Consider the following 55595-nt stretch of genomic DNA (forward strand, 5'->3'; position numbering starts at 1 on the left):
CCGGGCTATAATGGCGGCACGGACTGGGGCGGCCTCGCCATCGATCCGGTACGCGGCGTGATCCTCGCCAACTACAATAATATGCCCAACTATAATCGCCTGGTGCCGCGCGCCGAGGCGGATCGTCGCGGCTTCCCGGCGCCGCGTGGCGACGAGAAGGCGCGGGGCGGCAGCATGAGCGAGGGGGGCGGGCATGGCTCGCAAGACCCGCAGGCCGGCTCGCCTTATGCCATTTCGGTAAACGCAGGGTGGCGGCTTTCGCTGACTGGCCTGCTGTGCAAGCGCCCGCCTTATGGCGGTATCCGTGCGATCGACATGCGGACGGGCCAGACCATCTGGGATCGCCCCTTCGGCACCGCGCGGCGCAATGGCCCCTGGGGAATTCCGTCAATGCTTCCCATCAACATCGGCACGCCGAACAATGGTGGCGCGGTGGTCACGGCTGGCGGTGTCGCCTTCATCGCCGCAGCGACGGACAATCTGATCCGCGCCATCGACATCGAGACGGGCAAGACGCTCTGGCAGGATAGGCTGCCGGCGGGCGGTCAGGCGACGCCGAGCGTGTATGAGGTGAACGGCAAGCAGTATCTCGTCATCATGGCGGGCGGGCACCATTTCATGGAGACGCCGATTGGCGATGAAGTGATCGCCTACGCCCTGCCGGGATGAGAATGGGAGGAAACATGGCTTTGGCAGGTCGGGCGTGGCAAGCTCGCTCGATCTGCCGAGCGCTTGCCTGAGGCGAAGGGGTGAAGCGCGTGCTTTCACTGGAGGCGGAAAGGCATTAGGCGGGTAGGGCAACGTCGCCTTCCCAAACTCCGGTTCAAGATCCGTCCAATGATGCTCGTGCATGTCCCGCCTGCGATCGCCAACCAGTCCTGGCGTGCCATCGGCATCGTGACGGCGCTGGCGGTGGTCGGCGCGCTCGCACTCTATTCCATGGCTGGTGGTTCGATGGTGCCGTGGGCCGGTGCGCATCTGCTGCGCTTTGCGCTGTTTCTGATCCTGGCGCTGGTGATCTCTTACATCCCCTCCGAGCAGTTCAAGCCGCTGCTCTTCCCGGCCTATCTGGCGAGTCTCGCGCTGCTCATCATTGTGCTGATGATGGGCATCGTGGGGGGCGGGGCGCGGAGCTGGCTCAATCTCGGCTTCATGCAGTTGCAACCCTCCGAGTTCGTGCGGCTGGCCGTGATCGGCATGGTCGCGCGATTCTACGAGATGTTGCCACCCGCCGCGACGCGCTCCTTCACGGCGCTCTGGCCGCCGGTCGCGCTCACGGTGGTGCCCTTCGCGCTGATCCTGCTCCAGCCGGATCTCGGCACCGGCATGATGCTGGTGCTGTCCGTGGCGGTTGTGACCTTTCTCGCGGGATTACCGCTGCGGCTGTATGCGGCGGCGGGGGCGGCCGCGATCGTGCTGATCCCGGTGATCTACAGCTTCCTGCTGCCGCACCAGCAGAGGCGCGTGACGATCTTCATGAACCCGGAGGCCGATCCGTTGGGCGCGGGCTATCATATCACCCAGTCGGTCATCGCCATTGGCTCGGGCGGCTTCTTCGGCAAGGGCTACCTGCAAGGCAGTCAGAGCCATCTCCATTATCTCCCTGAGTCGCATACGGATTTCATCTTTCCGGCCATCACCGAGGAGTGGGGGCTGCTCGGCGCGACGGTCATCATCGCCTTGTTCTGGCTGCTGCTGCGCTGGGGCATGAATGTCGCGCGGGATGCGGCCAGCCGCTTCGACCAGCTGCTGGCGGCGGGGCTGACCTGCAGTCTGTTCCTCTACATCTCCATCAACATGATGATGGTCGTCGGCTTTGCGCCAGTCGTCGGCCTGCCTTTGCCGCTCGTCTCCTATGGCGGCTCCGCGATGCTCTCGATCATGATCTCACTGGGGCTGTTGATGGGCATCGACCGCAAGACCCGCAAGCGCGCCAACCCCTATCTGCGCTGAGCGCGGCCGGGGTCACATTCGGCGTCACATTCTCTGGCCAAAGCCACTGGCGCGCCTGCCCCGCTGCCTCTAAAGGGGCGGGATGCACGTCCTTGCGAACCCGCGACGTTTCCTGGCGATTGCCGTGCCTGCGACGCCCTGGTGCTTCTGGGGCGGCATCCTCCTGATTCTCGCCGGGTGCTGGGCCGGGCTGTTCGTGGCGCCCGCGGATTATCTGCAGGGGCACAGCTTCCGCATCCTCTACATTCATGTGCCGGCGGCATGGCTGGGCATGGGCGGCTGGAGTGGCCTCACCATCGCGGCGATCATGCAGCTCGTCTGGCGTCACCCGCTGGCGAGCGTAGCAGGTCGGGCCATCGCGGTGCCGGGCGCGGTCTTCACCGCCCTGTGCCTCGCCACCGGCTCGATCTGGGGGCGGCCCACCTGGGGGACGTGGTGGGAGTGGGACGGGCGCCTGACCTCCATGCTGCTGCTGCTGTTCCTCTACATCGGCTATATCGCGCTGGCGCGCGCCAGCGTGGAGCGGGGCGATGCTGGCGGTGTCAGCCGCGTGACGGCGATCTATGCGCTCATCGGCGCGCTCAATCTGCCGATCATCCATTATTCGGTGGTGTGGTGGAACAGTCTCCACCAGGCCAAGAGCATCAGCGTCGTCGGCATGAGCAGTAGCATCGCGCCGTCCATGCTCTGGCCGCTTGGCTTGACCGTGCTCGGCTTTACTCTTTGGTTCACGGCGATCGTGCTGCTGCGGATGCGGGCGATGCTGGCGGAAAATCGGATCGAGGCGCGGTTGCGCCGGATGTCGCGGGGCTGAGGATAACCGATGAATCCCTGGCCTTTCGTGATTGCCGCTTATGGCCTCACCTTCGTTGCGACGGTTGCGACCAGCCTGTGGGCTTGGGCGCGCGCGCGGCAGGCGGAGCGGCGGGCGCGGGATTTGCTGGAGCGGGATTGAAATGGTTGCGGTGACGTCGAACAGAGCTGGCCCCAAGCGTAAGCATCAGCGCCTCATCCTCGTGGTGCTGGCGCTGGCGGCCATGATCGGCGGCGTGCTGCTGGCCATGTCCGCGCTGCGCTCGCAGGCCGCCTATTTCTACACGCCCGCCGAAGCGCTGGCCGCCAAGGTCGAGCCGGGCCGCGCGATTCGTCTGGGCGGCATGGTCCAAGCAGGAAGCATCAAGCGCCACGCCAACGGCACGACGGTCGATTTCCGCCTGACTGACGGCAAGGCCACCGTGCCGGCTTCCTTCACTGGCATCACGCCCGACCTCTTTGCCGAGAACAGCGGCGCGGTGGCGGAAGGCGCCTTTGGGGAAGACGGCGTGTTCCGCGCGACCAACATCCTCGCCAAGCATGACGAGCGCTACATGCCGCGCGAGATGGAGGGCATCAAATATGATCCGCAGACCCATCAGGTGGATGCACGCGGCCAATGATCGCTGAAGCCGGCCTTGCCGCCCTGTGGCTCGCGGCCACGCTCGCCGGCCTGCAATTGCTGCTCGCCTGGTTGGCCGTTGCACGCGGCAATGCCGATACGGCGCGATTCATCCGGCCGCTGGCGGTCGCGCAGGGCGTGCTGGCGGGTCTAGCCATGGCGCTGCTCATCGCCCTGTTCCTGATCTCCGACATGTCCGTCTATCTGGTCGCGGCGAACAGCCATTCGCTCAAGCCGTTCATCTACAAATTCGCCGGAGCCTGGGGCAATCACGAGGGCTCGATGCTGCTCTGGGTGGCGGTGATGAGCCTTGCCGGCGGCGCGGTGGCGCTGTTCGAGCGCAGTCTCGACCGCGCGACCCATTTCGCGACGCTCGGCGCGCAGGCGGCGATCAGCCTTGGTTTCTATGCCTTCCTGCTGTTTGCTTCCAATCCCTTCCAGCGCCTCAATCCCCCGGCGGTCGAGGGGCAGGGGCTCAATCCACTGCTGCAGGACCCCGGTCTCGCCTTCCATCCGCCGACGCTTTATTTTGGCTATGTCGGCCTGTCCGTAGCCTTCTCCTTCGCGGTGGGCGCGCTGCTCACCCGGCAGGTGGATGCCCGCTTCGCCCGTGCGATCCGGCCGTGGGTGCTGGGTGCCTGGGTCCTGCTGACCATCGGCATCGCTGCCGGCTCATACTGGGCTTATTATGAGCTGGGCTGGGGTGGCTGGTGGTTCTGGGATCCGGTCGAGAATGCCTCGCTCATGCCGTGGCTGGCGGCGACGGCGCTGCTCCATAGCGCTTCGGTCCTGGCTGCCCGCGATGCGTTGCGCGCGTGGACGGTGATGCTGGCAGTGGTCGCTTTCGCAATGTCGATGATCGGCACCTTCCTCGTGCGCTCGGGTATCCTCACCAGCGTCCACGCCTTCGCGGTCGATCCCACGCGCGGCAGCTTCATCCTCATTCTGCTCGGTCTCTATATCGGCGGCGCGCTCGCGCTGTTCGCTATGCGGGTCCACACGGTGAACGAGGGCGCGCGGTTTGATCCGCTCAGCCGCGAGGCGCTGCTCGTCGTCAACAATCTGCTGCTGTGCGTGATCCTGGGGCTGGTGCTCATTGGCACGCTCTATCCGCTGCTGACGGAAATGCTGGGCCAGAGCGTCTCTGTCGGTCCGCCCTATTTCAACGCGGTGATCGGGCCGATCACGCTGGTGCTGATGGCCGCGCTGGTGGTCGGGCCGCTCCTGCGCTGGCGGCGGGACGAGTCGGGCGCGGCGCTGCGGCGGTCGGCTCCCGCCATTGGCGCTGCGCTGATTACGCTGATCGCGGTGCTGCTGTTTGCGGACCGCCCGATCGGCTGGTTGCCGCTGCTGGGCCTCGTCATGGCCGCCGCCGTTGCTGTGGCGAGCGTCGCGCCGCTCTGGAAGCGCAATTTGCGGCGTACGCCGATGTTCACTTATGGCATGGTGATCGCGCATCTGGGCTGCGCAGTCAGCCTGGCCGGCATGGCGAGCGAATCAGCCTTCTCATCCGAGCGGCTGGCGGCGGCGGCACCGGGGGACTCTTTCGAGATCGCCGGCTACACCGTGACCATGGATGGCGTGCGGCCTTATGCCGGGCCGAACTGGACTGCCATGGAAGCGCAGCTCGTCGTGCGGCGCGGCGACAAGGTGATCGGCACCGCGCGGCCTCAGGCCCGCTATTTCACCGATCCGCCGACGCCAACCAACGAGTCCATCCAGCTTACCCGCTGGAACGGCCAGCTCTATCTGGTGCTCGGTGAAGCGCTCGAAAATGGCCGCTGGCAGTTGCGCATCTGGTGGAAGCCGTTCGTCACGCTGATCTGGGGCGGCGCGGGCCTGATCGCGCTGGGTGGCGCGCTGGCGCTGGTCGGCCGCGTCCGTCGCGAGCGCAAGCAGGCGCGGATCGCGCGCGCATCTGGCGCGGCTGCGGAGTATCCGCAGGAGGCGCTGGCATGAAGTTCGGCAAGCGCTCGCTCATCCTGTGGATTCCGCTGATTGCCTATGTGATCTTCCTCGGCGTGGCCTCGCTGGGCCTCAATCGTGAGCAGCAGACGGTGGTGCAATCGCGGATGATCGGCAAGCCGGTCCCGCCGATGGACCTGCCCGCGGGCGCCTCCAGCCGCCCGACGCTCTCGACCAAGGCGATGGCGGACGGGCAGCCGCGGCTGCTCAACATCTTCGCCAGCTGGTGCGTGCCCTGCATCGCCGAGGCGCCGGTGCTCCTGCAACTCGCCCAGCGAGGCGTCCCCATCGATGGGGTCGCGATCCGCGATGCCCGCGCCGATGTGGACGACTTCCTCACGCGCCACGGCAACCCTTATCAGCGCATCGGGCTGGATGAACGCAGTGCCCTGCAATTCTATATGGGCTCCTCCGGGGTGCCGGAGACGTTCGTGGTCGATGGCAAGGGCATCATTCGCTACCAGCATATCGGCGTGATCGGCCCGCAGGATGTGGACATGATCCTCGAAAAGCTGCGCGAGGCGCAATCATGAGGGTCGCGCTGATCCTGCCGGCGTTGCTCGCCATCCTGCCAGCACCTGTGTTCGCGCAGACGGCACTGCCGCCCGCACCCTATGCCAATCGCCAGCTCGACGATCCGGCGCTGGAGGCGAAGGCAACCGAGCTGATGCACACGATTCGCTGTCTGACCTGCCAGAGCCAGTCCATTGCGGACAGCGACGCGAGTATGGCGGCGGACCTGCGCTCGATCATTCGCGAGCGCATCGCGGCGGGCGAAGACCCTGAGGCCATTCGCGCCTGGCTCATCGAGCGCTATGGGGATTGGATCAGCTACAAGCCGACCGCGGACCCCATTCTCTGGCCGCTCTGGGCGGCACCGCTGATGCTGCTGGGCGCGGGCGGGGCGCTGGCATATGGGCGGATGCGCCGCCGCAAGGGAGCGAAGGCATGACCGGCCTGTTGATCGCAGCGGGCATCGCGCTCATGGTCGGCATCGGCATCATGCTGGGTGCGCGCCTGCCGCTCCGCCATGCCGCGCCGGTTGCCACTGCGCTGCTGCTCGGCCTCGCCGGCTATGCCTGGCAGGGCAGTCCGGGTCTGGCCGACAAGCCGGTCGCGGCGAACGACTCGCGCGTGAAGTTCGATGAGGCGTTGGCCAAGAAGCGCTCGGAAATCGGCGAGCGGCTGACTGGTGCGACGAAATGGCTTGTCGTGTCCGACGCGCTCGCCCGCAAGGGCAACACGGCCGGCGCCGCCAATGTGCTGCTCTCGGGCCTGAAAGAATATCCCGATGACGCGAACATCTGGGTGGGGCTGGGCAATGCGCTGGTCGCGCATGGCAATGGCACGCTGACCCCGGCGGCGGATTATGCCTTCGCGCAGGCCCTGCATTTCCAGCCGGACGGCGTTTCTCCCAATTATTTCTATGGGCTTGCCCTAGCGGAATCGGGTCAGTTCGACCGCGCGCGTGATGTCTGGCTGAAGCTGGCAGCGCGCCTGCCGGAGGATTTCGAGCTGCGTGAAGAGCTGATCCGCAACGTGGCGTTGCTCAATGCGCTCATCGAGCGGCGCGATGCCATGGCGCAGGGTGGCCCATCTCAGGGCGATGCCCCGCAGGCTGGGGCGCCCAAAAGCGGAAATGCCGGCCCCTGATGGTGCGTTGCGTGCCTCTCGACGAAGTGCTAGGGCGCCGCGCGTTCAGGGCAGGGCCTGGGCAAGGGAAGCGCGATTGATGATTGCGAGTCAGGCGGGCAAGTGAGCCCTACCGATCAGCCACGAGACTTTGCGGCGGGGAATCCTGCGGCCGCTGGTCATGGGCATGGCCCGGATAGCCTGCGCAAGATGGCGCTGGCGGCGATGGGTATTGTCTTCGGCGACATCGGCACCAGCCCGATCTACGCCTTCCGCGAGACGTTCGCGGGGCACCACCCGCTCGCGCCCGATGCGCTGCACATCTACGGCGTGCTCAGCCTGATCTTCTGGTCGATGATGATCGTCGTGACGATCAAATATGTCTCGATCATCATGCGGGCCGACAACAAGGGGCAGGGCGGCAGCCTGGCGCTGCTCGCGCTGGTGAACCGCCGCAGCGGGCGCAAGCGCTGGACCGGGCCGATCGTCATCCTCGGGGTCTTCGCCACCGCGCTCTTCTACGGCGATTCGATGATCACCCCGGCCATGTCCGTGCTGTCCGCGTCGGAAGGTCTCATCACCGTCAACGCGCATTTCGCGCCACTGGTTTTGCCGATCTCCGTGGCGATCCTTATCGGCCTGTTCGCTATCCAGTCGCGCGGAACGGCGCGGGTCGGCCAGCTTTTCGGGCCGATCATGCTGGTCTATTTTGCGACGCTTGCGGGCCTCGGCATCATGCATATCGCGACCGATCCGGCGATCCTGCTGGCGCTCAATCCCTGGTATGCCTTCCAGTTCTTCCTGACCGACAAGTTGCTGGCCTTCCTTGCGCTCGGCTCCGTCGTGCTCGCCGTCACCGGCGCGGAAGCGCTGTACGCGGATATGGGGCATTTCGGGCGCAACCCGATCCGGGTTTCCTGGCTGTTCTTCGTGTTGCCCGGCCTCATGCTCAATTATCTGGGGCAGGGGGCGTTCATCCTCTCTCTGCCGGCGGATCAGGTGGATCACGCGATCCGCAATCCCTTCTTCCTGCTCGCGCCGGAAAACTTCCGCCTGCCGCTCGTCATCCTCGCTATTGTCGCGACGATCATTGCCAGCCAGGCCGTCATTACCGGCGCCTTTTCGCTCACCCAGCAGGCGATCCAGCTCGGCTTCATTCCGCGCCTCAAGATCAAGCACACCAGCGCCAGCGCGCAGGGGCAGATCTACATCCCGGTCATCAACTGGGGCCTGATGGTGATGGTGATCCTGCTCGTGCTGTCGTTCCGCTCCTCCAGCAATCTCGCCGCGGCCTATGGTATCGCGGTGACGGGCGCGATGTTCATCGACACCTGCCTGCTCGCGGTGCTGCTGCTCTCGCTGTGGAAGTGGAACCGTCTGCTGGCCTATGGCGCGCTGGCGATCTTCTTCATCGTCGACATCGCCTATTTCGGGGCCAACCTGACCAAGGTGCCGGACGGCGGCTGGTTCCCGCTGCTGGTCGGTCTGGTGATCTTCACCATGCTCACCACCTGGGCCAAGGGACGCGGGTTGATGGTCGATCGCTTGAGCGAAGCGGCCATGCCGATCCCGGTCTTCGTCGCCTCAGCCGCCAACAGCGCCGTGCGGGTGCAGGGCACGGCGGTGTTCATGACCTCCACCTCGGACGGCGTGCCGCATGCGCTGCTGCATAATCTCAAGCATAACAAGGTGCTGCACGAGCGGGTGGTGCTGCTGACGGTCAAGGTGCTCGATGTGCCGACCGTCGATGCCTCCTATCGCTATCAGGTCGAGGATCTCGGGCGCGGCTTCTATCGGGTGCTGATTCATTATGGTTTCATGGAAGAGGCCGACGTGCCCGCTGCACTGGCGATGGTGGAAGGCTGCGGCCAGCCTTTCCGCATGATCGAGACGAGCTTCTTCCTCACGCGCCAGACCCTGCTGCCGGCCGCCCGGCCCGGCATGCCGATCTGGCGCGAAAAGCTCTTCGCCTGGATGCTGCGCAACGCGGAAAGCCCGATGGAGTTTTTCCGCCTGCCGACCAACCGTGTGATCGAACTGGGTAGCCAGCTGGAGATTTAGGGGGGGCATCGCTCCGCAACTCGAGATTTCTCTCGTGCTCCTGCGAAGGCAGGAGCCCAGGGCGCTAAAGCGCTTCAATCAATCAGCCGACTTGAACCCGATACGCTCGGCATGTGCGCGAACTCTTTCTGTACGTCGCCGTTGCGCTCGAACGCCCTGGGCTCCTGCCTTCGCAGGAGCACGGGAAGGGTGATGCTGCCGGGATTTTGAGAGTACGCTCAGTCCGGAGCTTTGCTCTCCGTGTTCGCAACCATCGCCCGCGCCTGCGCGAGATCGTCCGGCGTGTCGATATCCAGCAGCAGCCGTGCGTCGGCGTTCACCAGCGCAGCCCCTGTGGCGAGGCCCCGCGCACCCCGATCTCCTTTGAGGGCTTGGAGATCACCGAAAGCGCGCGCCGGAAAAAGCGCCGGCGGTTGTGCAACCCCGTCGGGCGAACAGGAGAAGACGGCGGACGCTCCATCCGTCGCAAACTGCCCAAGCACCGCATCCAGATGCTCGGCCGTGACAAACGGCATATCCGCGAGCAGCACCATCAACGCCGAGGCTCCGGCTTCCTGCGCCGCCGTCGCCGCCAGACCCAAAGAGTGCGCCATCCCCGCTTCTGGCCGGGAATTGAAGATCAGCCGATATCCCGGTGCGTGGCTTCCCCAGTCCACGCCCGCCGGCGCCACCAGCAGATGATGGGTCGCCTCTACCGTCAGCCCGGTCTCAGCCGCCCAGCCGATCAATGCGCGTCCGCCGAGGTCCGCCACCAGCTTGTCCGCCGTGCCGAAGCGGATCGAGCGCCCCGCCGCCAGCAGCGCCACGGCGAGGCCGGGCAGCGCCATCAGCGGGCCCCGCGAAAGGCCGCGACCATGCCGGCGGCGATGGAGAGGGCAATCTCCTGCGGACCAAGGCCGCCAATCGGCAGGCCGGCCGGCCCGTCCACCCGGCGCAGGTCATCCGCGCTCACCCCAGCCGCCGCCAGCCGCTCCAGCCGCCGCCCATGATTGGCACGCGATCCGAGCGCGCCGATATAGCCCGTCGACTGCACCAGCGCCGCGATCAGCGCAGGGTCATCGATCTTGATGTCGTGGCTCAGCGTCACCACCGCGCAGGCGGCATTCGGCGCGAAGCTGGCGACGGCCTCGTCCGGCCAGGCGTCGGTCAGCGTCACGCCGGGGAAGCGCTCGGCGCTCAGGAAGCGCTCGCGCGGGTCGTTGACCGTCACCGCCATGCCGAGCGTCTGCGCGATGGCCGCCAGCGCCTGGCCGATCTGCACCGCGCCGACGATCAGCAGCTTGCGCGCCGGCTCATAGAGATTGACGAACTGCCCCGCCTGCGTCCCCAGCCGGGCCTTGCCAGTCGCAAGGTCAGTGGAGATCGCAACCGCCTTGCCCGCCGCGCGCGCCTGCGCGATCGCCTCGAACAGCGCCGGCGCAAAGCCCGCCTCGCTCACCGGCTGGACCAGCACGCCGATCTGCCCGCCGCAGGGCAGGCCGGGCTCCCACACGCTGGGGTCGGTGCTGCCGAAATAGCGCAGGCCGGTCTCGCCCTTCGTAAGCGCGCGCTCGGCCATGGCGAACACGTCATATTCCACGCAGCCGCCCGAGATCGATCCGGCAAAGCGTCCATCTGCCGCAATGAGCATATGCCCGCCGCGCGGCCTTGGCGCGGAGCCGGAGGCTTCCACGACGGTGGCGAGCGCCATGGGCTGGCCGGCCCAGTCGCGCGCGGCGGCGATGATGGCATCGATATCGTTCAAGCGCTCGTCCTGTATCGGGGTGGGGGCAGGGGAGCCGCTGCCATCTCTCGCCTGCCTCATTATTGCAAGCCTACGGACATTGACAACCGGGCGAGAGCAACGGCAATGTCGCTGTTCATCGAGACATTGCGGAGGGAGAAGCGGCATGGCCACCGAACTGATGGTCAACGGGCAAAAAAGGCAGGTCGAATCCGACCCCAAGAAGCCGCTGCTCTGGGTGCTTCGTGAAGATCTGGATATGGTCGGCACCAAGTTCGGCTGCGGCATGGCGCTGTGCGGCGCTTGCACGGTGATGATCGACGGGCAGGCCGTGCGCTCCTGCACCACGCCGGTCGGCACGGCGGCGGGCAAGCAGATCACCACTATCGAGCATGTCGCGACGACGCCGGTCGGCAAGGCGGTGAGCGAGGCCTGGATGCAGCTGGACGTGCCGCAATGCGGCTATTGCCAGGCCGGGCAGATCGTCTCCGCGACGGCCTTGCTCGCCAAGACGCCCAAGCCCACCGATCAGCAGATCGATGCGGCGATGAGCGGCAATATCTGCCGTTGCGCGACCTATTTGCGCATTCGCAAGGCCATCAAGCAGGCCGCCGGCATCGAAGAGGGAGCCGCTGCATGAACGCGCCCCTCAACATGAACCGCCGCGGGCTGCTCAAGGCGACGCTGGTCGGCGGCGCGGTGCTGGCCTTCGATGCGCGCTTCGCCTTCGCGCAGGCGCCGGGCGAGAAGGCGGTTATCATCAACGCCTATATCCGCGTACTGCCGGACAACCGCTTCGTCATCGGCTCCAAGAACCCGGAGATCGGCCAGGGCGTCAAGACGATGCTGCCGATGCTCATCGCCGAGGAACTGGATGTCGACTGGACGCAGGTTACGGCCGAGACGACCATCGCCGACGAGAAGACCTACGGTATGCAGGTCGCTGGCGGCAGCTTCACCACGCCGATGAACTACATGCCCATGCGCCAGATCGGCGCGGCGGCGCGTCAGATGTTCATCAAGGCGGCGGCAGCGCGCTGGGGCGTGCCGGAGGCGACGCTCACCACAGGCGGCGGCCGCGTCTCGCAGACGTCCGGCTCGCCCACGGCCAAGCACAGCGTGACCTATGCCGAGTTGGCGGCGGAAGCGGCGAAGATCGCGGCGCCGGACCTCAAGACCGTGCCGCTCAAGGACCCGGCGAGCTTCAAGATCATCGGCAAGTCCAAGATCGGCGTCGATACGCCGGCCATCGTGGCGGGCAAGCCGTTGTTCGGCATCGACGTGAAGAAACCCGGCCTGCTCCATGCCGCGATCGAGGCGTGCCCGGCTTATGGCGGCACGCTGACCAGCTTCGATGAGGCGGCAGTGAAGGCGCTTCCCGGCATCATCGCCGTGGTGCCGCTCAACAGCGGCTACAATCCCAAGGGGCCGCATGATGCGGTGGCGATCGTGGCGGAAAGCTGGTGGGTCGCCAATCAGGCGCGCTCGGCCCTGAAGCCTGTGTGGAACATGGAGGCGCAGAAGCGCTTCTCCAGCGCGGCTTTCAAGGCTTCGGCCGAGGCCAAGATGGCGGCTGCGCCGGAGGATTCGATCCACAAGGCCGGCGATGCCGCCAAGGCCATGGCCAGCGCGGCAAAGACCGTCACCGCGCGCTATGAATATCCCTACATCGCCCACGCTACGCTCGAGCCGCAGAACTGCACCGCGCTGTTCAAGGACGGCAAGATCGAGTTCTGGGCGCCGACCCAGCTCCCGGCGGACGGGCGCAAGGTGGTGTCCGAGGCGCTCGGCATCGCGCCGGAGGCGATCACCATTCACATGACGCGCATCGGCGGCGGCTTCGGCCGGCGGCTGATGAACGATTACATGGCGCAGGTCGCCCAGATCGCCAAGGCGCTGCCCGGCCGGCCGATCAAGATGATCTGGACGCGCACCGACGATCTGCGTCACGATTTCTTCCGGCCCGGCGGCTGGCATGATTTCAAGGCCGGCATCGATGGCTCGGGCAAGCTCGTGGCCTTTACCGATCATTTCATCACCTATGGCAAGGATGGCAAGCCGGACACCGGTGCCGCCATGACCGCGACGGAATTTCCGGCGCCTTTGCTGGCGGATGTCGATCTCTCGGTCTCCTATGTCGAGAGCAACGTGCCGACGGGCTATCTGCGCGCGCCGAGTTCCAATGCACTGGCCTTTGCGTTCCAGAGCTTCCTCGATGAGGTGGCGCTGGCCGGCGGAATCGACCTGCCCGAGCTGATGCGCCGCACGCTGGGCGAGGCGCGGCTGATGAAGCATGGCAACCGCCCCGGCATGGATGGCAGCGTACCCGAGTTCAACACGGGCCGTGCCCGCGCCGTGATCGACAAGGTCTGCCAAATGGCGGGCTGGAAGGGCCGCACCGGCGGGGATGCTGGGGACGGCGTGCGCAAGGGCCGGGGCTTTGGCTTCTATTACAGCCATCGCGGCTATTTCGCCGAAGTGGTGGATGTGACCGTCGCCAAGACCGGGAAGGTCAGCGTCGACAAGGTCTGGGTTGCCGGCGATGTCGGCCGGCAGATCATCAATCCCATCAACGCGCTCCATCAGGCGCAGGGCGCGGTGATCGACGGGCTGGGCCAGGCGCTGTCCGGCCAGAAGATCGAGATCAAGGATGGCGCGGCCAGCCGCACCAATTTCCACGATTACCCGCTGCCGCGCATCGTGGATGCACCGGCGGACGTGGTGGTCGAATGGGTGATCTCGGACAATGATACGACCGGCCTCGGCGAACCGGCTCTGCCGCCGGTGATCCCCGCGATCATCAACGCCATCTTCGCCGCCACCGGCAAGCGCATCCGCTCGCTTCCCGTGGTGCCGGCGGATCTGGCGGTCTGAGGATAAGGGCGGAGGGGAGGAGGTTTCTTCCCCCTAGCTCGTTCATGAAAAGGGGTCCAACTACGGACATTCCCTGTATGAAATTTGCACTGCTTTTCTTGTATTTCTCAATCGCTGCTTGTGGAAGCGGCGATAGAGTTTCCGGAAAGGACGGCCTGATACGGCAGGTGCAGAATAATCGCGTAGGAACGGATACGGACTACTGGATCGAGGTGAAGAACATGGACGGTGAATGGGAACGCACCGGCTTAATCTTTGGCTACGTTGATGACAGTGGCGAATGCAAAAAGGCGGTCTCTGGATTGAAAAGTGTCAATTATGCCCGGGAGTATCGTTGCGCCCCTGCTAACTGATTGCCTGTTCTAACAAGTCTCGAGCTTAACTGCCTGGTTGCGCCTCCCGATCACACTTAAGGAGACACCGCATGGTCGAAGCCCGCTGGAACGGCGCCGTCATTGCCCGCAGCGACGACACGGTCGTCGTGGAAGGCAACCACTATTTCCCCGCCGATGCCGTCGATCCCGCCGTTCTCCGCCCGAGCGACACGACGACGGTCTGCTCGTGGAAGGGTACAGCGCATTATCATAGCTTGCACGTGGCCGGCGCCGACAACCCGGATGCCGCCTGGTACTATCCCGATCCCAAGCCGGAGGCGGAAGCAATCCGCGACCGCATCGCCTTCTGGAAAGGCGTTGAGGTCGGCTGAGCGGTCGCCTTACAGAATCTCCCGCACCGTCTCCGGCGGACGGCCCAGCCGCACGCCTTTTTCGGTCGCCACCAGCGGGCGTTCGATCAGGATGGGGTCGGCAGCCATGGCGTCGAGGATAGCGGCGTCGTCGGCGTCCTTGAGCGCCTTGGCGCCGTCCTCGGCCTTGCGCAGGCCGTCGCGCGGGGTCAGGCCGGCGCGCTGATAGAGGGCCGCGAGCGTGTCTCGGCTCGGCGAAGTCTTGAGATATTCGACGATCTCCACCTCGACGCCCGGCGTCTCCTGCAGGATCGCCAGCGCCTCGCGGGATTTCGAGCAGCGGGGGTTGTGGTAGATGGTCGCCTTCATCGCCTGATCCTTTTCGTTTGCCCGTCCGTCAGGCCGGCTGGTCGTCGCCGGGCAATGCCCGCTGCATGTAGATGGTGTCCAGCCAGCGGCCAAATTTATAGCCGACCTTCTCCATGCGTCCTGCGTGGCGGAAGCCTTGGCCGGCGTGGAGCGCGACCGAGGCGTCCTCGCCGCCGGCGATCACGCCGAGCATCTGGGTAAACCCTGCCGCACCGGCGGCCGGGATCAGCGACGCCAGCAGCGCTCTGCCGATGCCTTGGCCGGTCTTCGCGGGATGGAGATAGACGCTGTCCTCGCAGGCATGAGCGTAGGCGGGGCGGTCGCGGAATTGCGCGGCATAGGCATAGCCGATCACCGCGCCGTCCTCATCTTCCGCGACGATGAACGGCCAGCCCTTCTCAGCCAGATACGCGATCTTCTCGCGCCATTGCTCGGCCGTGGGCGCCTGCGTATCGAAGGTCGCTGTGCCATGCTGCACATGATGGGCGTAGATCGCCGTGATGGCCTCCGCATCCGCAAGGGCGACCGGACGGATGCGCAGTGGCGGTTGCCCGCTCAATCGACCTTCTGCCGCTCCAGCCATTCTTCCAGCCATTTGATGCTGTAATCGCCATTCTGCACGTCCGGGTCGGCGATGAGCTTCTGGTGCAGGGGGATGGTGGTCTTCATGCCCTCGATGACATATTCCTCGAGCGCACGCTTGAGGCGCATCAGGCAGCCCTCGCGGGTGCGGCCGTAGACGATCAGCTTACCGATCATGCTATCGTAATAAGGCGGCACGCTATAGCCCTGATAGAGCGCGCTTTCGACGCGCACGTGCATGCCGCCGGGGACGTGGAGCATCTGCACCTTGCCGGGCGAGGGCATGAACGTCACCGGGTCTTCCGCATTGATGCGGCACTCGATGGCGTGGCCGTGGAATTCCAGCTCGTCCTGCGTCACCGAGAGCGGCTTGCCCTCGGCAATGCGAATCTGCTCGCGCACCAGATCGAAGCCGGTGATCATCTCCGTCACCGGATGTTCCACCTGAATACGGGTGTTCATCTCGATGAAGTAGAATTCGCCGTTCTCGTACAGGAATTCGATGGTCCCCGCGCCGCGATAGCCCATGTCGGCCATCGCCTTGGCCACGAGCGTGCCCATGCGGTTGCGTTCGGCCGACGAGATGACCGGGGAGGGCGCTTCTTCCAGCACCTTCTGGTGCCGGCGCTGCAGCGAACAGTCGCGCTCGCCCAGATGGATGGCATTGCCCTTGCCGTCGCCAAAAATCTGGAACTCGATATGGCGGGGATTGCCGAGATATTTTTCCATGTAGACGGTGTCGTCGCCGAACGCCGCCTTGGCTTCGCTCTTGGCCTGGGACATCAGGCTCTCGAACTCGTCTTCGGTCGGCACCACCTTCATGCCGCGCCCGCCGCCGCCGGAGGCGGCTTTCACGAGGACCGGATAGCCGATCTCTCTCGCGCGCTGCTTGGCGTCTGCGATGTCCTCGATCGCCCCGTCGGTGCCCGGCACAAGCGGCAGACCGAGCGCGCCGGCGGTGCGCTTGGCTTCCACCTTGTCGCCCATCACGCGGATGTGCTCGGGCTTGGGGCCGACGAAGATGATGTCATGCGCTTCCACGATTTCCGCGAAGCGCTCATTTTCGGAGAGGAAGCCATAGCCCGGATGGATCGCGTCCGCGCCCGAGATTTCGGCGGCGGAAATGATCGCGGGAATGTTGAGATAGCTGTCCTTCGCAGCCGGCGGGCCGATGCAGATGGCTTCGTCCGCCAGGCGCACATGCATGGCGTCGGCGTCGGCGGTCGAATGCACGGCCACCGTCTTGATGCCCATCTCGTGGCAGGCCCGGTGGATGCGCAGGGCGATCTCGCCGCGATTGGCGATCAGCAGCTTCTCGATGCTCATGGCTGGCGTGTCCTCACGCGACCACGATCAGCGGCTGGTCATATTCGACCGGCTGGCCGTTCTCGACCAGCACAGCCTGGACCGTGCCGGCAGAGGGTGCGGTGATCGGGTTCATGACCTTCATGGCCTCGACGATCAGCAGGGTCTGGCCCGCCTTCACTGCGTCGCCCACCTTGACGAAGGCGGGGGCGTCGGGCTCGGGCGTGAGGTAGCAAGTGCCGACCATCGGCGATTTGATCGTGCCGGCGGCGGGACCGGCCGCGGGGGCCGGTGCGGCGCTTTCCACGGGCGCAGCAGCAGCCACCGGGGCTGCCGGTGCGGGCGCAGCGGCCATCGGCGCATAGGTCGCGCTCTGGGCGGCGGGGGTGCGGGCGACGCGGATCTTGCGGTCGCCGTCTTCCACCTCGATCTCGGTGAGGTTCGTCGCGTCCAGCATTTTCGCCAGTTCGCGCACCAGCTTAACGTCCACCTGCATCGAGCCTTCGTTGGTCTTGTCGGCCATTGGTCTTCCCTTTGAGAAAGCTTTATTCTGTTCTGGAGTGGGGCTGGGGCCTATTGCCCTTCGCCCGATAAGGCAACCGTTTGCACGCCCTGTCTGGTTCAATCCATCTCAAGCGCCGCTTCCAGCGCCAGCATATAGGAGAGCGCGCCGAAGCCCGCGATCGATCCGCGCGCGGCCATGCCGACATAGCTATGATGGCGGAAGCTCTCCCGCGCGGCGGGGTTGGAGAGGTGAACCTCGATCACCGGCACGGTGATGGATTTGATCGCATCGTGCAGCGCCACGGAAGTGTGCGTGAGGCCGCCCGCGTTCAGGATGACGGCCATCGCTGCTTCCGCATTGGCCTGATGTAGCCAATCGATCAGATGGCCCTCATGATTGGACTGGCGGAAATCCAGCTCCACGCTGGCGCGCCGGGCCTCGTCTTCCATGCGGTCGGCAATGTCGTCGAGCGTATCATAGCCATATATCTCCGGCTCACGCGTGCCGAGCAGGTTGAGATTGGGGCCATTGAGGACATAGATTTTTCGCGCGGCAGTCATGGGGCCATCCGGTCCTTGTTGGTTGCGAGCCTTGGGCTCCACCCTATATGGCGTGGCGAACGGCTCTCAAAGCGAAAGGTGAACACACGGCATGAGCGCGGACGGAACGATCGGCATCCGGGTCAATGGCGAGCATCGCCGCGTGCGCGCCGGGCACAGCATAGCGCATCTGGCCAATGAGCTTGGGCTGGCGCCCGAGAAGGTGGCGGTCGAGCGTAATCTGGAGGTCGTGCCGCGTGCGAAGCTGGCCGATGTGATCGTCGAGGATGGCGATGAGCTGGAGATCGTGCACTTCGTCGGCGGCGGCGATGGATCGCCGGTACTGGCCGATGATAGCTGGAGCGTGGCCGGGCGCACCTTCCGCTCGCGGCTGATCGTCGGGACTGGCAAATATCGCGATTTCGCCGAGAACGCCGCTGCCGTCGAGGCATCGGGCGCGGAGATCGTCACCGTGGCGGTGCGGCGGGTGAATGTGTCCGACCCCAAGGCACCGATGCTGACCGACTTCATCGACCCCAAGAAGATCACCTATCTGCCGAACACCGCTGGCTGCTTTACCGCTGAAGACGCGATCCGCACGCTGCGACTGGCGCGCGAGGCGGGCGGCTGGGATCTGGTGAAGCTGGAAGTGCTGGGCGAAGCCCGCACGCTTTACCCGAACATGGTCGAGACCATCCGTGCGACGGAAATCCTCGCCAAGGAGGGCTTCAAGCCGATGGTCTACTGCACCGACGACCCAATCGCCGCGCAGCAGCTGGAGAGTGCGGGCGCGGTGGCGATCATGCCGCTCGGCGCGCCCATCGGCTCGGGCCTGGGCCTCCAGAACCGGGTGACCATCCGCCTGATCGTGGAAGGCACCAAGCTCCCGGTGCTGGTCGATGCCGGCGTCGGCACGGCCTCCGATGCAGCGGTGGCGATGGAACTGGGCTGCACCGGCGTACTGATGAACACCGCCATTGCAGAAGCCAAGAACCCGGTGCTGATGGCCGCTGCCATGAAGGCATCGGTCGAAGCTGGGCGCATGGCCTACCTCGCCGGGCGCATGGGGCGACGCATGTATGCCGACCCCTCAAGTCCGCTCGCTGGCTTGATCTGAGCCAAGCGCGGCCAACCGCTGGTCGTATTTGTCGGAACCAGCCGCCTCCCAACTCGTTTGATTTTCAGACGGTCGGATCGTCCGGCCGTAGCAGAATTCAGCGATTGGAGACCTATCATGGGTGAATTGATCGACAAGGCCAAGGGCGCCGCGAACGAGGCGGTCGGCAAGGCCAAGCAGGAGATCGGCAAGCAGCGCAACGATCCCGATCAGCAGGCGGAAGGTCTCGGTCAGGAGCTCAAGGGCAAGGGCCAAGGCCTCAAGGGCTCCGTGAAGGGAGCCCTCGGCGACCGGGTCTGACCCCAAGCCGTAACGCTCAAGCGTTTTTGATGAAGGTCGTACTCGCAGATGCGAGTGCGGCCTTCATTGTTTATGTCCGAGCAGGCACCGATCACCCGGTGCGGTTCGGTTTCCCTACCGCCTCGTGCAATCCGGGCATTTGACCGTCCGGTCCCGCGCTCTTATGGGCGGATCAGCTTTCGCTCCATCCGTGCCAAGGAGACACGCGTGAAGAAACTCTATCCCGATGCCGCAGCCGCTCTCGATGGCCTGCTCCACGACGGAATGCTCATTTGCGCCGGCGGGTTCGGCCTGTGCGGAATCCCCGAACGGCTGATCGATGCGATCCGCGATTCTGGCGTGAAGGATCTCACCTTCGCCTCCAACAATGCCGGCATCGACGGCGAAGGGCTGGGCAAGCTGCTGCGCACCCGCCAGGTGAAGAAGATGATTTCGTCCTATGTCGGCGAGAACAAGGAGTTCGAGCGGCAATATCTGGCAGGCGAGCTGGAGGTGGAGTTCTGTCCGCAGGGCACGCTGGCCGAGCGCTGCCGGGCCGGCGGTGCGGGCATTCCGGGCTTCTACACCAAGACCGGTGTGGGCACGCAGGTTGCCGAGGGCAAGGAAACCAAGATTTTCGATGGACAGGAATATGTGCTCGAGCGCGGCATCTATGCCGATCTGTGCATCATCAAGGGCTGGAAGGCCGATGAAGCGGGCAATCTGATTTTCCGCAAGACCGCGCGGAATTTTAACCAGCCGATGGCCACCGCCGGCAAGATCTGCGTCGCGGAAGTCGAGGAAGTGGTGCCCGTCGGCAGCCTCGATCCGGACAGCATCCATCTGCCCGGCATCTATGTGAAGCGCATGATCGTCGGCGCGCCCTATGACAAGAAGATCGAATTCCGCACTGTCCGCGAAAGGGAGGCCGCATAATGGGCTGGTCACGCGATGAAATGGCCGCGCGCGCCGCGAAGGAGCTGCAGGACGGCTTCTATGTGAATCTCGGCATCGGCATCCCGACGCTGGTCGCCAATCACATCCCGCCGGGCGTGGAGGTCACGCTGCAGAGCGAGAACGGCATGCTCGGCATCGGCCCGTTCCCTTATGATGACGAGGTCGATCCCGATCTCATCAATGCCGGCAAGCAGACGATCAGCGAACTGCCGAGCAGCGTCTATTTCTCCAGCGCCGACAGCTTCGCGATGATCCGCGGCGGCCACATCGATCTCACCGTGCTGGGTGCGATGGAAGTGTCCAAGAAAGGCGACATCGCCAACTGGATGATCCCCGGCAAGATGATCAAGGGCATGGGCGGCGCGATGGACCTCGTCGCCGGCGTCAAGAAGATCATCGTCGTTATGGAGCACACCGCCAAGGACGGCAGCCCCAAGTTCATCCCGGAATGCACCCTGCCGCTCACCGGCCGGGACGTGGTGGACATGATCGTCACCGATCTCTGTGTCTTCCAGCGCGCTTCGCACGATCAGCCCTTCCGCCTCGTGGAACTGGCGCCGGGTGTTACCGCTGAGGAAGTCGCGGCCAAGACGACGGCGCATTACGTCTCGTAAGGCTGCGGGTTAAGGCGGGGCGCTCACCCCTCGTCGGAGGAGGGGCAGTTCCGGAGCACTCCGCTGCCCCACCAATACTCGTCATGCCGGACTTGATCCGGGATCTCGCTTCTTATTCAGCGATCGTGCACCAAGGCAGCGGGACCCCGGATCAAGTCCGGGGCGACGAGAGGAGGAGCGCCGCGCGCGGCATTGAAACGGACTTCGAGCGCCCGATATAGGGGCTTCCCCCCCGACCGCGACAGATGTAGGGCAGCCCCATTATGACCCAGGCCCGCACCCTTTATGAGAAGATCTGGGACGCGCACGTCGTCGAGAAGCGCGACGATGGCACGTGCCTTGTCTATATCGACCGCCACCTCGTCCATGAAGTGACCAGCCCGCAAGCGTTCGAGGGCCTTCGTCTGGCTGGCCGCAAAGTGCGCCGTCCCGATCTCACGCTGGCCGTGCCGGATCATAACGTGCCGACCACGGCGCGGGTGGATGCGCAGGGCAACCGCATCCCCATCGTCAACAAGGAGAGCGCGCAGCAGCTCGCCGCGCTGGAGCGCAATGCGCCCGAGTTCGGCATCCGCTATTTCGGCGCGACGGACATCAATCAGGGCATCGTCCATGTCGTCGGCCCCGAGCAGGGCTTCACGCTGCCCGGCATGACTCTGGTCTGCGGGGATAGCCACACGGCCGCGCACGGCGCGCTGGGCGCTCTGGCCTTCGGCATCGGCACCAGCGAGGTCGAGCATGTGCTGGCCACGCAGACGCTGCTGCTCAAGCCGAGCAAGACGCTCGCCATCGAGGTCGAGGGCGAACTGGGCTATGGCGTCACCGCCAAGGACGTGATCCTCGCCGTCATCGGCCGCATCGGCACCGCCGGCGGCACCGGCCATGTCATGGAATTCCGCGGCTCGACCTTCCGCGCCATGAGCGTCGAGAGCCGGCTGACCGTCGCCAACATGGCGATCGAGGGTGGCGCGCGCTCGGGGCTCTTTGCGCCGGACGAGAAGACGTTCGAATACATCAAGGGCCGCCCGATGGCGCCGCAGGGTGCCGATTGGGATCGCGCCGTCGCCTATTGGCGCACGCTGGTCACGGACGAAGGCGCGGTGTTCGACAAGCATGTGCGGCTGGAGGCGAGCGAGATCGCGCCGACCGTCACCTGGGGCACCAGCCCCGAGGACGTGGTACCGATCACCGGCGTCGTGCCCGATCCGGAGAGCTTTGAGGACCCCTCCAAGCGGGAAGCTGCGGCCAAGTCGCTCGCCTATATGGGCCTCACCGCTGGTCAGCGCATGGAAGACGTGCCGGTCGAGCATATCTTCATCGGCAGCTGCACCAACAGCCGCATCGAGGATCTGCGCGCGGCCGCGTCGGTGCTCAAGGGCCGCAAGGTTGCCGACGGCATCAAGCAGGCGCTGATCGTGCCCGGCTCCGGGCTGGTCAAGCATCAGGCCGAGGCCGAGGGGCTGGATCGCATCTTCATCGAGGCCGGGTTCGAGTGGCGCGAGCCGGGCTGCTCCATGTGTCTGGGCATGAACCCGGATCGCGTGCCGAGCGGAGAGCGTTGCGCCTCCACCAGCAATCGCAACTTCATGGGCCGGCAGGGGCCGGGTGCGCGCACCCATCTCGTCTCGCCGGTGATGGCCGCCGCCGCCGCGATCAGGGGTCGACTTGCGGACGTTCGCGAACTAATGGTGCCCGAACCAGCGTAAGGGGACGCAATGAAAGTCATTTTCTGGATTTTGGTCGCCGGTGCTCTCGGCAGCGCCGCCATGGCCATGGGCCTCGGCCAGTCCGCCGCTGTGCCCGCAAAGGCGGAAAAGCCAGCCGCACGCTGAGCGTGAGTGCGGCGTTAGACGGGCGTGGACTTCTCAGTGCGCGCTGTCATGCCTTGGGTACGCGCATCTTCATGCGGTAACAGGCTTCGTCATACCCGGCAGGATCCGGCGCTTCGATCACCTCGAAGCCTTGCGCGGCCCAATAGCTGTCTGCGCCGTTGACGGCCGTCAGCCAGATTTCATCAACACCCTCGCGACGCGCCTGCGCAACGACTAGCGCCAGCGCAGTGCGCCCGGCGCCACTGCCGCGCGCGTCGGGCAGCAGGGCAAGATCGTGCAGATAATAGCTGCTAGGGTTCTCGGGAATGGCCCCCAGCGGCGCGTTGAAGGCGGGCACGCTGTCCGCTTCCCAAGGGTGGGCGATAAGATAGCCGAGCACGCGCCCGGCGTCCTCGAAGACGAAACAGCCCGCCGGATGCAGGCTGAGGCGCTCGGCGTAGATCGCTTCATCCTCTGTATAGCGGCCATGGACCGCATCGGAGATCGCCTTGACTGCCGCCATGTCACGGGCGCGCATCGGGCGCCATGTGCCGCTTGTTGCCATTGCCTCACCTCCTCCGCACATCGCTGTCGGCCGCCTGCATATCGGGTCGGCATCTTGACGCAAGCGCGCACATCCGCCACTTGACCGGTCAAACAGCCCGTCATCAGCAGGACCAGCATGGAACCCGTCACCACCGTTGAAGGTCGCGCCTATCCCTTCGGCCTGAAGAATGTCGATACCGACATCATCATTCCGGCCGAATGGCTCAAGACCATCAGCCGCACGGGCCTCGGCAAAGGCGCGTTCGAGGCGCTGCGCAAGGAGCCCGGCAATGTGTTCGACGACCCGCGCTATGCCGGCGCGCCTATCATCGTGGCGGGCGACAATTTCGGCTGTGGGTCGAGCCGCGAACATGCCGCCTGGGCGCTGATCGACATGGGCGTGCGGGCCGTCATCGCGCCCAGCTTCTCTGATATTTTCTCGGGCAACGCCTTCAAGAACGGCATCCTGACCGTCGTGTTGCCGCAGGACGCGGTCGACCGGCTGCTGGAGGTCGCCAAGACCGATCCGATCAGCATCGACCTTGAGAACCAGTCGGTGACGACGCCATTTCAGGACCGCTTCACCTTCGAAATCGACCCGTTCCGCAAGAGCTGCCTGCTGGGCGGCCTCGACGAGATCGGCCTGACGATGGCGCAGGGCGATACCATCGGTACGTTCGAAGCGCGCGATGCGCAGACGCGGCCCTGGCTGGTGCCGGCGGCCGCTTGAATTCGACGCGGCGGGGTGTCCCGCGCGTTGCCAAGGGAGCGCCTGCTTCCTAAGTAGAACCTCTATTCAGTTACCTCCAGATGAAGGTGCGTCTTTCATGAGTTCATTCGACGATCGCGAGAAGGCGTTCGAGACCAAGTTCGCCATGGATCAGGAACTCGCGTTCCGGGTCGCGGCCCGGCGCAATCGCCTGCTGGGCGAGTGGGCGGCCGGCCTGATGGGGCTGACCAAGGAAGAGACCGATGCCTATGCCAAGGCGGTCGTGCAGGCGGACTTCGAGGAAGCCGGCGATGAGGACGTGATCCGCAAGGTGATGGGCGATCTGGTATCAGCCGGTGTGGATATGGACGAGCAGCGCGTGCGCACGGCGCTGAGCGACAAGGCCGCCGAGGCGCGTCGCCAGTTCATGCAGGAAGAGAATTGAGGGGCTTTTGACATGCCCATGGCGGCTGGCGATATCGAGGCGATGATCCTCGCGGCTTTCCCGGATGCGACGGTGGAGATCACCGATCTGGCCGGCGACGGCGACCATTATGCGGCGCGGGTCACCTCCGAGAGTTTTCGGGGGATGAATCGCATTGCCCAGCAGCGTGCCGTCTATGCCGCGCTGGGCGGTCGCATGGGCGGAGAGCTTCACGCCTTGCAACTGACCACGGCCGTTCCCAACTGATAGCGCAGCGCCGGCATCGCGCCGCACTGCTGCCCGGAGACCAGACATGACCGACCCCGTCCACGCCCGCATCGCCGATATCGTCGGCAAGAACGATGTCGTGCTCTTCATGAAAGGCACGCCCTTGTTCCCGCAATGCGGGTTCTCCAGTCGCGCCATTGCCATTCTGGAACGGCTCGGCGCACCCTTCGAGAGCGTGGATGTGCTGCAGGATCAGGAGATCCGCCAGGGCATCAAGAGCTTTTCCGACTGGCCGACCATCCCCCAGCTTTACGTAAAGGGCGAGTTCCTTGGCGGGTCGGACATCATGATGGAAATGTACGAGGCGGGCGAGCTCAAGCAGCTTCTCACAGAGCAGGGCGTCATCGCCGCCTGATCGGATTCCATTTGGTTCTTCAAGCGGGCGCGGGGCAAAAAGCCCGGCGCCCGTTTTGCGTTCGGGCGCCGGAGTTCGGAGGGATTGGGAGACAAAAGGATTGGGGGACAGGCAAGAAGACCGGGTGCCCGTCCCCCAAAGCGGGTGTGTCGACAAGAAGAGCAAGCGCCGTGCCAGTTTCTCCGGGTGAGGGAAGCGGGCTGCGACGCTGGTTAAGGGCGGGGCAAGAGGTTGCGACCTGTAAAGCGCTCCGACAGTTTCGCCCGCATTTCCGCTTGCGCCTTGCAATCGGCGGCGGCCGTGACACATGGAAGAGATGATGCCTGCTGCCCCCAGTCTCGCCGCCGACACCGGCCGGGTCATGCGCCTGTCGCCGCTGGTGCAGCGGGTGCTGGCACCCAATCCCTCGCCCTTCACTTTTGAGGGGACGCAGACCTATCTGGTGGGCAACAGCGACCTTGCCGTAATCGATCCCGGCCCGGATGATCCCGCCCATTTGGATGCACTGGAAGCTGCGATTGCCGGTCGCCCCGTCATTGCTATCGCCTGCACCCACACCCATCGCGATCACAGTCCGGCGGCGCGGCCGCTGGCACAGCGCATTGGCGCGCCGATCATCGGCTGCGCGCCGCTGACGCTGGAAGATGACGGGCCGCGCGCCGATGCGGCGTTCGACCCCGACTACAGTCCCGACAGGGTGCTGGCGGAGGGCGAGCAAATCGTGGGCACGGGCTGGACTTTGACGGCGCTGGCGACGCCCGGCCACACCTCCAATCATCTGTGCTACGCACTGGAAGAGGAAGCGGCGCTGTTCACCGGGGATCATGTGATGAGCTGGTCTACGAGCGTCGTCTCGCCGCCCGATGGCGACATGAGCGATTATCTCGCCTCGCTGGAGCGTTTGGTCGCCCGCTCGGACAGCGTCTATTATCCCGCCCATGGCGAACCGGTGACGCAGCCCCAGCGCTTCGCACGCGGCATGCTGGGGCATCGGCGGATGCGGGAAGGGCAGATCCTGCGCATTCTGGAGCGGCAGGGCGCTGTCACCATCCCGGATTTCGTCGCAAGCATGTATGTCGGCCTCAATCCGCGCCTGCATGGCGCCGCGGGCCGATCCGTGCTGGCCCATCTCATCGATCTGCAACGGCGGGGGCTGGTAGAGGATAGAGCGGACGGGGTCTGGGCGAGGGTGTTGATCTAGGCGCTTGACGGGACGCGCGAACAGGATCAGCTTCCCTGCCGTCCAGGCAACGGTGGGGGGACCGTCATGGCAACACTTGCTTCAGGCATCAGATCCGAGATCGAGCGCGAGCGCAGCTTCTTCCTCAAATTGGCGCTGGCGATGGCCTTTGTCATTGTGGCGGGCTTCTCATTCAATGTCGCCGCCGGCCGCTCGACCTTCGCCGCGCCGCTCCTGCTTCATGTCCATGCGCTGGTTTTCTTCGGCTGGCTGGTTCTTTTCATCACCCAATCCTTTCTGGCGGCGGGCGGCTCGGTGCGCCTGCATAGGCGACTTGGTGTGCTCGCGCTGCTCTGGGTGCCGGTCATGGTCGTGCTGGGTCTGGCGGTGACGCGTCATTCGGTGCGCGCAATCGGTGGTCCTCCATTCTTCGATACCAACGAATTTCTCTTCGGCAACAGCATCGGCCTGCTGGCTTTCGCGCTCACCGTGGGTGCGGCGCTCGTCATGCGCGCGCGTCCCGACTGGCACCGGCGGCTGATGTGCGGCGCCATGGCCGGGCTGACCGGCCCCGGCTTCGGGCGACTGCTGCCGATGCCGTTCCTCATCCCCTGGGGCTGGTGGGTCGCGGCTGTCGTGGCGCCCATGGTGTTCATCCTGGTTGGCATGGTCTGGGACTGGCGGCGCAAAGGGCGGGTCCACGCTGCATGGCTGTGGGGAGCGGGTATCCTGATCGGCAGCCAGCTCATGGCCGATGCCATCGCCTACAGCCCGATGGGCCTTGCCATCACGCGCGATATGGTCGCCGGGACACCCGGCGCGATGCGCGATATGCGGGCCTTCTTCCCCTGAGCGCGGTTAGAGGTTGATCGACGGGCGCTTCGTGGCCATCTCCGCCGCATGACAAAGGAGATTCGGTGATGGATGCACGCGGCGGGATCGGCGGAAGTCTTGCGGGGCTGGACCTGCTGGAGGAGATCAATCGCCTGCGCAAGGAGCGCAACGCGGTCATCCTCGCGCACTATTACCAGAAGCCGCAGATCCAGGACCTGGCCGACTTTGTGGGCGACAGCCTGGAGCTGTCCCGCAAGGCGGCGGAGACGGATGCGGACGTGATCGCATTTTGCGGTGTGCGCTTCATGGCCGAGACGGCGAAGATCCTCAGCCCCGAGAAGATCGTGATCCTGCCGGACATGGACGCCGGCTGCAGCCTGGAAGACAGCTGCCCGCCCGCGCAGTTCAAGGCCTTCCGCGAGGCCCATCCCGATCATATCGCGCTCAGCTACATCAATTGCTCGGCGGAGGTGAAGGCGCTCAGCGACATCATCGTCACGAGCTCATCTGCCGAGAAAATCCTGAGCAAGCTCCCCAAGGACCAGAAGATCATCTTCGGGCCGGACAAGCATCTGGGTGGCTATCTCTCGCGCAAGCTGGGGCGTGAGATGCTGCTCTGGCCGGGCGTGTGCATCGTGCATGAGAGCTTCAGCGAGACCGAGTTGCTCAAGCTCAAGGCTATGCACCCCGGCGCGCCGGTTGCGGCCCACCCCGAATGCCCGCCGGCTATCATCGATCATGCCGATTATGTCGGCTCGACCAGCGGCATCCTGCAATATGCCAAGGACATGCCGGGCGACACGCTGATCGTCGCGACCGAGCCGCACATCATCCACCAGATGGAAAAGGCGATCCCCGAAAAGAGCTTCGTCGGCGCGCCGGGTGCGGACGGCAACTGCAACTGCAACGTCTGCCCCTATATGGCGCTCAACACGCTGGAAAAGCTCTACATCGCGCTCCGCGATCTCCAGCCGCGCATCGAGATGGACGAGAGCCTGCGGGTGGCCGCGAAGAAGAGCCTCGATCGCATGCTGGATCTTGCCAGCGATACGGTCGGGCAGGGCGACGTGGGAGCACGGTGAGCGGGGAGCCGCCCCGGTGATCGTCCGCCTGCGCTCGCTCTGGCTGAACGTTAACGCGAGCTATTGGTTCTATCCGGCGCTGTTCACGATGCTCGCCCTCGCGCTGGCGATCGTCACCATCGCCATCGATCGCTCGGGGCAGGCCGCCCATCTCGTCAAGTTCGTGGATGCTGCGCGGCCGGAGGGGGCGCGCAATGTCCTCAACGTGATTGCCGGATCGATGATCGGCGTGGCGTCGACCGTTTTCTCGATCACCATAGCCGCCGTGGTCTATGCCTCGGGTAATTACGGCCCGCGCCTGCTCATCAATTTCATGGAAGATCGCGGCAACCAGCTCTCGCTGGCGACGTTCATCGGCACGTTCGTCTATGCCGTCATGGTGCTGCGGGTTGTCCGGGAGGCGGCGGAATCCAGTGTCGACGTGGGGTTCGTGCCGCAACTCTCGCTGGTCATCGCGACCGGCCTGATGCTGATTTCCATCGGCGTGCTGGTTTTCTTCCTCAATCATGTGCCGGCCAGCATCCGCATCAATTCCGTGCTTGAGGAGATCGGACGGCGCCTCACCAAGGAAGTGCGCCAGCGCTTTCCGAAAGAGGGCGACGAGGTGGAGATGATGGCGTTGTCCGACGGGCAGATCGTGCCGGCGACGGGCAGCGGCTATATCCAGATCGTCGATTTCTCAGGCCTGGCTGACGTTGCCCGCGAGCACAAATGCCGCGTGGTCATGCGCCTGCGTCCCGGCGATTTTGTGCATCCCGAGATTGGCCTGATGTCCGTCCACGGCTGTCATGTGGATGATGAGATGGCCGAGCAGTTGCGGGACTGTTTCTCCCTCGCTGGATTTCGGTCTCCGGCGCAGGACATCGAATTTCTGATCGACGAGCTGGTCGAGATCGGCTTGCGCGCCTTGTCGCCGGGCATCAACGATCCCTTCACGGCGGTGACGGCGATGCACTGGCTCGGCGCTTCGATGAGCGAACTTGCCCGGCGCGATCTGCGCAGCAGGCCGGGAGAGGGAGAAGAAGACTGGCAGCGTGTCATTCCGCTCAATGACGATTTCGATCATTTCCTGCGGCGCGGTTTCGGCTCCCTGCGCTCGGCCGCCGCGACCAGCCCTATTGCCGCGGCGCAGTTTCTCGATTGTCTGCTGGGTATTTCCGCCGGCCTCGCCTCGCAGCCCCGGCGGGAGGCGCTGCGGCTGGAAGGTGAGCGGTTGATGGCGCAGGCGCGGATCGCGCTGGCCGGTCCCTCCCTCGCCGAGCTTGAGGAACGCTCTTGCGCTTTCGAGGCGGCGATGAAAAAGCGAGCGCATCATGCCCTTCACACTTGACCGCTTCGACCTCGACGCCTTCGTCGCCGCCACCCTCGCCGAGGACCTTGATGGTCCGGTCAATGGGGGCGGGCGGGATGTGACGTCGCAGAGCGTCATTCCCGCCGATGCGGTGTTCAGCGGCGTGATGGACAGTCGTGACGCGGTGACGGTTGCGGGCCTGCCGTTGGCCGAAGCCTTCTTCCGTGCGCTCGATCCCGATGTCGAGATCACGCTGCTCGTCGCGGATGGTGATCAGGTGCCCGCCGGCACCGACCTGATGCGCCTGAAGGGCCGCGCACGCGGGATGCTCACGGCGGAGCGGTCGGCGCTCAACACGGTGCAGCACTTGACCGGCATCGCCACGATGACGCGGGCTTATGTGGACCGCATTGCCGGCACCGGAGCGACGCTGCTCGATACCCGCAAGACGATCCCCGGCCTGCGCGTGCTGGAGAAATATGCCACGCGCACGGGCGGCGCGAAAAATCATCGCATGGGCCTGTGGGACGCGGCGATGATCAAGGACAATCATGTGGCCGTCGCCGGTTCGGTGGAAGAGGCCGTCCGTCGCGCGGTTGCCGCCGGGATTGCCGAGGTAATCGTGGAGGTCGACCGGATCGACCAGATCGAGCCGGCCATCGCGGCCGGGGCGACCCATCTGCTGCTGGATAACATGTCGCCGGGCGTTCTGCGCGGCGCTGTCACGCTGGTTGGAAAGCGCGTGCCCACGGAGGCCTCTGGCGGGGTTACCCTGGAGACCATCCGCGCCATCGCCAGCACCGGCGTCGATTATGTCAGCGTCGGGAGGTTGACCCAATCGGCGCCAGCGGCGGATATCGGCCTCGATTTCAGCAACATTTAGGCTCACGGCGCCGACGAACAACGCCTGCTTGTTTAGCCTTCGATAATCGCTGTCTGGGGATGGTGCTTGTCGAGATGCTTGCGGATGATCCGCAGGTTGCGCGTGTTCGAGCGGAACATGACGTCGAAGGCATCGCCGACCAGCGGAACCGCGCCGATTGCGGTGTCGAAGGCGACATTGCCGCTCATCCGTAGCAACTGCCAGCGCGGCATCCCGAGATTACGGGCCTCCCATACAATCCATGCGCCCATGGCCGCTGCGAGAAGATCGCCGACGATGGGAATGATGCCGAGCATGGCGTCTAGCCCGACGCGGATGCGCGTTCCGGGGACGACCATCGCATTTTCGAGCACCTGCTCCATCATCTCGATGCGCCGCCGCACCGCATGAGGATCGCGGCCAAGCCGCGAACCGGCGAGGCTCTCAAACTGTCTCGCCATCTCTTCAGCGGCGTTATGCGGTCTCGCCCGGGCCATTCACGTTCCTTTGCAGGCTGCCTTGCTGGCAGCGCGAAGGATTAGTTGGGGACGGTGATCAGCGCATTCAATGGATGAACCCCGCGCGAGGAGGGTTTGAAGTTGGTGAGCCGCTGCCCGACGAGCGACCAGCGGATGGGGCGACCGAGCGGAATGAACCCGCTGAACGCCACCGTCGCTTCCTCGGCTTCTGCCAGCAATTGAGCGCGCTCCTCGTCATTCTGGTTCTTGCGGGCCTCGGCGAGGCGGCTGGCCACGCGCGGATCGCACAGGAGCCCGGCCGAACAATCGAGGCGCGCGAGATACCAGAACGCGCTGTCGAAGGGCGCGACCTCGTCGATCAGCCGCAGATCGGCGGGCTGATCGATGGCCACGCGATCGAGTTGCAATCCGGCCTGTCCAAAGTCCTGAACCAGGCGCAGGAACAGCACGGAGGCGCCTGATCCGTCCGGCAAGGCGATCCGTAGAACCGGCGGATCGCCCTTGTCCGCCCGCCAGCGGTCGATGATCCGCCGGGCGGATTCGACGCGCTCCTCGCGCGAGCGGCCGGACCATGCCGGTGCGCTCGGCAGGCGGTTCAGTTCGTAAGAGGCCGGGAGCGGGTAGGTGGCGGTCCGCCAGCCCGGCAGGCCCAGAACCTCGGCGAGCTTGTCCCGGTCGACAAGGCGCGCGAGCGCGTCGCGCACCGGTGCGTCTGCCAAGAAGGACGAGGTGCTCGTAAAGGCGAGGCCGAACAGGCCCTCGACCGGGTCGACCTGCGCGTCAGCCATGTTGAGGCCGGCCGCGGCGATCAAGGGGAGGTGCTGGAAGCGCCCGCCCAGCACGAGATCGGTATGGCGAGCGCGGAAGCGAACGAGAGCCAGCGACGCGCGCTCGGCGCGCACTTCCCGTCGCTCGACCGGGGGCGCGGCTTCGCTCTCGGGCTCGCCCTCGGTGGGCTCCTCGCTGGCGGCAGTCGCGGGCGCCAGCACGACCGGTCCACCCTTGGCCGCCGGCTCGCGGCGATAGGGGCCGGTGCCGTCGCCCGAGCGGGTCATTACCGCAAGGTCCGGCTGGGCGAGCAATTGCAGGAAGGCGGGGAGGCTCATGTCGAGCCTTATTTCGATGACCCGGTCGGTCATCGCGCGCACATCGGGGGTAAGGCCCGCCAGCAACAGCGGATTGGCGCGCATCCGCTCACGCAGCAGTCGGGCGACCTCATCGGCATGGACCGGCTTGCCGTCCGCCCAGTGCAGCCGCTTCAGCCGGAAGATGTAGCTCTGGCCGCCATCCTCGACGATCCAGCTTTCCGCCAGCGCGCCGACAATGTCGCCGCGCGCGTCGAAGCTGAGCAGCCCTTGTGCGGTCGAGGCGAGGATCAGCCGGGCTGCCGGTGCATTGCCGTGGCGCAGCGGCTGGGCGAGCGCCTCGCTCTGGCCGATCACGTCCACCCGAACGGTGCGGTTATCGCGCGGGCTGTTGCATCCCGCCATGGCGAGCACGGCCAATGCCAGGAGGGGGCGGACCCAGGTTCGCGCGGGGCGGGTGCCCATCGCCTTTCACTCCCTGTTCGGACAAGAATCCATCGACGTTACAGGGAGGCCGTAGCCTGCCGACGCGATTCGTCCAACCATGGCTGAGCTTGAATGGGGCGCCATCGCATTCGCTATGGTGCGGACGGCGGGACTTGAACCCGCACTCTCAGATGAGAAGCAGATTTTAAGTCTGCTGCGTCTACCGATTTCGCCACGTCCGCAAGCACATGGGGATGCGCGAACGCCCATGCCATGCACGGCAGGACGGTTCCAGCCCTTATCAAGCGCCGGGTGAAGGACATGCCGTGCGCAGAACGCCCGCAACCCGGCCGATGCGCTGCCGCATGGCCGGGCTGCCGGATTGTCAAAGGCTCAGGTGAGGGTGCTCAGTCGCCGGCATTCAGGCGAATGCGCATTTCCTTACCGGGCTTGAAGTGCGGCACGCGCTTGGGCGGCACCACCACCGAATCGCCGGTGCGGGGATTGCGCCCCGTGCGGCCGTCTCGGGCGCGGGTGGTGAAAGCACCGAATCCGCGCAGTTCTACCCGGCCCCCTTCGGCCAGGCGCGCAGTGATCGAGTCGAAAACGATATCCACGATGCGATCGACTTCCTGCCCGCTGAGGTCAGGATGAAGAAGCGCAAGCTTTTGAACGAGCTGAGAACGAATCATCTCTGCTACTTTCCGAAAAGGCCGAAGCCGTCCCCCATAATCCGGAAGTGCCCCGAGTCCCCCTTCGTTGCGTTTTCCGTGACTCGCGCGATGCGCCAACATCAGCGTGCAATCAAGAAAAATCCCCGCAGAACGCCGCAAACGGAGTGGGCCGGCCGATTGCTCGACCGGCCCACTGCCGCAATTATTAGAGGGTGGGAAAAGCCCCGGCGATCAATTCTTCGCCTTGAGCGCCTCGCCCAGAATGTCGCCCAGCGACGCGCCGCTGTCGGACGAACCGTACTGCGCGACAGCCTGCTTCTCTTCGGCGATCTGGAGCGCCTTGACCGAGAAGTTCGGCTTCTTGGAACGGTCGAAACCGATCACCAGCGCGTCGAACTTCTGGCCGACCTGGAAGCGCTCGGGGCGCTGCTCGTCGCGGTCGCGGCCAAGGTCGCTGCGCTTGATGAAGCCGGTGACGCCGTCGTCGCCAGCCTGAACCTCCAGGCCGCCGTCGCGGACTTCCAGAACGGTCACGGTCACGGTCTCGTTCTTGTTGAGGCCGGTGCCACGCACCGCGCCAGCTGCCGGCGCGCCCTTTTCGAGCTGCTTCATGCCGAGGCTGATGCGCTCCTTCTCGACGTCCACGTCAAGCACGATGGCCTGAACGGTCTCGCCCTTGCGGTGCAGATTGAGCGCGTCCTCGCCGGAGATGCCCCACGCGATGTCGGACATGTGGACCATGCCGTCGACGTCGCCGTCCAGGCCGATGAACAGGCCGAACTCGGTGGCGTTCTTGACTTCGCCCTCGACCTGGCTGCCGACCGGGTGACGCTCGGCAAAGCTCTCCCAGGGGTTGGACTGGGCCTGCTTGAGGCCAAGGCTGATGCGACGCTTCTCGGCATCAACCTCGAGCACCAGAACTTCCACTTCCTGGCTCGTCGAAACGATCTTGCCGGGGTGGACGTTCTTCTTGGTCCAGGACATTTCCGAAACGTGGACCAGACCCTCGATGCCGGGCTCCAGCTCGACGAACGCACCATATTCGGTGATGTTCGTGACGCGGCCGGAGAGCTTGGCGCCGATCGGGTACTTGGCCGATGCGCCTTCCCACGGATCGCTCTCGAGCTGCTTCATGCCGAGGCTGATGCGCTGCGTGTCGCGGTTGATGCGGATGATCTGCACCTTCACCGTGTCGCCGATGTTGATCATCTCGCTCGGGTGGTTGATCCGCTTGTAGCTCAGGTCCGTGACGTGCAGCAGGCCGTCGATGCCGCCCAGATCAACGAACGCACCGTAATCGGTGATGTTCTTGACCACGCCCTCGATGATCTGGCCTTCGCTCAGCGTCTGGATGAGGCCGCTGCGCTGCTCGGCGCGGGTCTCTTCCAGGATCGCCCGACGCGACACGACGATGTTGCCACGACGACGATCCATCTTGAGGATCTGGAAGGGCTGCGGAATGTCCATGAGCGGGGTAACGTCGCGCACGGGGCGGATGTCGACCTGGCTGCCAGGCAGGAAGGCCACGGCGCCGTCGAGATCGACGGTGAAGCCGCCCTTGACGCGGCCGAAGATGACACCCTCAACGCGGGCGCTCTCGGCGAATTCGGATTCCAGCTTGTCCCACGCGGCTTCGCGGCGGGCGCGGTCGCGCGAGAGCATGGCCTCGCCATTGCTGTTCTCGACACGGTCGACATAGACTTCGACTTCGTCGCCAACCTTCAGATCGGCCTTCTGGCCGGGCATGGCGAACTCGCGCAGCGGCACGCGGCCTTCGCTCTTGAGGCCCACGTCGATGACGGCGAGGTCGTTTTCGATGCCGGTGACGGTGCCCTTGACCACGCGGCCTTCGAAGCCGCCGTCTGCACCACCAAGAGATTCATTGAGAAGCGCGGCAAAATCATCGCGCGTCGGGTTTGCCTGAGAGGCCATGTAAGAGTTCCTTCAAGTCGTTGCTGGCCAACCGGTTGTCTCCGGTGGTCTTTGGCCAAACTGCCCGAACGACCTCATGCCGGCCGGGCATTCACCAGGCGGCGCGAAGGCGATCACTCGTGCTTTGGGAAAAGCAAAAGGGCGCCTCGCAACGCGAAGCGCCTCATCCAAGCCGTCTAATGGCGACTCTTCAGGCGAGCGTCCACCAGCGCGATCGCATGCTGAACGGCGGCGTCTATACTCAAATTGCTGGTATCCAGCAAGTCCGCATCTTGGGCCTGCTTCAGGGGCGCATCGGCGCGCTGCATGTCCCGCGCGTCACGCTCGGCGAGGTCGGCGGAGAGAGCCTCCAGCGCGACGGGATGGCCATGGGCGGTGAGCTCCGCATGGCGGCGCTGCGCGCGCACCGCAAGGCTGGCGGTGACGAACAATTTGGCGTCGGCATCCGGCGCGATCACCGTGCCGATATCGCGCCCGTCGAGTACCGCGCCGCCCGGCTGTGCGGCGAAGGCACGCTGCCGCTCCAGCAGCGCCGCGCGCACCTGCGGGTGACGCGAGACGCGGCTGGCAAGGGGGCCGGCTTCCTCCGACCGCAGCGCCGGATCGGCGAGCAGGCTATCCGGAAAAGCGCAGGCCGCTGCGGCATCGGCCGGATTGTCGGCATCGCCGCCCTGCCGCGCGACCGTCACGCCGACGGCGCGATACAGCAGGCCCGTGTCGAGATGGGGCAGGCCATAATGCCGGGCCAGCGCCCGCGCGATCGTGCCTTTGCCGGACGCGGCGGGACCATCGACGGCAATGATCATGCCGCGCCCTTGAGCGTGGCCAGCATGTCGGTGAAGCCGGGGAAGCTCGTTGCGACCGGGCTCATATCGTCGATGATGAGGCCGCCGCGCGTGTGATGACCGGCGACCGCGAAGCTCATCGCAATGCGGTGATCGAGATCGGCGCCGATCGTCGGCGGTTCATTGCCCCCGTCCAGCGGCTCGCCACCGCGTCCGTGGATGATGAGGCCGTCGGGTGTCTCCTCCACTGACACGCCGAGACGGGCGAGGCCCTGCGCCATCAGGGCGAGTCGGTCCGATTCCTTTACGCGTAACTCGTCCAGCCCGGTGGTGCGGGTGGTGCCCTGTGCGCAGGCTGCCGCGACGAAGAAGATCGGGAATTCGTCGATCATGCTCGGCGCGACCTCGGGTGGCACGTCGATGCCTGTGAGCGTGCTGTGGCGCGCGAGGATATCCGCGACCGGCTCGCCACCGACTTCGCGCTGGTTGGTCAGTGTTAGGTCCGCGCCCATCGCCTGCAGCATGGCGAACAGGCCGGTGCGGGTGGGGTTCATGCCGACATTGGTGACGGTGATGTCCGACCCCGGCGTGATCAGCGCCGCGACCACGGGGAAGGCGGCAGAGGAGGGGTCGCCCGGCACCACCAGCGTCTGTGGCTTGAGTTCGGCCTCACCGGTGAGCGAGATGATCCGCGTACCATCGGCCTGGGTCTCTACGGTCAGATCCACCCCAAAACCGCGCAGCATCCGCTCGCTATGGTCGCGTGTTGGCACCGGCTCGATGACGCGGGTGATCCCCGGCGTGTTGAGTCCGGCGAGCAGCACCGCCGATTTGACCTGCGCCGAGGCGACCGGAAGCCGGTACTCGATCGGCACGGCCGGCGTGATCCCCCGCATGGTGAGAGGCAGGCGACCGCCCGGCGCAGTCGTGAATTCGGCGCCCATCAGCCCGAGCGGCGTGGTCACGCGGCTCATCGGGCGCTTGCTGAGCGAGGCATCGCCGATGAAGGTGGCGGTGAGGTCATGGCTTGCCAGCAGGCCCATCAGCAGACGGGTCGAGGTGCCGCTATTGCCCATGTCGAGTGCGGTCGCGGGCTGCGTTAGGCTGCCGACGCCGACGCCATGAATGCGCCACACGCCATCCTCGCCGCGCGTGATCTGCGCGCCGAGCGCGCGCATCGCCGCCGCCGTCGCCAGCACGTCCTCGCCCTCCAGCAGGCCGGAGACGCGGCTTTCGCCCACCGCCAGCGCGGCCAGCATCAGGGATCGGTGGGAAATGCTCTTGTCGCCGGGCACGGTCACCGTGCCGCGCAGCGGAGCGCCAGGCTCGAAGAGCATGTTGCGCGCAATGTCAGTCATGAAAATCAGGTCCGAAAAATGGCCGTCGCTGCGCGGAGCAGGAGGGCGGGCAATAAAAATGGCGAACTGCTTTTGACAGTGCCCGCCCGCTATGGCAAGGCGCCCCACACTTCGCGGCAGGCCTGCCTGTCCGCGCACTTGGCTATTACTCTCTGGAAGGATGAGGCGGCACATGGTGAAGCCTGAATGGGGATCGAAGCGGACCTGCCCCAAATGCGCAACGCGCTTCTATGATCTGGGCAAGGATGAGCCCGTGACATGCATCGAATGCGGCAATGTCTGGACGCCCGAGCCTGTGCTCAAGTCCAAGCAGCCGCTGCCCTTCGAGGAAGCGCCGCAGAAGGTCGCGGCCGGTGCGGATACGGAAAGCACGGCAGACGATGATCTGGACATCGACATCGACGTCGATGAGGCCGAAGGCTCGCCCGACAACGACGTCGATCTCGGCGGCGATGACGATCTCGGCGTCGACGCCGGCGACGATAACGACGAAGAAAACTGAGCGCGCAGGAAAGATCGCGCGCCATAAAAAATGGACTTGCAGCGAGGCAGAGCCTGACCTAAAGGCAGCGCCTCGCCGCGACGGACCCACCCGTCGCCGCTGCAATGATCGGGGCCGTAGCTCAGCTGGGAGAGCGCTACACTGGCAGTGTAGAGGTCAGGGGTTCGATCCCCCTCGGCTCCACCATTTCCCCTTATCGCAGACATGTTAAGCGCTTCAGAGCGTGCCCCGTCGTGAATGCGCGGCGTCGGGCCAGCGCCGCGTCCGGAATGCACCCCAACCTCTCTTATTGACGGCGACCGGCCAACCCGCGCAGCTTCGCGCCACCCGGTCCACCCTGCCTCTCTCGACAAAAAGTTGGTCGCCCGGCGCAAAGCCAGTCGGGGCGGCGGTTGGTACACATCTTTTCAGCCTGGGGTGCTTCGCGCTGCATGGCGGTTCTGGCCGAGGGTCGGGACTGGACGCGCGGCGCGGCATGGACGCCAATTGCGAGGATGTGACATGACTCTTCTGACCGACAAGTTCTTCGACAGCTTTGCCTCCTCTGTGAAGCCCACGGAAGAGGCGGAGACGCTGCCGCCGGAGATCTACACGAGTCAGGAGTTCTACGAGTTCGAGAAGGACGCGCTGTTTTATCGCGAATGGCTCTGCGTCGGGCGGGACGAGTGGATCGCGGAAGTCGGGGATTTCTTCACGACCAGCCACGCCAATGAGCCGATCATCATTTCGCGCGGGCGGGACGGGGAGATCAAGGCCATGTCCGCCGTGTGCCAGCACCGCGCCATGCTGGTGGCGGAAGGCAAGGGCAACACGCGCGGTTTTACCTGCCCCTATCACCACTGGTCCTATGATCTGGACGGCAAGCTGGTCGGCGCGCCGGCGATGGGCCGCACCTGCAATTTCGACAAGGCGCAGTATAATCTGCCCAAGCTCAAGGTGGAGCTGTGGCACGGCTTCATCTTCGTCAATTTCGATTCCGAAGCGGAATCGCTGGCCTCGCGCATGGGGCCGATCGAACCGGTCGTGGCGAATTACGAGTTTGCCAGCCTGCGCGGCCCCGAGCCGCTGTCCCACGAATATCCGTGGAACTGGAAGGTCCAGTTCGAGAATAACAATGATGGCTATCATGCCAGCCGGCTCCATCAGGGGCTGCACGATTTCGTGCCGAGTTCGCTGGCGAGCTTCCCCGAAGTGCCGCGCGAGACGGCGGGCTATTATCGCCTCAACGGCTCCACGCACCCCAATGCGAGCTTCAACCCCACCGAGAAGGCGCTGCTGCCGGTCTTCCCCAAGCTGACCGAGGAGGAGCAGAGCCGGCTGCTGTTCGTGAACCTGCCGCCGACGCTGTCGCTGGTCGTGCTCAACGATGTGGTGATCTACCTCATCATGGATGCGCGCTCGCCGACCACGCACGGCCTGACCTTCGGCAGCCTCTATCATCCCAGCGCCTTCGAGGACCCGGAGTTCGAGGAAAAGCGCCGGATCAATGACGAGCATACGGCGGATATTGTCGCGCAGGACCTGCATGTCGATCTGCTGGTGCAGCAGGGGCTCTCGTCCCGCTTCGCCCCGCGCGGGCGCTACAGCTGGCAGGAAGATGCGCAGCGCCAGCTCAATGTGTGGCTGGTCGACCGCTACCAGCAGGAGTGGGACCGTCGTCGCGGCCCCTCGGCGCCGGTCACGCGGTTGCACGCAACCTCCTGATCTCTCCGGCGGCGGGGCAGGGCCTCGCCGCGACGGGCTGAGGCCCGAAATCAAAACATTGTTCGCAGGAGACACAGCTTCGCGTCCGCCGCGCTGCCTAACTGGCGCGGCGGCCGAAAGGCTTGTGTCCAGTCAGAGGTGATGATGACCAATTCGCTTATTTTTTTCGATATTCCCGCCGACGATCCCAATGCTGCCGGTGAATTCTACGCGCAGGTGTTCGGCTGGGAGAATGATCCCCGCCCGATGGGCGTCTATCACCGCATGGTGCCGGGCGGCTTCTTCAAGAAGAAGGACGGGACGGACAGCGAGATCGGCAATCTCCACATGGGCATCGCCAAGGTCGACAATATGCGCCCGCATCCCGACCCGGCAGGCGTCGCGCCGCGCCATATCGCCAGCGATGGCCGCAAGCCGCGCATCTGGGTGTTGATCAGCGACGATGATTCGGCGGATCGAATCCTGGTGACGGCGCAGGAACTGGGCGCAACGCTGCTGTGGCGCGACCATTATTGGGCCGAGTTCAACGGCTATAACCACTGCTTTGTCGACCCCTGGGGCAATGAGATCCTGCTGTGGGGCAAGGCGGGCGAAAATCCGCAGATTCCCGAGACGTTCACCAAGGAATGAGGGGTGCGCGCGGCCCGCTGGCGGGTTGGCGGAACAACATGTTGTGCGCCAATCTGCAAGACCGGGCCGCAACCCTTCCCATAGCCTCCAGTCATCCAATGCAACGGCCCGAGCGGCAAGCATGAGGCAAAAGCGACCATGAGCCTACAAGTTCAACCCTGTCTGTCCGCAAGGCGCGCCTGCGCAACAGGAGCCGCACAATGAGCCGCCTGCCGCTGATCTTCTTTGGTCATGGCAGCCCCATGGTAGCGCTCGAGCAGAGCAGCACCACGCAGGCCTGGCAGGGCATCGCACAGAGCATCGGCAAGCCCAAGGCGATCCTGTGCATCTCGGCGCACTGGCTGACACGCGGCACGGCCGTGACGGCGATGGCGCAGCCCCGCACCATCCATGATTTCGGCGCCTTCCCGCAGGCCCTGTTCGACATGCAATATCCGGCGCCCGGCGACCCCGCCCTGGCGCGGCGTGTGGCCGAACTGCTCGATCCCGTGCCGGTCCATATGGATGCCAATTGGGGCCTGGATCATGGCACCTGGACGGTGCTCGTCCACGCTTATCCCGAGGCCGATATTCCTGTCGTGCAGCTGGGCATGGACGTGAATGCCACGCCCGAGCAGCACTGGAAGATCGGCCAGATGCTCCGCCCACTGCGCGACGAGGGCGTGCTCATCATGGGCACCGGCAACATCGTCCACAATCTGCCGGCGATGGACTGGAACAACCCGGATGCCGAGCCCTATCCGTGGGCCGACCGGTTCAACAGCACGATGCTGGACGCCGTGGTCGCGGATCGCCCGCAGACGGTCATCGATTTCGCGGCGCTGGGCGACGATGCCCGCCTGTCGGTGCCGACGCCCGACCATTTCTGGCCGCTGCTCTATGTGCTGGGTGCGCGTCATCCGGGTGAGGAAGCGCAGCTGCACCCCAATTTCATCCATCACAAGTCGCTCGGCATGACGAGCATCCTCATCGGGGCTTCCTGAGCCTCCACAAACCCAACACTGACTGACGAGCAGGGGAATTATGGCGCTGATCTGCAATCATGGAATGCGACGGAGCGAAACGCAGCCCGGAGCGCTGCACTATTTGCGGGCGACGCCTGAGACCGTGCACTGGGGCTTCTTCTCACCGGAACTGAAACCAGCGCTGACCGTCAAGAGCGGCGATCTCATCCAGGCGCAGGCGGTGACGCACCACGCCGGCGATGATCCCGAGCTGATGTTCGACGAGCACATCCAGCGCATCTTTACCGAGGTCGATCCCAGCACGCGCGCACCGGGCTGTCACATCATGACCGGGCCGATCTATGTCGAGGGCGCAGAGCCCGGCGACATGCTGGAAGTGCGCTATTTCCAGATGACCCCGCGCTTCAATTACGGCTCCAACCTGCAGGCGAACTGGGGGCATCTCTACAAGGAGTTCGGCGAGACCGAGCGCGTGACGATCTACGAGCTGGACCCGAACGCCAACACTGCCACCGCGCTTTACGCCTATGATGTCGAGGGGGTTTACACGACGCCTGGCCGCATCACCAACTGCCCGCATTGCGACCGGCAACCGGCGCTGCCCGGCGTGACAATCCCCGCCCGCCCGCATCTCGGCACCGCCGGCGTCGCGCCTGCGGTCGATGCGCCGGTCAGCACCATTCCGCCGGGCCTGCATGGCGGCAATATCGATAACTGGCGGATCGGCGCCAATGCCCGAATGTATTATCCGGTGCAGGTCAAGGGCGGCCTGTTCTCCATCGGCGATCCGCATGTCAGCCAGGGCGATGGCGAGATCAGCGGCACGGCCATCGAAGCCTCGCTCGACGTGCTGTTCCAGATCATCCTGCGTAAGGATTTCAAGTTCCCATCGCCGCTGCTGGAAACGCCCAATCACTGGATCGTCCACGGCTTTGGCGATGATCTCGATGCAGCGATGAAGAATGCCGCCATGGACATGATCGAACTGCTCTCCGAACATCAGGGCCTGTCGCGGACGGACGCCTATTCGCTGATGAGTGTCGGTGCCGACTTCGGCGTGACGCAGGTCGTCGATGGCACGCAGGGCATTCATGTGCGGATCGACCGTGGCATGTTCCCGAACAAGGGCAGTGTCCGCGATCCCCGCTGATCCGGCCCGGCCGGGGGAGGCAGTCTCCAGTCCGGACGCCTGGTCCTTCGACGTCGCGTCGCTGCCGGCGGCGGAGCGCGCCCCGGCCTGGGCCGCCGCCATGCAGCGCCTGCAAATGCCGTTTCCCAATACGGCAGAGGCAGGCGGGTCGGTGCTCGCCATCACCTCGCCGATGGGCTTTGAATTCGCGGTGGTGACGGGCGGCGCCCTCACCATCGCGGGTCGCACGCCGGGGGCCGCGCCCGGCCTGTGGTTGGGTCTGCTCATCGATGGCGAAGCCTCGCTGGAGACGCATGAAGGCGTGATGCCGCTCACCGGCGACTGCCTCATCTACGGCGCGACGGGCGTGGACGCCGCGTTGCGGTTCAAGACGCAATTTCGCCAGTTCTTCGTTCGCATCCCCAGCGTTGCCATCGATGCGCGGATGCTGGCACCGCTGGCGCGGCGCATCGGAGTCATCCAGCCGGACAGTCTGGTGGCCCATGCGCTGCTGGCGCTGCTGCGCAGCGCCGCCGACTCGCTCTCGCAAGGGCGCGCCCGCGAATTCGCGCCGCTTGAGACGGCGCTGATCGAATTGCTCGTGCCGGTGATCGCCCATGCCGGCGGCGTGGAGGCCAAGGGCGGTGCCGCCGCGCACCGCGCTCGACAGTTCGAGCGGATCTGTCGCACGATCGAAACCAATCTGACCGACGCGGACCTCTCGGTGCAGTCCGTTGCGCGCAGCGAGGGCGTGTCGGTGCGCTATATCCAGCAGCTCTTCGCGCGCTCAGGGCAGACGGTGACCGGCTATGTGAAGGGGCGCCGCCTTGAGCGCGCGCGGGCCGATCTCGTCAATCCACTTCACGCGCAATTGAGCATTTCCGAGATCGCCTTCCGCTGGGGTTTCAACCAGTCGGCGCATTTCAGCCGGGCCTATCGCGAGCGCTTCGAGGAGGCGCCGCGCCAGACCCGCGCCAATGCGCGGCAGGCGCTGCCGGACAATCGAGCTTTCGCGGGCTGACAAGACGTGTGTGCGCCGCTGGCGCATGATCGCGCAGCCCACATGCCAAGGGTTACGTTCCAGTCGAGGTTGTTCGCCATGTCCTATGATGTTCTTGATATCCGCCCCGTCACCCGGCGGATCGGTGCCGAAGTGTTCGGGGTCGATCTGAACGCCCCGCTCGGCAACAAGGTCGTCAGCGAGCTGCATGACGCCCTGATGGAGCATCAGGTGCTGTTCTTCCGCGACCAGAATCTGGAGCACGACAATCACAAGCGCCTGGGCCGCTATTTCGGCGAGCTGGCGCTGCACAGCGGTGTGTCCGGCCTTGCCGAACATCCCGAGATCGTGGCGATCCATGCGGATGCGAACAGCAAGTTCATCGCCGGCGAGGACTGGCATTCGGACCTGAGCGAAGATGCCGAACCGCCCATGGGCAGCATCCTCTACATGCACACCGTGCCCCCCACGGGCGGCGATACGCTGTGGTCGAGCATGTATGCCGCCTATGATGCGCTGTCGCCGGCCATGCAGGCTTTTCTGGAACCTCTGACGGCGGTCCATGATTCCAACCACATCTATCGCGAGCTGTTCCCAGATGTGGACAAGGTCTACCCACGCAACACGCATCCTGTCGTCCGCACCCACCCGGTGACCAAGCGCAAATGCCTGTTCATCAGCAAGTCGAAGACGATCAAGATCAACGGTCTGTCCGAGGAGGAAGGCGATGCGGTGCTGCGCTTCCTCACCGAGCATGTGAAGAACCCGAATTTCCAGGTCCGCTTCCGCTGGCAGCCGCATTCGGTCGCCTTCTGGGACAATCGCTGCACGCAGCATTTCGCGACCTGGGATTATTTCCCGGAAACGCGCTCGGGCTATCGGGTGACGATCGCAGGCGACCGGCCGTACTGATGCGGGCCGCCGCCCGACTGGCGGCTGGTGCGCTGGCCTGTCTCTGGCTGACGGCCACGCCGCTCGCGGCCAAGGCCGGTGCTACAGCGGAGGCCGTCGCGCCGGCCGATGCACTGTCCGCCCTGCGTGCGGGGCTGCAGGCCATGGTCGAGGCGCGAGAGCTGCCCAATGCGCAGGCCGTGATCGTCAAGGACGGGCGGGAGCGGCTTCGCGTTTCGACCGGTAAGCTTGACCTCGAAGCCGACCGCGCACTGCCCGCCGACGCGATCTTCCGGCTCTATTCGATGACCAAGCCGATTACGAGCGTCGCGGTGATGATGTTGGTGGAAGAAGGCAAGATCGCCATTGATGCGCCGCTCAGCCGCTACATGCCGGAATTCGCCGATCTGCGGGTCTATAAGAGCGGCAGCCTCGATGCGATGGTGACCGAGCCGCTGAACCGCCCAGTGACCATCGGCGATCTGCTCACCCATAGCAGCGGAGTAACTTACAATTTCACCGGCAACGGCCCTGTGCAGCAATATTATCGCCGCCATGGCGTGATGCGCGCTGGCGGGGTCGGGCAGAATGCCGACGATGCGCCGCCAGCCAGAACGATGGACGAGCTGATCGGGCGCCTCGCCAAGGCCCCGCTGCTGCATCAGCCCGGCGCGCGCTTCTCTTATGGCAACTCCACCGGCATTCTCGGCGCGCTGATCGAGCGGGTGACGGGGCAGGGCCTCGATGCGTTCTTGCAAGCCCGCATTTTCGATCCGCTCGACATGACCGACACGCGCTTCGTGATGGACGATGCGCGCGCCACACGGCTCGTCACCAATTATGCGGCGGTGGACGGCGGCCTGCAGGCTATCGAGCCGGCGGCGACGTCCGAATATCGCGACCCCGCCCGGCCGTTCGACGGCGGCGGCGCGCTGGCCGGCACACTGCATGATTATCTGAACTTCGCGCAGATGCTGGCCAATCGGGGGACGTGGCAGGGCAAGCGCCTCTTTCGGCCCGAGACGGTGGACCAGATGTTCCAGCCCCGGCTGGAGACCGGCGGGCAGCCGCACGAGAATGTCCTGTTCGGCTATGGCCTGGGCCTCGGCGATGCGGTCAGCGAGCAGCGCGGCGGGATGCCGGCCGGTGCCGGTGGCTGGTCGGGGTCTGCCAACAGCTATTTCTTCGTCCATCCCGGCCGAAATCTGGTCGCCATCGTGATGACCAATGTGCTGGTCGGCCCCGCTTTCGTGGATCGCACGATCAGATTGCGGGGCCTCGTCGATCAGGCAGCGCAGGCCGTGCTTGCCGAGCAGGAGCCAGCGATCAGGCGGTAAACAGTTCCTTGCGAATGATCGCGTGGACGCCCCAATTGCCGTTGGCGACCTGTGAGATGCCGAAATCCACCCCGACCGAGAGAAGCGAGATGGTTTCGTCTTCCGAGAGATCCTTGGTGGTCATCAGGAAGCGCCGCGCCTTGCGGAACGCGTCGCGCATGGCGGCATCGATGGATGCGCGCTTGTAGACTTCACTCTGCGCGTCCTCGCCCAGTTCCTTCAGATAATCCGGGTGACTGAAACCCATGATGACCCATTCGGTCTCGGTTTCGATCATGGGGTAATCGAGGTCGCGCAGCTTGCCGGTCAGCTCGCCGGCGGGGTGGCGGATCACCTGAATGAGCGCGGTCATCGAGCATTCGATGGCGGTGCCGCATAGTTCGGAATCGCCCTGCGAGGCGTGCGGGTCGCCGAGCGAAAGCAGTCCGCCCGAGACCTGCACAGGCAGGAACACGCTCGATCCGGGGCCGGTCCGCCAATTATCCATATTGCCGCCAAAGGCGCTGGGCGGAATGGTATCGACCGGCTCGGTATGGGCCGGCGCCAGCGCGATGACGCCGAAATGCGGGCGGATCGGGATTTCGACATTCTGGAGGATGTCATAATTGCGCTCGATCGTCTCAGGATCGACCGGGACGCCCGGATAATCATAGCGCTCATGGACGGTGCCTGAGGGGTCGGTCTGCGGTGTCCAATGATAGGAATAGACCGCGTGAGCCGTGGGCCGCCGTTCGCCGCCGGATTCAACCTCGTAGATGGTGATCACTTCGCGGTTCTTCGGCTCGGTGAGCAGATCGTTATAATGGAAGCCCCAGAAGGTTGCGGCATTGCTGCCGAAGGACTTACCCTGAAAGCGGGGATTGCCGCTGCGGCGCGGATCCAGGCTGAGGATGCGCACCTCAATGATGTCGCCCGGCTCCGCGCCCTGAATGGCGATCGGCCCGGTGCAGATGTGCACGCCAAAGCCCTCGCCTGGGCCGCGCCCGAACTCGCTGGCACTCATCGGACCGGCGCCGCGGCGCTCGATCGCCCGGCCCGTCTCGTCCCAGCGATAGACGCTCTCCGCGCCATGATCGCCCTCGACCATGCGTTCGGGATCGTCATTGGCGTGGTGGGTCAGCGTCTCCACCGTCACGAAGTCGCCCGAGCGCACCATCAGCGCCGGTTTGATCGCCGAGCTGAAATAGCCCCAATGGACCGTGCGCGGGCTGACCGGCAGATGATGATGCCGCACCGTGCCTTCATCGCCAATCGCCGGGATGACGTTGGCCTCGGCGCCGTCCGAATCCACCTCGCCGATCTCCAACTCCTCGACCGGCGCGACGGCGGCTTCGTCGCTGACCGCTCGCTTGGCGGTGGAACGGCCGCGCCGCAGGGTGTCGGGGCCGTGGTCGGCCTCGTCCACGGCCGGCATCTTGCGATAGTCGCGCGGGGAAATGCCATATTGCTCGCGGAAGGCGCGGCTGAACGAGGCGGAATCGTTGAAGCCCCACTGGAACAGAATGTCCGAGATCGATTTCTGCACGTGGAGCGGGCTGCGCAGGTCGAGCCGGCAGCGCTCCAGCCGCCGCACCTTCACATAATGGCCAAAGCTGTCGTCGATCGATTCAAAAAGCTTCTGCAGATAGCGCGGGGAAATGCCATGTTCGGCCGCAACCTGCTGGTAATTCAGATTGGGGTCCGAGAGGCGCATCTCGATGGTCTGGAAGATCCGCTCCAGCAGCGCGGCGCGCATGCCCGCCGCGCCGCCGAGCGCGCGGGCGGGCGCATCGTTGAGCAGGCTGGCCAGCAGAAACTCGGGTAGGGCCAGTTCCACCGGGCGCAGTTCCTCGTCCGTCACGTCGTTGCCCATGTCCGCCAGCGAGCGCAGCACGGTCGAGAGCAGGCGGGCAGGGCCGCTGTCGGCGGAAAGGTGCCGGGGCTTTTCGGGTAGCAAGGCCTTGAGGCGCTGATCGAGCGCGCGCGGCGGAATTTTGAGCAACAGCACGCGGTGATCGCCGGTGAACTGCAGCGACATCGGCATTTCGCTGCGCGCGCAGACCATGTGGCCATCATCGAGGGTGAAGCTGGTGGTGGCGTTGCGCGCCACGCTTGGCGCATCGAGCGTCACGGCCAGCCAGAAGCAGCCCGGCTCATCGCGAAAATCAACGGTATATTCCTGAGCGGTCGCCAGCAGGCGCACAAACACGATGCCGTTGCTGCTGGTGAACTGGATAAGCTCGCCGTAGAGCGTAGCCTCGTCGGCCGCTTCCAGCGTGATCGAAACGCGCTTGAGCGCAAAGCTCCATGCGCTGAGTCGCTGCTCCTTGGGGTAGGCATTTGTAGTCGAGCGCAACGGCGGTTCTCTATGTTTTGGTGCGCCTCTCCCGGGTCTTTATGCCCGCCAAGATGCGCGCCTGAGAGAGCCCGGTCAATCCATCACGCGGCGGCTGTTTCAGAATGGGTCATCCCTGCCCCCGTAAACAGATGAAATCGCAGCAGAATTTGGTGCGTGCTCGGAGCGTCCGCATACGGCCAGCATGGTCAGTGCATAGATGAGAGCGCTGGAGTGCAGATCCTCGGGTGCCGGGCGCCAGCGTGGCATGCCGGTCGTGATGGCGGGAATGCCCTGCATGTTGAACACATTATGGTCGCGCCACATGCTGGAATAGACAGGATGCGCGCGCTCCACCGGCGCCTGCCGAGCGAGGCGCGTAGCGGCATCCACCGCGCCGGCGAGTGGCGCGACTTCGTCCGCGTCGGCAACGAAACCGTGGCGGACGACCATTGGCTCGACATCGAAGCTGTCGAGATCGAGCGTGCGCATCGCCGCGACGATCTGGTGATAGGCCTGCGCCGACTTTTGCCCGGGTGCGAGGCACACTTCCACATAGACGGCGCACACCTCGGTGCCGGCGCCATAGTCGGTCGGCGCGCCAGCACGCACGGACGCGATCTGCGTCTTGGGGAGGGAGAGGCCACCCGCCGTCTCGAACACGCCCTGGGCTTCCCACTGCCGGCCCCACTGGTGCAGCGCGTCGATCACCGGGCCGAGCTTGTAGATGGGGTTGAGGTGCTGGGCGACGGTCTCCGGCGTTCCCAGAATCGGCGTGAACATGCCCGTGCCGAAGATGCGTACGCGGAAGAGGGCATAGCCGCAGCCCTGCCAGGTCAGGCCGAAATCCGTGCCTTCGGCGGCAATGGCATAATCAGGCGCGACGCCGCCATGGTGGAACAGATAATGCGCGCCGATATCCTTGCCGAGATAATCGATACCGGAGAATTCCTCGATTGGCTCGGGGCCGATCTCGCCGGGGCAGGCGGTGAGCCAGGTCTTGCCGGCAAGGCCGATGCCCGCCTTCTTGAGCGCCTTGGCCGCCATCAGGAAACAGGCCATCGGCCCGCGATCGTTGGAGATGGGGAAGCCGCGCAGGCGCCCATCCTCATCGAGCCAGCACTGCGTCCATTCCGGATCGCGCATGGTGCTCTCGCGATAGCGGAACTTGTCCTGCGAGAGGTCGCCGCTCGGGCTTTCCGTATCGAGATGGGCGGTGAAGAGCAGGTTGGCGCCCGTGCCCAAGCCGCCATACTCGCCGATGATGTTGGGTCGCTCGGGCGTGGCGCCGGCGCGGCGGGGCTGGAAGCCTTCGCGATCCATCCAGTCATAGACATATTGCGCGGCGGCGGCTTCCTCACGCGAGCGGCTCGGAATGTTGCCGAGTTCAAGGGCGAGGGCGACCAGCTCATCGGAATCGATGGCGGCGGCGAGAGCGTCCTTCTCGGCTTCGGTCACCTGATAGGGGGCCGTGGCAGGATTGGCGAACATCGGAGCGGGTTTGGGCTGGGCTTGGGTCATGTCATGCTGCCAAGGCGGGCTCGGCATCCTCCGCTGTGTCTTGTTGGGGGAGCTCCGGGGTGCGGAGCAAGAGCAGGGCTCCGACGAAGATGAAGCCGAGTAGGGCGCAGCCGAGGAAGACAAGCGAGAACCCGCCCGTTTCGTCGCGAATGACGCCGCCCAGCGCCGGGCCGATGGCGGCTGCAGTCGAGATCAGGCTCATCGTGGAATAGAGCTCCAGATTGGCGCGCTTGCCGAACAGGTTGAGCATCAACATCGCCGTGCTGACATAGCTGAAGCCGAAGCCCACACCCAGTCCGATCACGGCCAGCGAGACGACGAACAGATTGCCGCCGATCATCAGCGCCAGCACGCCGAGCGAGGTGGAGGTGATGGAGAGCAAGGTGAGCTCGCGCGCGCCGATCTTTTCGCCCGCCATGCCGGCGATCATCGATCCGGCGGCGCTGACGAGGGCAATGCCGCTCATCACGGTGGCGGCCGCACCCATGGTCAGGCCGGTCTCGGTCAGATGCTTCACCGCAAAGCCGTGAACGGTGGTGTTGATCAGCAGGAATGAGGTGTAGACGCCGACCACGATGTAATATTGCGCGGTGCGCATCGCGGCCCGTGCCGTCCAGCCGTCCGTGGCCATGGCTTTCCGGGGCTTGGGCGCAACCTCGGCATCACCGGGCCGGTCGCTGGTGACGAGGGCAGCGAACATCGAAAGCAGCACGGCAGCAATGGCGGCCGTCCACCAGTAATGGCGCCATTCGCCGGTGATCGCCTGCGTTGAAAACGCGATCAGCGGCCCGACAACCGCGCCCATGCCGCCGGCGGTGAAGTACACGCCCATGGCGGTCGAGCGCTTCTCGAAGGAGTGGGAAATGACGTTCACGCCGCCCGTGGTCCCGCACATCGAGAAGCCGACGCCGGCAAACGCCGTGCCGATGAAGTAGACCATCGCCGTTTTGGTGACGGCCAGGCAGGTGAAGCCGATGAGGAGAAGCGCGCCGCCGATCATCATCGTGCGGGAAACGCCGAGGCGCCGGATCGAGATAGCGGGTGCAAGGCTGGACAAGCCGCACGCCACGCCCAGGAAGGTGAAGCCAAGGCCAGCGACGGCCCAGGGCCAGCCCATCTCCTCGACCATATAGGGAAGCACGACGCCAAGCCCGTTGAAGGTGAAGGCGTTGAGCATGAAAAACAGCAGGCAGAACGCCGTCAGCGCCAGGTATTTTTTCCGTCCTTCATAGGTCATGCAGCGACTCGCCTATCTGGAGTAAGTGCCTGGAAGATGCCGGTTTGGGTGTGCCGGTGTCTTGACGTGGGGCGTCCTCTCGCTTGGCGGGCCGCCGTCCCGTCTCATTCGGCGGGAGCAGACGATCCAGTGTTGGCGGCATAGGGCGGAAGCAGGAAAAGCAGCAGGCTGCCGACGGCCATCACGCCGACAGCTACGACCACCGCAGCGCGATAATGGCCGATCATGTCGTAGCTCAGGTCCATCAGCACCGGCGTGATGCCCTGCGCGCCGATGACGGCCGAATACATAACGCCAATGATGACGCCAAAGCTGCGTAGCCCGAAATATTGGGCGATGAAGTAAGGCAGGGCGCCGAACTGGGCGCCGAGCGCAATGCCAAGACACAGGCCTGCAACGGGCAGCAGGGCGCCGAAGGGTGAGAATTCGAGCAGCAGTAGGCCGAGAATGGCGAGCGCATACATCGGCACGACGACGCGCGGGCCGCGGCTCTTGTCGAGCACGCGTCCGGTGAAGATCTGCCAGAGCGAGCCGGTCAGCGCGAAAATGCTGACGATGGCGGTGCCGGTGCCAAGGCCATAGCCACGATCCGCCAGAATGGGCACGACATGGCTCAGCACCGCGATCATGGTGCCGCCACCGGCTGCGATTGCGACCAGCATCAGCCAGAAGGGCGCGGTGCCGATGGCCTCACGCAAGGTCATGCCGTCCACGATGGGGGAGGCTGTCTCCGATGGGTTGCTCGGCGCTGCCGGGCGCGGTGCATCGCGCAGCAGGAAGAAAAAGATCGGAAAGCCGACGCACAGGATCAGTGCGCCGATCCCCAGATAGCCCGCGCGCCAGCCGGCTGTGGAGACGATCAGCGCGGTCATGATCGGCACGCAGACCGAACCAATGCCGTTGCCGAGCCCTGCGCTCACGCCAAGCGCGGTGCCCCGATTGGTGTCGAACCATTCCGCCACCAGGCGCGAGAAGACCGAGGTGGCGGGCAGCGAGCCGAACAGGCTGATGGCCAGAAAGTTGAGGTAGAACAGCATCAGATTGCCGTTCGTGAGCGCGAGGCAGGCGACGGCGAGGGCGAACAGCACATTGCCCAACAGCACCATGTTGCGGGTGCCGTGCCGATCGGCATAGCGGCCGGCGAGCGGATAGATGCATGCGCTCACGACGGCTAGGATCGCCAGCACCATCGAAATGCTCGATCGTGCCCAGCCGAATTCCTGAGAGAGGGGCACAAGGAAGGTGCCGAAAACCGCATGAACCGTGGCGGTCTTGCCGAGCGCATTGCCCGCCGTGGCGGCGATCAGCACGCCGGTCCTGCTTTTGTTCAGTGCGGGCGCTTCGCTGAGAGGGCCGTTCGCGGCGTCGAGGGCGATCGCCGGCGGCGGGGTCATAGCGTCCAGGCCGTTTTGGCGGCTTGCGTGGTGACCATCAGGGCGCAGTTCTTGCTGAGCACCTTGAGCGTCGCTTCATGCAGTCCGGGCTCATAGGCGGCAGTGGCGTCCGATACGACAAACACATTGAAATTGCGGTGGAAGGCCGAGCGGGCTGCGGCGTCAACGCAGCAGTCAGTGCTCAGGCCCGTAATCAGCAACGTGTCGATACCGCGCTCGGTGAGTTGGGCCTCAAAGTCGGTGCCGTGGAAGCAATTGTAGAGAACCTTCTCGACCTCGATATCGCCCGGCTCGGGCAAGAGCCGATAATAGTCAGCACCATAGCCCTTGCGGCAGATGACCTGTCCGCCGGGTTCGCCGCGACGCGTGTAGAAGGTCTTGAGCGCCTCGGAATCGGTTTCGGGCGTCGTCACCACCCGCACGAAGGCGAGCGTGACGCCAGCCGCACGCGCCGCGGCGACTAGCTCCTCGGCCTTGTCGATGGCAGCATGGGGTGCGGAGAGATCCACCCCATGCTGCCCGAGCAGGCCCTCGGGGGCGGCCCAGTCGTTCTGGATATCCACCAGCACGAGCGCGGTGCGCTCGGGCGCGATCATCCCCGCCAGATCGCTGGCGGCGACGTGGGGAATGTCCACGAGCGCCGCGTCAGGCATGGACCGGAACCTTGCCGGGGAAGCGCTCGCGCAGGACCGGGAGGACACGCTCGCCGAAGATCGGGATGTCCTTCATGTAATCCGGGAAGATCAGCATCAGCCCGTCCGTGCCGGAAACCTCGAAGAGTTCGGTGAGCTTCTCGACCACCGTCTCGGGCGTGCCGATGACATGGGGGGTCATGAAGCCAGCCCGGCTCTTGCGGGTGAAGTCGTTTTCCTTGCCGATTTCGCTGTCGAGGAAGCCATAAGCGCGCATCATGCCGTGCAACGCGCCTTCGTCGAAGCCGTCGCGGATGGATTGCGCAAAGGCTTCTGCTTCCGCATCGGTCTCGCCGAACACGGGCGTCATCATCGAATAGGTGCGGATCGGCTTGCCGATGTCGGCAGCGACAGCCTTGGCCTTCTCGCTGGCGGTCTTGAGTTCTTCCGGTGTCCCGCCGGAAAGGAAGATCGCATCCACCTCGTCAGCCGAAAAGCGCATGCCCTTGCCGGAGGTGCCGGCGCAGACGAGGAAGGGGCGGGTGGAGGGCGTCGGCAGCGAGCGGCAATCCTCCAGCGAGAAATATTTGCCTTCTTTCGTGACGGTTTCGCCGGTCCACAGCGCCTTGATCGCCTGGATCCATTCGTAAGCGAGGTCGTAGCGCTCATCATGGTTCACATCGTCGCGCCACGCGCCCATCTGTGCGAACTCGTCCTTATAGGAGCCGGTGACGATGTTGAGGCCGGCGCGGCCCCCGCTGATCTGGTCCAGCGTGGCGACCATCTTGGCGACAACGCCTGGATTCTGCAGGAGCGTGTGAACCGTGCCCCACACCTTCACGCGGCTGGTCGCTTCCGCCACGCCGGCAATGGTGAGGTAGGAATCGAGCTGATAGTCCCAATGCTCGGTCTCGCCGCCGAAGCCGCGGTACTTGGCCATCGCCATCGCGAAATCCAGCCCGTGCTTTTCCGTCAGCACCGCCGCATCGCGGCAGTAGCTGTAGGACGCATCGATGTGCGGCTTGTTTTTCGAGAGGATCCATCCGCCGTTGGCGATGGGAAGGAACACGCCCAAATCCTTTCCTCCTGTGTCGGAGGGCAACCCGAAGGGCGTCGGCGTAATCTCGCTCATAATCTCAATCCCGTGACCTTATTGGCACGCCCACCTTATCGCGCCGACCGATCCGTTCTTGATCATTCGCGCATATTATATTGGTCGGCCCTCGATCGGATGGGCGGCGATGAAGGCTTCCACGTCGCTCCGCAGTGGCATGGCGGGCACGGCGCCGGGCTTTTGCGTGCACAGGGCGGCCGCGGCATTGGCGAAGATCAGCAGGGCCTCGTCCGTTGGCCGAGCGTCGCCGGTGCGATCGAGCATGGCGCACAGCGCGCCGACAAAGCAGTCGCCAGCGCCCACCGCGTCGCGCGGCACGACCGGAAAGGCCGGCACATGCACCGCGCTGCCTGCCCGCACCGCTATCGAACCGGATGCGCCGAGCGTGACGATGACGAGCTGATCGTCTCGGCTGATCAACGCTCGGGCCGCCAGCGCGGCCTGCGGCGTCGCTCGCTCTTCATGCTGGCCGAGATAGACGGCCAGCTCATGCTGGTTGACGATCAGCACGTCCGTCGAGGCGAACAGGCGTTTGGCTTCCAGAACCGCAGGGGCCGCATTGAGGACTCGCACCGCCTGCTTTCCCGGTGATGCGGCAAAGAACGCCGCGACGGTTTCGACTGGTACTTCCAGCTGAGCGACGCGGATATCGGCGTCTGCCACGGTATCGACCATGGCGGGCGCCAAGGCGGCGTTGGCGCCGGACGCCACGATGATCTGATTCTCGCCGGACGTGTCGACGGTGATGTAGGCGGTGCCGGTCGCCGCTCCTTCGACAGCGATCACTGCGCGCGTGTCGACCCCGGCGGCGGAGAGCTGCTCAGTCATCCAGACGCCGGATTCGTCTTCGCCGACCGCACCGATCATGCGCGTCTGCGCCCCTGCGCGCGCTGCGGCGACGGCCTGATTCGCGCCCTTGCCGCCGGGCAGGCGCTCGGACTGCAAGGCAAGCACCGTTTCGCCGGGCCGGGGGAGGGCATCCACGGACTGGATCAGGTCCACATTGATCGATCCTGCTACCACCACCGCCATGCCGGCCTCCTTCTGAACTGCCTCGCTCCCAACCATGATCGGCGCCCCGTCACAATGCGCCGCGCGCCGGCGTGCGCTCCCTGACAACAATTGCGGTCTGCCTTGCAAAGCGCTGCGCTGCCACGGGCGTACACAGGGCGCAGCAACTCTCAACAAGGTAGATGACGCATGGTGAACTGGCTGATCACAGGTATTGGCGGCGGTCTCGGCGAAGCGCTGGCCCAGGCCGCGCTCGACCGGGGCGACCAGGTTTTCGGCACGTCGCGCAGTGTCGAGGCGTGCGCCCGTTTCGCGGCGCTGGCGCCGGGGCGCTCCTTTGCGCACGGCCTCGATTTCGGCGACCCGGTCGCGCCGGCCGCGCTCGTGGCGCTCGCAGAGGAGACCATGGGCAGTGTCGACCGGCTGGTGAACAATGCCGGATACGGGCTGATCGGTGCCGTCGAGGAAATCACGCTGGATGACGCGCGCGCGCTGTTCGACATCAACCTCTTCGGTGCGATTGCGATGATCCAGTCGGTGCTGCCCGCCATGCGCGCACGGAAGGCGGGGCATATCGTCAACATCACCTCCGTCAGTGGCCTGGCGCCCTGGGCGGGTACGTCCATCTACGGGGCGAGCAAATATGCGCTGGAGTGCATCGGGCAGACGCTGGCGCAGGAGGTCGGCCCGCTCGGCATCAAGGTCACCAACGTCGCGCCGGGCGGCCTGCGCACCAATTTCGCGGGCGGGTCGCTGCGTCTCGCCGACCGGATCATCGCGGACTATGAAGGCTCGGCCCATTTCGCCCGCCAGTCGCTCAAGGAAGGCGTCGGCAAGGAGAAGGGCGATCCGATCCGCGCCGCTGCCGCAATCCTCGCCGCGCTGGACGCCCCACAACCGCCCATGCACCTGTTGTTGGGTGAGGATGCGCTGCATTATGCCGAAGGGCAGACCGATCTGCTGCGCGCAGAGATGGAGCGTTGGAAGGACTATTCCCTCTCCATCGCCTACCCGGCCGAGGAGATGGCAAGCGCCGATGCATGACAGCCGCCTGCCGGCATGGGCCATCGAGCGCGGGCGCTATCTGAACAGCTTTTCGGCGATCGTGCCGGGGAGGACTGCGTTGGTCGTGATCGACATGCAGACGGCGTTCCTGGCGCCAGGCGCGGTGTTCGGCAATCCGTACGGGATGGACATCATCCCGGCGGTCAACCAGCTCGCCATAGCGATGCGGGCCGCCGGCTGCCCGATCCTCTGGACCCGGCAGAGTGTCTCGGACGATCCCCCGCTCGCCATGGCGCCCTGGCAATATGATCGGGCCGATCCTCATGTGCAGGCCGCCATGGAGGCCCTGACGCCCGGGCACCCGGCGCATGGCCTGCATCCGGCTATGGCGGTGGAGACGGGCGATGTGGTGCTCGACAAATATCGCTATAGCGCTTTCGCCTGCCCGGCTGGCCAGCTTGAGGCGCAGCTGCGCGAGCGGGGCATCGAGATG

General features: G+C 65.2%; 59 protein-coding genes and 2 tRNA genes (2 of these 61 cut by a window edge). 39 read left to right on the plus strand and 22 right to left on the minus strand.

The annotated features are described in order from the left end of the window. The 10 genes from M2332_RS15485 to M2332_RS15530 form a co-directional block, all read left to right on the plus strand. Positions 1-669, plus strand: partial view of a membrane-bound PQQ-dependent dehydrogenase, glucose/quinate/shikimate family gene (locus tag M2332_RS15485; RefSeq protein WP_264574754.1) — the 3' end only. The gene continues 1755 nt to the left of window position 1, outside the view; only the last 669 of its 2424 coding nucleotides appear in the window; its start codon lies off the left edge, out of view; its stop codon occupies positions 667-669. A gap of 168 nt (positions 670-837) precedes the next feature. Then, complete coding sequence (gene rodA, locus M2332_RS15490; protein ID WP_264574755.1) at positions 838-1953, plus strand: rod shape-determining protein RodA; 1116 nt, start codon at positions 838-840, stop codon at positions 1951-1953. A gap of 82 nt (positions 1954-2035) precedes the next feature. Next, on the plus strand, positions 2036-2767 hold the full coding sequence (gene ccmC, locus M2332_RS15495) for a heme ABC transporter permease CcmC (RefSeq protein WP_264574756.1): 732 nt from the start codon (positions 2036-2038) through the stop codon (positions 2765-2767). Positions 2768-2776: 9 nt separating this feature from the next. Next, on the plus strand, positions 2777-2908 hold the full coding sequence (ccmD, locus tag M2332_RS15500; protein ID WP_181559106.1) for a heme exporter protein CcmD: 132 nt from the start codon (positions 2777-2779) through the stop codon (positions 2906-2908). A gap of 1 nt (position 2909) precedes the next feature. Further along, positions 2910-3389: a cytochrome c maturation protein CcmE gene (ccmE, locus tag M2332_RS15505; protein WP_264574757.1), complete on the plus strand. Its 480-nt coding sequence runs from the start codon at positions 2910-2912 to the stop codon at positions 3387-3389. After that, a complete protein-coding gene (locus M2332_RS15510) occupies positions 3386-5347 on the plus strand; it encodes a heme lyase CcmF/NrfE family subunit (RefSeq protein WP_264574758.1) in 1962 nt (653 codons plus the stop codon). The genes ccmE and M2332_RS15510 overlap by 4 nt, the downstream gene beginning before the upstream one ends. Continuing rightward, complete coding sequence (locus M2332_RS15515) at positions 5344-5886, plus strand: DsbE family thiol:disulfide interchange protein (protein ID WP_181559109.1); 543 nt, start codon at positions 5344-5346, stop codon at positions 5884-5886. The genes M2332_RS15510 and M2332_RS15515 overlap by 4 nt, the downstream gene beginning before the upstream one ends. Then, entirely contained in the window at positions 5883-6305 is a 423-nt protein-coding gene (locus M2332_RS15520) for a cytochrome c-type biogenesis protein CcmH (protein ID WP_264574759.1), read from the plus strand. Before M2332_RS15515 ends, M2332_RS15520 begins: the two co-directional genes overlap by 4 nt. Next, entirely contained in the window at positions 6302-7006 is a 705-nt protein-coding gene (locus tag M2332_RS15525) for a tetratricopeptide repeat protein (RefSeq protein WP_264574760.1), read from the plus strand. The genes M2332_RS15520 and M2332_RS15525 overlap by 4 nt, the downstream gene beginning before the upstream one ends. A 102-nt stretch (positions 7007-7108) precedes the next feature. Continuing rightward, positions 7109-9046 carry a potassium transporter Kup gene (locus M2332_RS15530; RefSeq protein ID WP_264569786.1) on the plus strand — a complete coding sequence of 646 codons (1938 nt, stop codon included), beginning with the start codon at positions 7109-7111 and terminating at the stop codon, positions 9044-9046. A gap of 218 nt (positions 9047-9264) precedes the next feature. On the opposite strand, the gene M2332_RS15535 is transcribed toward M2332_RS15530, so the two are convergent. Then, a complete protein-coding gene (locus M2332_RS15535) occupies positions 9265-9873 on the minus strand; it encodes a nucleotidyltransferase family protein (protein ID WP_264574761.1) in 609 nt (202 codons plus the stop codon). After that, positions 9873-10790: an XdhC family protein gene (locus tag M2332_RS15540; RefSeq protein ID WP_264574762.1), complete on the minus strand. Its 918-nt coding sequence runs from the start codon at positions 10788-10790 to the stop codon at positions 9873-9875. The genes M2332_RS15535 and M2332_RS15540 overlap by 1 nt, the downstream gene beginning before the upstream one ends. Positions 10791-10935: 145 nt before the next feature. Between M2332_RS15540 and M2332_RS15545 the strand changes: the two genes are divergently transcribed. From M2332_RS15545 to M2332_RS15560, 4 genes are all read left to right on the plus strand, one after another. Further along, the gene (locus tag M2332_RS15545) at positions 10936-11409 is read left to right on the plus strand and encodes a (2Fe-2S)-binding protein (RefSeq protein ID WP_264574763.1); all 474 of its coding nucleotides are present in this window, start codon (positions 10936-10938) and stop codon (positions 11407-11409) included. After that, positions 11406-13643, plus strand: a complete 2238-nt coding sequence (locus M2332_RS15550; RefSeq protein WP_264574764.1) for a xanthine dehydrogenase family protein molybdopterin-binding subunit — start codon at positions 11406-11408, stop codon at positions 13641-13643. Before M2332_RS15545 ends, M2332_RS15550 begins: the two co-directional genes overlap by 4 nt. Before the next feature lie 77 nt (positions 13644-13720). Next, a complete protein-coding gene (locus tag M2332_RS15555; protein ID WP_264574765.1) occupies positions 13721-13996 on the plus strand; it encodes a hypothetical protein in 276 nt (91 codons plus the stop codon). 71 nt (positions 13997-14067) lie between these two features. After that, on the plus strand, positions 14068-14349 hold the full coding sequence (locus M2332_RS15560) for a DUF427 domain-containing protein (RefSeq protein ID WP_264574766.1): 282 nt from the start codon (positions 14068-14070) through the stop codon (positions 14347-14349). 9 nt (positions 14350-14358) lie between these two features. On the opposite strand, the gene arsC is transcribed toward M2332_RS15560, so the two are convergent. From arsC to aroQ, 5 genes are all read right to left on the minus strand, one after another. Next, complete coding sequence (gene arsC / locus M2332_RS15565) at positions 14359-14697, minus strand: arsenate reductase (glutaredoxin) (protein WP_264574767.1); 339 nt, start codon at positions 14695-14697, stop codon at positions 14359-14361. Positions 14698-14725: 28 nt separating this feature from the next. Next, positions 14726-15256: a GNAT family N-acetyltransferase gene (locus M2332_RS15570; protein WP_264574768.1), complete on the minus strand. Its 531-nt coding sequence runs from the start codon at positions 15254-15256 to the stop codon at positions 14726-14728. Next, positions 15253-16605, minus strand: coding sequence for an acetyl-CoA carboxylase biotin carboxylase subunit (gene accC / locus M2332_RS15575; RefSeq protein ID WP_181559119.1), 1353 nt, complete (start codon positions 16603-16605; stop codon positions 15253-15255). Before accC ends, M2332_RS15570 begins: the two co-directional genes overlap by 4 nt. A gap of 13 nt (positions 16606-16618) precedes the next feature. After that, positions 16619-17107 (minus strand): acetyl-CoA carboxylase biotin carboxyl carrier protein, encoded by a 489-nt coding sequence (gene accB / locus M2332_RS15580; protein WP_264574769.1) that lies wholly within the window; start codon positions 17105-17107, stop codon positions 16619-16621. Between the two features lie 98 nt (positions 17108-17205). Then, complete coding sequence (aroQ, locus tag M2332_RS15585) at positions 17206-17649, minus strand: type II 3-dehydroquinate dehydratase (protein ID WP_264569796.1); 444 nt, start codon at positions 17647-17649, stop codon at positions 17206-17208. 91 nt (positions 17650-17740) lie between these two features. Between aroQ and thiS the strand changes: the two genes are divergently transcribed. The 5 genes from thiS to leuC all read left to right on the plus strand — a co-directional run bounded on the left by thiS (position 17741) and on the right by leuC (position 22301). Then, positions 17741-18745, plus strand: coding sequence for a sulfur carrier protein ThiS (gene thiS / locus M2332_RS15590; RefSeq protein WP_181559122.1), 1005 nt, complete (start codon positions 17741-17743; stop codon positions 18743-18745). Positions 18746-18862: 117 nt separating this feature from the next. Further along, positions 18863-19045 carry a CsbD family protein gene (locus M2332_RS15595; protein ID WP_264569799.1) on the plus strand — a complete coding sequence of 61 codons (183 nt, stop codon included), beginning with the start codon at positions 18863-18865 and terminating at the stop codon, positions 19043-19045. 207 nt (positions 19046-19252) lie between these two features. Beyond that, positions 19253-19960 carry a CoA transferase subunit A gene (locus tag M2332_RS15600; RefSeq protein ID WP_264569800.1) on the plus strand — a complete coding sequence of 236 codons (708 nt, stop codon included), beginning with the start codon at positions 19253-19255 and terminating at the stop codon, positions 19958-19960. Beyond that, positions 19960-20595, plus strand: coding sequence for a CoA transferase subunit B (locus tag M2332_RS15605; protein WP_264574770.1), 636 nt, complete (start codon positions 19960-19962; stop codon positions 20593-20595). Before M2332_RS15600 ends, M2332_RS15605 begins: the two co-directional genes overlap by 1 nt. Before the next feature lie 263 nt (positions 20596-20858). After that, the gene (gene leuC / locus M2332_RS15610; protein ID WP_264574771.1) at positions 20859-22301 is read left to right on the plus strand and encodes a 3-isopropylmalate dehydratase large subunit; all 1443 of its coding nucleotides are present in this window, start codon (positions 20859-20861) and stop codon (positions 22299-22301) included. Between the two features lie 172 nt (positions 22302-22473). Here the strand turns inward: leuC and M2332_RS15615 are convergent, their stop codons facing one another. Next, entirely contained in the window at positions 22474-22971 is a 498-nt protein-coding gene (locus M2332_RS15615) for a GNAT family N-acetyltransferase (protein ID WP_264574772.1), read from the minus strand. A 117-nt stretch (positions 22972-23088) separates the two neighbouring features. Here M2332_RS15615 and leuD point away from each other — a divergent pair, with 117 nt between their 5' ends. The 9 genes from leuD (at position 23089) to nadC (ending at position 29998) form a co-directional block, all read left to right on the plus strand. Then, a complete protein-coding gene (gene leuD / locus M2332_RS15620; RefSeq protein ID WP_264574773.1) occupies positions 23089-23682 on the plus strand; it encodes a 3-isopropylmalate dehydratase small subunit in 594 nt (197 codons plus the stop codon). 97 nt (positions 23683-23779) lie between these two features. Further along, positions 23780-24106, plus strand: coding sequence for a DUF1476 domain-containing protein (locus tag M2332_RS15625; RefSeq protein ID WP_264574774.1), 327 nt, complete (start codon positions 23780-23782; stop codon positions 24104-24106). A 12-nt stretch (positions 24107-24118) separates the two neighbouring features. Beyond that, complete coding sequence (locus M2332_RS15630) at positions 24119-24352, plus strand: BolA/IbaG family iron-sulfur metabolism protein (RefSeq protein WP_181559130.1); 234 nt, start codon at positions 24119-24121, stop codon at positions 24350-24352. A 46-nt stretch (positions 24353-24398) separates the two neighbouring features. Continuing rightward, a complete protein-coding gene (gene grxD / locus M2332_RS15635) occupies positions 24399-24728 on the plus strand; it encodes a Grx4 family monothiol glutaredoxin (protein ID WP_264569806.1) in 330 nt (109 codons plus the stop codon). A 316-nt stretch (positions 24729-25044) separates the two neighbouring features. After that, positions 25045-25929, plus strand: coding sequence for an MBL fold metallo-hydrolase (locus M2332_RS15640; protein WP_413715967.1), 885 nt, complete (start codon positions 25045-25047; stop codon positions 25927-25929). Positions 25930-25995: 66 nt separating this feature from the next. Continuing rightward, positions 25996-26760, plus strand: coding sequence for a hypothetical protein (locus M2332_RS15645; RefSeq protein WP_264574776.1), 765 nt, complete (start codon positions 25996-25998; stop codon positions 26758-26760). A gap of 68 nt (positions 26761-26828) precedes the next feature. Further along, the gene (nadA, locus tag M2332_RS15650; RefSeq protein WP_264574777.1) at positions 26829-27824 is read left to right on the plus strand and encodes a quinolinate synthase NadA; all 996 of its coding nucleotides are present in this window, start codon (positions 26829-26831) and stop codon (positions 27822-27824) included. Between the two features lie 16 nt (positions 27825-27840). Further along, positions 27841-29154, plus strand: coding sequence for a DUF2254 domain-containing protein (locus M2332_RS15655; protein ID WP_264574778.1), 1314 nt, complete (start codon positions 27841-27843; stop codon positions 29152-29154). Beyond that, complete coding sequence (gene nadC / locus M2332_RS15660; RefSeq protein ID WP_264574779.1) at positions 29138-29998, plus strand: carboxylating nicotinate-nucleotide diphosphorylase; 861 nt, start codon at positions 29138-29140, stop codon at positions 29996-29998. The genes M2332_RS15655 and nadC overlap by 17 nt, the downstream gene beginning before the upstream one ends. A 32-nt stretch (positions 29999-30030) precedes the next feature. Here the strand turns inward: nadC and M2332_RS15665 are convergent, their stop codons facing one another. The 7 genes from M2332_RS15665 to aroA all read right to left on the minus strand — a co-directional run bounded on the left by M2332_RS15665 (position 30031) and on the right by aroA (position 36716). After that, positions 30031-30438 (minus strand): DUF4112 domain-containing protein, encoded by a 408-nt coding sequence (locus M2332_RS15665; protein ID WP_264569811.1) that lies wholly within the window; start codon positions 30436-30438, stop codon positions 30031-30033. 77 nt (positions 30439-30515) lie between these two features. Further along, positions 30516-32006, minus strand: a complete 1491-nt coding sequence (locus M2332_RS15670; RefSeq protein WP_264574780.1) for an ABC transporter substrate-binding protein — start codon at positions 32004-32006, stop codon at positions 30516-30518. Positions 32007-32122: 116 nt separating this feature from the next. Further along, a tRNA-Leu gene (locus M2332_RS15675) sits at positions 32123-32209 on the minus strand. A 165-nt stretch (positions 32210-32374) separates the two neighbouring features. Beyond that, complete coding sequence (locus M2332_RS15680) at positions 32375-32659, minus strand: integration host factor subunit beta (protein ID WP_181559138.1); 285 nt, start codon at positions 32657-32659, stop codon at positions 32375-32377. A 213-nt stretch (positions 32660-32872) separates the two neighbouring features. After that, positions 32873-34573 (minus strand): 30S ribosomal protein S1, encoded by a 1701-nt coding sequence (gene rpsA, locus M2332_RS15685; protein WP_181559139.1) that lies wholly within the window; start codon positions 34571-34573, stop codon positions 32873-32875. Positions 34574-34749: 176 nt separating this feature from the next. Next, positions 34750-35379 (minus strand): (d)CMP kinase, encoded by a 630-nt coding sequence (locus M2332_RS15690; RefSeq protein ID WP_264569813.1) that lies wholly within the window; start codon positions 35377-35379, stop codon positions 34750-34752. Next, positions 35376-36716 (minus strand): 3-phosphoshikimate 1-carboxyvinyltransferase, encoded by a 1341-nt coding sequence (gene aroA, locus M2332_RS15695; RefSeq protein WP_264574781.1) that lies wholly within the window; start codon positions 36714-36716, stop codon positions 35376-35378. The genes M2332_RS15690 and aroA overlap by 4 nt, the downstream gene beginning before the upstream one ends. A gap of 172 nt (positions 36717-36888) precedes the next feature. Here aroA and M2332_RS15700 point away from each other — a divergent pair, with 172 nt between their 5' ends. From M2332_RS15700 to M2332_RS15740, 9 genes are all read left to right on the plus strand, one after another. Then, positions 36889-37218 (plus strand): TIGR02300 family protein, encoded by a 330-nt coding sequence (locus M2332_RS15700; RefSeq protein WP_181559142.1) that lies wholly within the window; start codon positions 36889-36891, stop codon positions 37216-37218. Between the two features lie 110 nt (positions 37219-37328). Then, a tRNA-Ala gene (locus M2332_RS15705) sits at positions 37329-37404 on the plus strand. A gap of 315 nt (positions 37405-37719) precedes the next feature. Beyond that, positions 37720-38922 (plus strand): aromatic ring-hydroxylating oxygenase subunit alpha, encoded by a 1203-nt coding sequence (locus tag M2332_RS15710; RefSeq protein ID WP_264574782.1) that lies wholly within the window; start codon positions 37720-37722, stop codon positions 38920-38922. 141 nt (positions 38923-39063) lie between these two features. Next, positions 39064-39552, plus strand: a complete 489-nt coding sequence (locus M2332_RS15715) for a VOC family protein (RefSeq protein ID WP_264574985.1) — start codon at positions 39064-39066, stop codon at positions 39550-39552. Between the two features lie 200 nt (positions 39553-39752). Further along, positions 39753-40535, plus strand: coding sequence for a 4,5-DOPA dioxygenase extradiol (gene ygiD / locus M2332_RS15720; protein ID WP_264569825.1), 783 nt, complete (start codon positions 39753-39755; stop codon positions 40533-40535). A gap of 40 nt (positions 40536-40575) precedes the next feature. After that, complete coding sequence (locus M2332_RS15725; protein WP_181559146.1) at positions 40576-41667, plus strand: acetamidase/formamidase family protein; 1092 nt, start codon at positions 40576-40578, stop codon at positions 41665-41667. After that, on the plus strand, positions 41648-42667 hold the full coding sequence (locus M2332_RS15730) for a helix-turn-helix domain-containing protein (protein ID WP_184117300.1): 1020 nt from the start codon (positions 41648-41650) through the stop codon (positions 42665-42667). Before M2332_RS15725 ends, M2332_RS15730 begins: the two co-directional genes overlap by 20 nt. Positions 42668-42745: 78 nt before the next feature. Continuing rightward, positions 42746-43558 carry a TauD/TfdA dioxygenase family protein gene (locus M2332_RS15735; RefSeq protein WP_264574783.1) on the plus strand — a complete coding sequence of 271 codons (813 nt, stop codon included), beginning with the start codon at positions 42746-42748 and terminating at the stop codon, positions 43556-43558. Further along, complete coding sequence (locus M2332_RS15740; protein WP_264574784.1) at positions 43558-44874, plus strand: serine hydrolase domain-containing protein; 1317 nt, start codon at positions 43558-43560, stop codon at positions 44872-44874. The genes M2332_RS15735 and M2332_RS15740 overlap by 1 nt, the downstream gene beginning before the upstream one ends. Here M2332_RS15740 and M2332_RS15745 read toward each other — a convergent pair. The 7 genes from M2332_RS15745 to M2332_RS15775 form a co-directional block, all read right to left on the minus strand. Next, entirely contained in the window at positions 44864-47209 is a 2346-nt protein-coding gene (locus M2332_RS15745; protein ID WP_264574785.1) for an acetamidase/formamidase family protein, read from the minus strand. The two genes, M2332_RS15740 and M2332_RS15745, sit on opposite strands and share 11 nt — an antisense overlap. A 99-nt stretch (positions 47210-47308) precedes the next feature. After that, positions 47309-48709 carry a peptidase M20 gene (locus M2332_RS15750; RefSeq protein WP_264574786.1) on the minus strand — a complete coding sequence of 467 codons (1401 nt, stop codon included), beginning with the start codon at positions 48707-48709 and terminating at the stop codon, positions 47309-47311. A gap of 1 nt (position 48710) precedes the next feature. Further along, positions 48711-49946, minus strand: coding sequence for a CynX/NimT family MFS transporter (locus M2332_RS15755; RefSeq protein WP_264574787.1), 1236 nt, complete (start codon positions 49944-49946; stop codon positions 48711-48713). Positions 49947-50050: 104 nt separating this feature from the next. Next, positions 50051-51256, minus strand: coding sequence for an MFS transporter (locus M2332_RS15760; protein WP_264574788.1), 1206 nt, complete (start codon positions 51254-51256; stop codon positions 50051-50053). 80 nt (positions 51257-51336) lie between these two features. Next, the gene (locus M2332_RS15765) at positions 51337-51993 is read right to left on the minus strand and encodes a cysteine hydrolase family protein (protein ID WP_264574789.1); all 657 of its coding nucleotides are present in this window, start codon (positions 51991-51993) and stop codon (positions 51337-51339) included. Then, positions 51986-53104, minus strand: coding sequence for an LLM class flavin-dependent oxidoreductase (locus M2332_RS15770; RefSeq protein WP_181559154.1), 1119 nt, complete (start codon positions 53102-53104; stop codon positions 51986-51988). The genes M2332_RS15765 and M2332_RS15770 overlap by 8 nt, the downstream gene beginning before the upstream one ends. Before the next feature lie 75 nt (positions 53105-53179). Continuing rightward, positions 53180-54118 (minus strand): ribokinase, encoded by a 939-nt coding sequence (locus tag M2332_RS15775; RefSeq protein WP_264574790.1) that lies wholly within the window; start codon positions 54116-54118, stop codon positions 53180-53182. A 168-nt stretch (positions 54119-54286) separates the two neighbouring features. Here M2332_RS15775 and M2332_RS15780 point away from each other — a divergent pair, with 168 nt between their 5' ends. Continuing rightward, complete coding sequence (locus M2332_RS15780) at positions 54287-55141, plus strand: oxidoreductase (protein ID WP_264574791.1); 855 nt, start codon at positions 54287-54289, stop codon at positions 55139-55141. Continuing rightward, positions 55134-55595, plus strand: partial view of a cysteine hydrolase family protein gene (locus tag M2332_RS15785; RefSeq protein WP_264574792.1) — the 5' portion only. It continues 198 nt past the right edge of the window; only the first 462 of its 660 coding nucleotides appear in the window; its start codon is at positions 55134-55136; its stop codon lies beyond the right edge, outside the window. The genes M2332_RS15780 and M2332_RS15785 overlap by 8 nt, the downstream gene beginning before the upstream one ends.

The sequence above is a fragment of the Sphingobium sp. B11D3A genome (genome assembly GCF_025961695.1).
Classification (GTDB): Bacteria; Pseudomonadota; Alphaproteobacteria; order Sphingomonadales; family Sphingomonadaceae; genus Sphingobium.

Bases quoted from the DNA above. Each gene is read 5' to 3' on its own strand.
- rodA (WP_264574755.1), top strand. From the start codon at position 838: ATGATGCTCGTGCATGTCCCGCCTGCGATCGCCAACCAGTCCTGGCGT.
- ccmC (WP_264574756.1), top strand. From the start codon at position 2,036: ATGCACGTCCTTGCGAACCCGCGACGTTTCCTGGCGATTGCCGTGCCT.
- ccmD (WP_181559106.1), top strand. From the start codon at position 2,777: ATGAATCCCTGGCCTTTCGTGATTGCCGCTTATGGCCTCACCTTCGTT.
- ccmE (WP_264574757.1), top strand. From the start codon at position 2,910: ATGGTTGCGGTGACGTCGAACAGAGCTGGCCCCAAGCGTAAGCATCAG.
- M2332_RS15510 (WP_264574758.1), top strand. From the start codon at position 3,386: ATGATCGCTGAAGCCGGCCTTGCCGCCCTGTGGCTCGCGGCCACGCTC.
- M2332_RS15515 (WP_181559109.1), top strand. From the start codon at position 5,344: ATGAAGTTCGGCAAGCGCTCGCTCATCCTGTGGATTCCGCTGATTGCC.
- M2332_RS15520 (WP_264574759.1), top strand. From the start codon at position 5,883: ATGAGGGTCGCGCTGATCCTGCCGGCGTTGCTCGCCATCCTGCCAGCA.
- M2332_RS15525 (WP_264574760.1), top strand. From the start codon at position 6,302: ATGACCGGCCTGTTGATCGCAGCGGGCATCGCGCTCATGGTCGGCATC.
- M2332_RS15535 (WP_264574761.1), bottom strand. From the start codon at position 9,873: ATGGCGCTGCCCGGCCTCGCCGTGGCGCTGCTGGCGGCGGGGCGCTCG.
- M2332_RS15545 (WP_264574763.1), top strand. From the start codon at position 10,936: ATGGCCACCGAACTGATGGTCAACGGGCAAAAAAGGCAGGTCGAATCC.
- M2332_RS15550 (WP_264574764.1), top strand. From the start codon at position 11,406: ATGAACGCGCCCCTCAACATGAACCGCCGCGGGCTGCTCAAGGCGACG.
- M2332_RS15555 (WP_264574765.1), top strand. From the start codon at position 13,721: ATGAAATTTGCACTGCTTTTCTTGTATTTCTCAATCGCTGCTTGTGGA.
- M2332_RS15560 (WP_264574766.1), top strand. From the start codon at position 14,068: ATGGTCGAAGCCCGCTGGAACGGCGCCGTCATTGCCCGCAGCGACGAC.
- arsC (WP_264574767.1), bottom strand. From the start codon at position 14,697: ATGAAGGCGACCATCTACCACAACCCCCGCTGCTCGAAATCCCGCGAG.
- accC (WP_181559119.1), bottom strand. From the start codon at position 16,605: ATGAGCATCGAGAAGCTGCTGATCGCCAATCGCGGCGAGATCGCCCTG.
- accB (WP_264574769.1), bottom strand. From the start codon at position 17,107: ATGGCCGACAAGACCAACGAAGGCTCGATGCAGGTGGACGTTAAGCTG.
- aroQ (WP_264569796.1), bottom strand. From the start codon at position 17,649: ATGACTGCCGCGCGAAAAATCTATGTCCTCAATGGCCCCAATCTCAAC.
- thiS (WP_181559122.1), top strand. From the start codon at position 17,741: ATGAGCGCGGACGGAACGATCGGCATCCGGGTCAATGGCGAGCATCGC.
- M2332_RS15595 (WP_264569799.1), top strand. From the start codon at position 18,863: ATGGGTGAATTGATCGACAAGGCCAAGGGCGCCGCGAACGAGGCGGTC.
- M2332_RS15605 (WP_264574770.1), top strand. From the start codon at position 19,960: ATGGGCTGGTCACGCGATGAAATGGCCGCGCGCGCCGCGAAGGAGCTG.
- leuC (WP_264574771.1), top strand. From the start codon at position 20,859: ATGACCCAGGCCCGCACCCTTTATGAGAAGATCTGGGACGCGCACGTC.
- M2332_RS15615 (WP_264574772.1), bottom strand. From the start codon at position 22,971: ATGGCAACAAGCGGCACATGGCGCCCGATGCGCGCCCGTGACATGGCG.
- leuD (WP_264574773.1), top strand. From the start codon at position 23,089: ATGGAACCCGTCACCACCGTTGAAGGTCGCGCCTATCCCTTCGGCCTG.
- M2332_RS15625 (WP_264574774.1), top strand. From the start codon at position 23,780: ATGAGTTCATTCGACGATCGCGAGAAGGCGTTCGAGACCAAGTTCGCC.
- M2332_RS15630 (WP_181559130.1), top strand. From the start codon at position 24,119: ATGCCCATGGCGGCTGGCGATATCGAGGCGATGATCCTCGCGGCTTTC.
- grxD (WP_264569806.1), top strand. From the start codon at position 24,399: ATGACCGACCCCGTCCACGCCCGCATCGCCGATATCGTCGGCAAGAAC.
- M2332_RS15640 (WP_413715967.1), top strand. From the start codon at position 25,045: ATGATGCCTGCTGCCCCCAGTCTCGCCGCCGACACCGGCCGGGTCATG.
- M2332_RS15645 (WP_264574776.1), top strand. From the start codon at position 25,996: ATGGCAACACTTGCTTCAGGCATCAGATCCGAGATCGAGCGCGAGCGC.
- nadA (WP_264574777.1), top strand. From the start codon at position 26,829: ATGGATGCACGCGGCGGGATCGGCGGAAGTCTTGCGGGGCTGGACCTG.
- nadC (WP_264574779.1), top strand. From the start codon at position 29,138: ATGCCCTTCACACTTGACCGCTTCGACCTCGACGCCTTCGTCGCCGCC.
- M2332_RS15665 (WP_264569811.1), bottom strand. From the start codon at position 30,438: ATGGCGAGACAGTTTGAGAGCCTCGCCGGTTCGCGGCTTGGCCGCGAT.
- M2332_RS15670 (WP_264574780.1), bottom strand. From the start codon at position 32,006: ATGGGCACCCGCCCCGCGCGAACCTGGGTCCGCCCCCTCCTGGCATTG.
- M2332_RS15680 (WP_181559138.1), bottom strand. From the start codon at position 32,659: ATGATTCGTTCTCAGCTCGTTCAAAAGCTTGCGCTTCTTCATCCTGAC.
- rpsA (WP_181559139.1), bottom strand. From the start codon at position 34,573: ATGGCCTCTCAGGCAAACCCGACGCGCGATGATTTTGCCGCGCTTCTC.
- M2332_RS15690 (WP_264569813.1), bottom strand. From the start codon at position 35,379: ATGATCATTGCCGTCGATGGTCCCGCCGCGTCCGGCAAAGGCACGATC.
- aroA (WP_264574781.1), bottom strand. From the start codon at position 36,716: ATGACTGACATTGCGCGCAACATGCTCTTCGAGCCTGGCGCTCCGCTG.
- M2332_RS15700 (WP_181559142.1), top strand. From the start codon at position 36,889: ATGGTGAAGCCTGAATGGGGATCGAAGCGGACCTGCCCCAAATGCGCA.
- M2332_RS15710 (WP_264574782.1), top strand. From the start codon at position 37,720: ATGACTCTTCTGACCGACAAGTTCTTCGACAGCTTTGCCTCCTCTGTG.
- M2332_RS15715 (WP_264574985.1), top strand. From the start codon at position 39,064: ATGATGACCAATTCGCTTATTTTTTTCGATATTCCCGCCGACGATCCC.
- ygiD (WP_264569825.1), top strand. From the start codon at position 39,753: ATGAGCCGCCTGCCGCTGATCTTCTTTGGTCATGGCAGCCCCATGGTA.
- M2332_RS15725 (WP_181559146.1), top strand. From the start codon at position 40,576: ATGGCGCTGATCTGCAATCATGGAATGCGACGGAGCGAAACGCAGCCC.
- M2332_RS15735 (WP_264574783.1), top strand. From the start codon at position 42,746: ATGTCCTATGATGTTCTTGATATCCGCCCCGTCACCCGGCGGATCGGT.
- M2332_RS15740 (WP_264574784.1), top strand. From the start codon at position 43,558: ATGCGGGCCGCCGCCCGACTGGCGGCTGGTGCGCTGGCCTGTCTCTGG.
- M2332_RS15750 (WP_264574786.1), bottom strand. From the start codon at position 48,709: ATGACCCAAGCCCAGCCCAAACCCGCTCCGATGTTCGCCAATCCTGCC.
- M2332_RS15755 (WP_264574787.1), bottom strand. From the start codon at position 49,946: ATGACCTATGAAGGACGGAAAAAATACCTGGCGCTGACGGCGTTCTGC.
- M2332_RS15765 (WP_264574789.1), bottom strand. From the start codon at position 51,993: ATGCCTGACGCGGCGCTCGTGGACATTCCCCACGTCGCCGCCAGCGAT.
- M2332_RS15770 (WP_181559154.1), bottom strand. From the start codon at position 53,104: ATGAGCGAGATTACGCCGACGCCCTTCGGGTTGCCCTCCGACACAGGA.
- M2332_RS15775 (WP_264574790.1), bottom strand. From the start codon at position 54,118: ATGGCGGTGGTGGTAGCAGGATCGATCAATGTGGACCTGATCCAGTCC.
- M2332_RS15780 (WP_264574791.1), top strand. From the start codon at position 54,287: ATGGTGAACTGGCTGATCACAGGTATTGGCGGCGGTCTCGGCGAAGCG.